61 protein-coding genes and 1 tRNA gene (2 of these 62 only partly in view) are annotated in these 54,528 nt (G+C 60.6%); 37 read left to right on the forward strand and 25 right to left on the reverse strand.

Translation table 11 applies throughout. The features are described from left to right. From AB1495_RS13755 to AB1495_RS13765, 3 genes are all read left to right on the forward strand, one after another. Positions 1–1,056, forward strand: partial view of a M20 aminoacylase family protein gene (locus tag AB1495_RS13755; RefSeq protein WP_074634924.1) — the 3' portion only. Its footprint begins 114 nt before the window's first position; the window shows 1,056 of its 1,170 coding nt (coding positions 115–1,170); its start codon lies beyond the left edge, outside the window; it ends in the stop codon at positions 1,054–1,056. Position 1,057: 1 nt separating this feature from the next. Next, positions 1,058–2,035: an agmatinase gene (speB, locus tag AB1495_RS13760; RefSeq protein ID WP_074634923.1), complete on the forward strand. Its 978-nt coding sequence runs from the start codon at positions 1,058–1,060 to the stop codon at positions 2,033–2,035. A gap of 72 nt (positions 2,036–2,107) precedes the next feature. Next, on the forward strand, positions 2,108–2,539 hold the full coding sequence (locus tag AB1495_RS13765; protein ID WP_074634922.1) for a DUF1499 domain-containing protein: 432 nt from the start codon (positions 2,108–2,110) through the stop codon (positions 2,537–2,539). On the opposite strand, the gene AB1495_RS13770 is transcribed toward AB1495_RS13765, so the two are convergent. Beyond that, positions 2,480–2,785: a hypothetical protein gene (locus tag AB1495_RS13770; RefSeq protein ID WP_074634921.1), complete on the reverse strand. Its 306-nt coding sequence runs from the start codon at positions 2,783–2,785 to the stop codon at positions 2,480–2,482. The two genes, AB1495_RS13765 and AB1495_RS13770, sit on opposite strands and share 60 nt — an antisense overlap. 62 nt (positions 2,786–2,847) lie before the next feature. On the opposite strand from AB1495_RS13770, the gene prfA reads away from it, so the two are divergent. The 3 genes from prfA (at position 2,848) to AB1495_RS13785 (ending at position 5,642) form a co-directional block, all read left to right on the forward strand. Further along, positions 2,848–3,903, forward strand: coding sequence for a peptide chain release factor 1 (gene prfA / locus AB1495_RS13775; protein ID WP_074634920.1), 1,056 nt, complete (start codon positions 2,848–2,850; stop codon positions 3,901–3,903). Further along, on the forward strand, positions 3,900–4,742 hold the full coding sequence (prmC, locus tag AB1495_RS13780) for a peptide chain release factor N(5)-glutamine methyltransferase (protein ID WP_074634919.1): 843 nt from the start codon (positions 3,900–3,902) through the stop codon (positions 4,740–4,742). Before prfA ends, prmC begins: the two co-directional genes overlap by 4 nt. 216 nt (positions 4,743–4,958) lie before the next feature. Then, positions 4,959–5,642: a DUF4167 domain-containing protein gene (locus AB1495_RS13785; RefSeq protein WP_074634918.1), complete on the forward strand. Its 684-nt coding sequence runs from the start codon at positions 4,959–4,961 to the stop codon at positions 5,640–5,642. A gap of 84 nt (positions 5,643–5,726) precedes the next feature. On the opposite strand, the gene rsmA is transcribed toward AB1495_RS13785, so the two are convergent. The 6 genes from rsmA to lptF are packed head-to-tail and all read right to left on the reverse strand — an operon-like array spanning position 5,727 to position 13,156. Then, positions 5,727–6,569, reverse strand: coding sequence for a 16S rRNA (adenine(1518)-N(6)/adenine(1519)-N(6))-dimethyltransferase RsmA (gene rsmA, locus AB1495_RS13790; protein WP_074634917.1), 843 nt, complete (start codon positions 6,567–6,569; stop codon positions 5,727–5,729). Between the two features lie 40 nt (positions 6,570–6,609). After that, on the reverse strand, positions 6,610–7,596 hold the full coding sequence (gene pdxA, locus AB1495_RS13795; protein ID WP_074634916.1) for a 4-hydroxythreonine-4-phosphate dehydrogenase PdxA: 987 nt from the start codon (positions 7,594–7,596) through the stop codon (positions 6,610–6,612). After that, on the reverse strand, positions 7,593–8,810 hold the full coding sequence (locus AB1495_RS13800; RefSeq protein ID WP_005853540.1) for a peptidylprolyl isomerase: 1,218 nt from the start codon (positions 8,808–8,810) through the stop codon (positions 7,593–7,595). The genes pdxA and AB1495_RS13800 overlap by 4 nt, the downstream gene beginning before the upstream one ends. A 5-nt stretch (positions 8,811–8,815) precedes the next feature. After that, entirely contained in the window at positions 8,816–10,930 is a 2,115-nt protein-coding gene (locus tag AB1495_RS13805) for an LPS-assembly protein LptD (RefSeq protein ID WP_074634915.1), read from the reverse strand. A 1-nt stretch (position 10,931) separates the two neighbouring features. Further along, on the reverse strand, positions 10,932–12,029 hold the full coding sequence (gene lptG, locus AB1495_RS13810) for an LPS export ABC transporter permease LptG (RefSeq protein ID WP_037944279.1): 1,098 nt from the start codon (positions 12,027–12,029) through the stop codon (positions 10,932–10,934). Further along, positions 12,026–13,156 carry an LPS export ABC transporter permease LptF gene (gene lptF / locus AB1495_RS13815; RefSeq protein WP_074634914.1) on the reverse strand — a complete coding sequence of 377 codons (1,131 nt, stop codon included), beginning with the start codon at positions 13,154–13,156 and terminating at the stop codon, positions 12,026–12,028. Before lptF ends, lptG begins: the two co-directional genes overlap by 4 nt. A gap of 139 nt (positions 13,157–13,295) precedes the next feature. Between lptF and AB1495_RS13820 the strand changes: the two genes are divergently transcribed. Then, positions 13,296–14,768 carry a leucyl aminopeptidase gene (locus AB1495_RS13820; RefSeq protein ID WP_037966295.1) on the forward strand — a complete coding sequence of 491 codons (1,473 nt, stop codon included), beginning with the start codon at positions 13,296–13,298 and terminating at the stop codon, positions 14,766–14,768. 5 nt (positions 14,769–14,773) lie between these two features. Beyond that, positions 14,774–15,232, forward strand: coding sequence for a DNA polymerase III subunit chi (locus AB1495_RS13825; protein ID WP_009824619.1), 459 nt, complete (start codon positions 14,774–14,776; stop codon positions 15,230–15,232). A gap of 17 nt (positions 15,233–15,249) precedes the next feature. On the opposite strand, the gene AB1495_RS13830 is transcribed toward AB1495_RS13825, so the two are convergent. From AB1495_RS13830 to AB1495_RS13840, 3 genes are read right to left on the reverse strand one after another with little or no spacing between them, the layout of a single operon-like run. Next, the gene (locus tag AB1495_RS13830) at positions 15,250–15,834 is read right to left on the reverse strand and encodes a TIGR02281 family clan AA aspartic protease (RefSeq protein ID WP_037944283.1); all 585 of its coding nucleotides are present in this window, start codon (positions 15,832–15,834) and stop codon (positions 15,250–15,252) included. Positions 15,835–15,885: 51 nt separating this feature from the next. Continuing rightward, positions 15,886–16,521 (reverse strand): MarC family protein, encoded by a 636-nt coding sequence (locus AB1495_RS13835; RefSeq protein ID WP_009824621.1) that lies wholly within the window; start codon positions 16,519–16,521, stop codon positions 15,886–15,888. Positions 16,522–16,574: 53 nt separating this feature from the next. Further along, complete coding sequence (locus tag AB1495_RS13840) at positions 16,575–18,437, reverse strand: ABC-F family ATP-binding cassette domain-containing protein (RefSeq protein ID WP_037945024.1); 1,863 nt, start codon at positions 18,435–18,437, stop codon at positions 16,575–16,577. Between the two features lie 104 nt (positions 18,438–18,541). Here AB1495_RS13840 and ndk point away from each other — a divergent pair, with 104 nt between their 5' ends. Further along, on the forward strand, positions 18,542–18,964 hold the full coding sequence (gene ndk / locus AB1495_RS13845) for a nucleoside-diphosphate kinase (RefSeq protein WP_005853549.1): 423 nt from the start codon (positions 18,542–18,544) through the stop codon (positions 18,962–18,964). Positions 18,965–19,055: 91 nt separating this feature from the next. Here the strand turns inward: ndk and AB1495_RS13850 are convergent, their stop codons facing one another. Then, the gene (locus AB1495_RS13850; RefSeq protein WP_009824622.1) at positions 19,056–19,472 is read right to left on the reverse strand and encodes a DUF4112 domain-containing protein; all 417 of its coding nucleotides are present in this window, start codon (positions 19,470–19,472) and stop codon (positions 19,056–19,058) included. Positions 19,473–19,565: 93 nt separating this feature from the next. Further along, positions 19,566–19,892: a TfoX/Sxy family protein gene (locus tag AB1495_RS13855; RefSeq protein WP_074634913.1), complete on the reverse strand. Its 327-nt coding sequence runs from the start codon at positions 19,890–19,892 to the stop codon at positions 19,566–19,568. Between the two features lie 377 nt (positions 19,893–20,269). On the opposite strand from AB1495_RS13855, the gene AB1495_RS13860 reads away from it, so the two are divergent. The 5 genes from AB1495_RS13860 (at position 20,270) to AB1495_RS13880 (ending at position 23,273) form a co-directional block, all read left to right on the forward strand. Continuing rightward, complete coding sequence (locus AB1495_RS13860; protein WP_235183784.1) at positions 20,270–20,437, forward strand: RSP_7527 family protein; 168 nt, start codon at positions 20,270–20,272, stop codon at positions 20,435–20,437. Between the two features lie 83 nt (positions 20,438–20,520). Continuing rightward, complete coding sequence (locus tag AB1495_RS13865; RefSeq protein WP_009824624.1) at positions 20,521–20,739, forward strand: DUF1127 domain-containing protein; 219 nt, start codon at positions 20,521–20,523, stop codon at positions 20,737–20,739. Positions 20,740–21,060: 321 nt separating this feature from the next. Continuing rightward, positions 21,061–21,813: an amino acid ABC transporter substrate-binding protein gene (locus AB1495_RS13870; RefSeq protein ID WP_005853554.1), complete on the forward strand. Its 753-nt coding sequence runs from the start codon at positions 21,061–21,063 to the stop codon at positions 21,811–21,813. A gap of 6 nt (positions 21,814–21,819) precedes the next feature. After that, a complete protein-coding gene (locus AB1495_RS13875; RefSeq protein ID WP_074634912.1) occupies positions 21,820–22,494 on the forward strand; it encodes an amino acid ABC transporter permease in 675 nt (224 codons plus the stop codon). Next, positions 22,491–23,273: an amino acid ABC transporter ATP-binding protein gene (locus AB1495_RS13880; protein ID WP_074634911.1), complete on the forward strand. Its 783-nt coding sequence runs from the start codon at positions 22,491–22,493 to the stop codon at positions 23,271–23,273. Before AB1495_RS13875 ends, AB1495_RS13880 begins: the two co-directional genes overlap by 4 nt. Positions 23,274–23,276: 3 nt before the next feature. Here AB1495_RS13880 and AB1495_RS13885 read toward each other — a convergent pair whose 3' ends face one another. Next, a complete protein-coding gene (locus AB1495_RS13885) occupies positions 23,277–24,044 on the reverse strand; it encodes a DeoR/GlpR family DNA-binding transcription regulator (RefSeq protein WP_074634910.1) in 768 nt (255 codons plus the stop codon). A gap of 169 nt (positions 24,045–24,213) precedes the next feature. Between AB1495_RS13885 and AB1495_RS13890 the strand changes: the two genes are divergently transcribed. From AB1495_RS13890 to AB1495_RS13915, 6 genes are read left to right on the forward strand one after another with little or no spacing between them, the layout of a single operon-like run. Next, positions 24,214–25,182 (forward strand): ABC transporter substrate-binding protein, encoded by a 969-nt coding sequence (locus AB1495_RS13890; RefSeq protein ID WP_074634909.1) that lies wholly within the window; start codon positions 24,214–24,216, stop codon positions 25,180–25,182. Further along, positions 25,182–26,885 (forward strand): iron ABC transporter permease, encoded by a 1,704-nt coding sequence (locus tag AB1495_RS13895; protein WP_074634908.1) that lies wholly within the window; start codon positions 25,182–25,184, stop codon positions 26,883–26,885. Before AB1495_RS13890 ends, AB1495_RS13895 begins: the two co-directional genes overlap by 1 nt. Beyond that, complete coding sequence (locus AB1495_RS13900; protein ID WP_074634907.1) at positions 26,873–27,916, forward strand: ABC transporter ATP-binding protein; 1,044 nt, start codon at positions 26,873–26,875, stop codon at positions 27,914–27,916. Before AB1495_RS13895 ends, AB1495_RS13900 begins: the two co-directional genes overlap by 13 nt. A 51-nt stretch (positions 27,917–27,967) precedes the next feature. Continuing rightward, the gene (locus AB1495_RS13905; RefSeq protein WP_074634906.1) at positions 27,968–28,984 is read left to right on the forward strand and encodes an MBL fold metallo-hydrolase; all 1,017 of its coding nucleotides are present in this window, start codon (positions 27,968–27,970) and stop codon (positions 28,982–28,984) included. A gap of 2 nt (positions 28,985–28,986) precedes the next feature. Then, entirely contained in the window at positions 28,987–29,529 is a 543-nt protein-coding gene (locus AB1495_RS13910) for a histidine phosphatase family protein (RefSeq protein WP_244268842.1), read from the forward strand. After that, positions 29,526–29,990, forward strand: a complete 465-nt coding sequence (locus AB1495_RS13915; protein WP_074634904.1) for an HAD family acid phosphatase — start codon at positions 29,526–29,528, stop codon at positions 29,988–29,990. The genes AB1495_RS13910 and AB1495_RS13915 overlap by 4 nt, the downstream gene beginning before the upstream one ends. 122 nt (positions 29,991–30,112) lie before the next feature. Here the strand turns inward: AB1495_RS13915 and AB1495_RS13920 are convergent. Then, positions 30,113–30,202 (reverse strand) — tRNA-Ser (locus tag AB1495_RS13920). Between the two features lie 147 nt (positions 30,203–30,349). Between AB1495_RS13920 and AB1495_RS13925 the strand changes: the two genes are divergently transcribed. The 10 genes from AB1495_RS13925 to AB1495_RS13970 all read left to right on the forward strand — a co-directional run bounded on the left by AB1495_RS13925 (position 30,350) and on the right by AB1495_RS13970 (position 38,575). Continuing rightward, entirely contained in the window at positions 30,350–31,192 is an 843-nt protein-coding gene (locus AB1495_RS13925) for a DUF2059 domain-containing protein (RefSeq protein WP_074634903.1), read from the forward strand. Between the two features lie 2 nt (positions 31,193–31,194). After that, positions 31,195–32,004 (forward strand): hypothetical protein, encoded by an 810-nt coding sequence (locus tag AB1495_RS13930; RefSeq protein WP_074634902.1) that lies wholly within the window; start codon positions 31,195–31,197, stop codon positions 32,002–32,004. A 223-nt stretch (positions 32,005–32,227) separates the two neighbouring features. Next, positions 32,228–32,941: a 50S ribosomal protein L21 gene (locus AB1495_RS13935; RefSeq protein ID WP_005853569.1), complete on the forward strand. Its 714-nt coding sequence runs from the start codon at positions 32,228–32,230 to the stop codon at positions 32,939–32,941. 12 nt (positions 32,942–32,953) lie between these two features. Continuing rightward, entirely contained in the window at positions 32,954–33,223 is a 270-nt protein-coding gene (rpmA, locus tag AB1495_RS13940) for a 50S ribosomal protein L27 (RefSeq protein WP_005853571.1), read from the forward strand. Between the two features lie 98 nt (positions 33,224–33,321). Then, on the forward strand, positions 33,322–33,918 hold the full coding sequence (locus AB1495_RS13945) for a GNAT family N-acetyltransferase (RefSeq protein ID WP_074634901.1): 597 nt from the start codon (positions 33,322–33,324) through the stop codon (positions 33,916–33,918). Next, positions 33,915–34,517 carry a LysE family translocator gene (locus tag AB1495_RS13950; protein WP_074634900.1) on the forward strand — a complete coding sequence of 201 codons (603 nt, stop codon included), beginning with the start codon at positions 33,915–33,917 and terminating at the stop codon, positions 34,515–34,517. Before AB1495_RS13945 ends, AB1495_RS13950 begins: the two co-directional genes overlap by 4 nt. Positions 34,518–34,519: 2 nt before the next feature. Further along, positions 34,520–35,056, forward strand: coding sequence for a GNAT family N-acetyltransferase (locus tag AB1495_RS13955; protein WP_005853576.1), 537 nt, complete (start codon positions 34,520–34,522; stop codon positions 35,054–35,056). 27 nt (positions 35,057–35,083) lie between these two features. Further along, complete coding sequence (obgE, locus tag AB1495_RS13960) at positions 35,084–36,121, forward strand: GTPase ObgE (RefSeq protein ID WP_074634899.1); 1,038 nt, start codon at positions 35,084–35,086, stop codon at positions 36,119–36,121. After that, positions 36,109–37,218 carry a glutamate 5-kinase gene (gene proB / locus AB1495_RS13965; protein WP_009824638.1) on the forward strand — a complete coding sequence of 370 codons (1,110 nt, stop codon included), beginning with the start codon at positions 36,109–36,111 and terminating at the stop codon, positions 37,216–37,218. The genes obgE and proB overlap by 13 nt, the downstream gene beginning before the upstream one ends. 79 nt (positions 37,219–37,297) lie before the next feature. Further along, positions 37,298–38,575 (forward strand): glutamate-5-semialdehyde dehydrogenase, encoded by a 1,278-nt coding sequence (locus AB1495_RS13970; protein ID WP_197145714.1) that lies wholly within the window; start codon positions 37,298–37,300, stop codon positions 38,573–38,575. Here AB1495_RS13970 and AB1495_RS13975 read toward each other — a convergent pair. After that, the gene (locus AB1495_RS13975) at positions 38,572–39,174 is read right to left on the reverse strand and encodes a histidine phosphotransferase family protein (protein WP_074634897.1); all 603 of its coding nucleotides are present in this window, start codon (positions 39,172–39,174) and stop codon (positions 38,572–38,574) included. The two genes, AB1495_RS13970 and AB1495_RS13975, sit on opposite strands and share 4 nt — an antisense overlap. Before the next feature lie 82 nt (positions 39,175–39,256). Between AB1495_RS13975 and AB1495_RS13980 the strand changes: the two genes are divergently transcribed. From AB1495_RS13980 to tsf, 6 genes are all read left to right on the forward strand, one after another. Continuing rightward, entirely contained in the window at positions 39,257–39,460 is a 204-nt protein-coding gene (locus tag AB1495_RS13980; protein WP_005853586.1) for a DUF3553 domain-containing protein, read from the forward strand. Positions 39,461–39,559: 99 nt separating this feature from the next. Beyond that, entirely contained in the window at positions 39,560–40,324 is a 765-nt protein-coding gene (locus AB1495_RS13985; protein WP_074634896.1) for a GNAT family N-acetyltransferase, read from the forward strand. Next, positions 40,321–41,175: a 1-acyl-sn-glycerol-3-phosphate acyltransferase gene (locus tag AB1495_RS13990; protein WP_074634895.1), complete on the forward strand. Its 855-nt coding sequence runs from the start codon at positions 40,321–40,323 to the stop codon at positions 41,173–41,175. The genes AB1495_RS13985 and AB1495_RS13990 overlap by 4 nt, the downstream gene beginning before the upstream one ends. Positions 41,176–41,363: 188 nt before the next feature. After that, the gene (gene rpsB / locus AB1495_RS13995; RefSeq protein ID WP_005853591.1) at positions 41,364–42,233 is read left to right on the forward strand and encodes a 30S ribosomal protein S2; all 870 of its coding nucleotides are present in this window, start codon (positions 41,364–41,366) and stop codon (positions 42,231–42,233) included. A gap of 171 nt (positions 42,234–42,404) precedes the next feature. Next, the gene (locus AB1495_RS14000; RefSeq protein WP_074637878.1) at positions 42,405–43,436 is read left to right on the forward strand and encodes an IS110 family transposase; all 1,032 of its coding nucleotides are present in this window, start codon (positions 42,405–42,407) and stop codon (positions 43,434–43,436) included. 407 nt (positions 43,437–43,843) lie between these two features. Continuing rightward, positions 43,844–44,719, forward strand: a complete 876-nt coding sequence (gene tsf, locus AB1495_RS14005; RefSeq protein WP_005853593.1) for a translation elongation factor Ts — start codon at positions 43,844–43,846, stop codon at positions 44,717–44,719. A gap of 88 nt (positions 44,720–44,807) precedes the next feature. Here the strand turns inward: tsf and aroQ are convergent, their stop codons facing one another. Together aroQ and AB1495_RS14015 are read right to left on the reverse strand one after the other, a co-directional pair. Further along, positions 44,808–45,245 (reverse strand): type II 3-dehydroquinate dehydratase, encoded by a 438-nt coding sequence (aroQ, locus tag AB1495_RS14010; RefSeq protein WP_037964501.1) that lies wholly within the window; start codon positions 45,243–45,245, stop codon positions 44,808–44,810. 60 nt (positions 45,246–45,305) lie between these two features. Then, positions 45,306–45,704: a rhodanese-like domain-containing protein gene (locus tag AB1495_RS14015; RefSeq protein ID WP_005853596.1), complete on the reverse strand. Its 399-nt coding sequence runs from the start codon at positions 45,702–45,704 to the stop codon at positions 45,306–45,308. A gap of 286 nt (positions 45,705–45,990) precedes the next feature. Between AB1495_RS14015 and AB1495_RS14020 the strand changes: the two genes are divergently transcribed. Continuing rightward, positions 45,991–46,830 (forward strand): fumarylacetoacetate hydrolase family protein, encoded by an 840-nt coding sequence (locus tag AB1495_RS14020; protein WP_074634894.1) that lies wholly within the window; start codon positions 45,991–45,993, stop codon positions 46,828–46,830. Between the two features lie 5 nt (positions 46,831–46,835). Here AB1495_RS14020 and phoB read toward each other — a convergent pair whose 3' ends face one another. The 8 genes from phoB to AB1495_RS14060 all read right to left on the reverse strand — a co-directional run. Then, on the reverse strand, positions 46,836–47,525 hold the full coding sequence (phoB, locus tag AB1495_RS14025) for a phosphate regulon transcriptional regulator PhoB (protein ID WP_005853599.1): 690 nt from the start codon (positions 47,523–47,525) through the stop codon (positions 46,836–46,838). Positions 47,526–47,529: 4 nt separating this feature from the next. Then, positions 47,530–48,237 (reverse strand): phosphate signaling complex protein PhoU, encoded by a 708-nt coding sequence (gene phoU, locus AB1495_RS14030; protein WP_074634893.1) that lies wholly within the window; start codon positions 48,235–48,237, stop codon positions 47,530–47,532. Positions 48,238–48,242: 5 nt separating this feature from the next. Further along, positions 48,243–49,040, reverse strand: coding sequence for a phosphate ABC transporter ATP-binding protein PstB (gene pstB, locus AB1495_RS14035; protein WP_005853603.1), 798 nt, complete (start codon positions 49,038–49,040; stop codon positions 48,243–48,245). A gap of 17 nt (positions 49,041–49,057) precedes the next feature. Then, positions 49,058–50,398, reverse strand: coding sequence for a phosphate ABC transporter permease PstA (pstA, locus tag AB1495_RS14040; RefSeq protein WP_074634892.1), 1,341 nt, complete (start codon positions 50,396–50,398; stop codon positions 49,058–49,060). Then, a complete protein-coding gene (gene pstC, locus AB1495_RS14045; RefSeq protein WP_074634891.1) occupies positions 50,395–51,894 on the reverse strand; it encodes a phosphate ABC transporter permease subunit PstC in 1,500 nt (499 codons plus the stop codon). The genes pstA and pstC overlap by 4 nt, the downstream gene beginning before the upstream one ends. 108 nt (positions 51,895–52,002) lie before the next feature. Next, positions 52,003–53,043, reverse strand: a complete 1,041-nt coding sequence (locus AB1495_RS14050; RefSeq protein ID WP_005853609.1) for a substrate-binding domain-containing protein — start codon at positions 53,041–53,043, stop codon at positions 52,003–52,005. A 152-nt stretch (positions 53,044–53,195) separates the two neighbouring features. Further along, on the reverse strand, positions 53,196–54,239 hold the full coding sequence (locus AB1495_RS14055; protein ID WP_074634890.1) for a cell wall metabolism sensor histidine kinase WalK: 1,044 nt from the start codon (positions 54,237–54,239) through the stop codon (positions 53,196–53,198). 2 nt (positions 54,240–54,241) lie between these two features. Further along, positions 54,242–54,528: the 3' portion of a gamma carbonic anhydrase family protein gene (locus AB1495_RS14060; protein WP_074634889.1), read on the reverse strand. The gene runs 235 nt beyond the window's last position; only the last 287 of its 522 coding nucleotides appear in the window; its start codon lies beyond the right edge, outside the window — the gene reads right to left on this strand; it ends in the stop codon at positions 54,242–54,244.

Below are 54,528 nucleotides of genomic sequence, written 5' to 3' on the forward strand. Positions count from 1 at the left end.
GCGGAACGTCTGCGCGACTTCGGCGTGGATGAACTGCACGAAGGCTTTGCCTCCACGGGCATCGTCGCCATTATCAACGGTCAGGCCGAGGGGCCGACCATCGGATTGCGCGCCGATATGGATGCGCTGCCGATCCCCGAGGAAACTGGGCTGGACTATGCCAGCACCCACGCAGGCAAGATGCACGCCTGCGGGCACGACGGGCATACAACGATGCTGCTGGGGGCGGCGAAATATCTGGCGGAAACGCGCAATTTCGCGGGCCGCGTGGCGCTGATCTTCCAACCTGCCGAAGAAACCGGCGGTGGGGCCGAAGTGATGGTCGAGGAAGGGATCCTTGATCGCTTCGACATCGGTCAGGTCTATGCGCTGCACAATGCGCCCGGCTTTGAGAAAGGGGGCTTTTACACATCCCCCGGCGCGATGATGGCGGCGGTCGATGAATTTCACATCCACATCAAGGGTTTGGGTGGTCATGGTGCCACACCGCATCTTACCCGAGATCCGGTCGTTGCCGCCTGTGGCATTGCGACAGCATTGCAGACCATCGTCAGCCGCAACCACTATGCGCAGGATGATCTTGTCGTTTCAGTCACGCAGATCCACACGGGCACCACCGACAACGTGATCCCCGAAACGGCCTATATCAACGGCACGGTACGCAGCTTTGACAAAGAGGTGCAGGCCATGGTGATCCGCCGGATGGAGCAGATCGTCGCCGGGCAGGCCGCCAGCTATGATGTCAGCGCGACACTGGAATATGAAAAGGGCTACCCCGCCACGGTGAACACCCCGGAAGAGGCCGGATTTGCCGCCGCCGTTGCCACCGAGATTGCGGGCGCGGACCGCGTTATTGCCGATAATGGCCGCGAGATGGGGGCCGAGGATTTCAGTTATATGCTGGAAAAACGCCCCGGTGCCTATTTGTTCATCGGGCAGGGTGACACCGCAGGGCTGCACCACGCCGCCTATAACTTCGACGATGAGATCGCGCCCGTGGGTGCATCCTTTTTTGCCCGCATCGTCGAGCGGGCCCAACCATTAGGAGCCAAGTAACATGGGTTTGGAAGACGCGAAAAATCAGGTTGATCAAGCCTTTACCCGCGAAGATCTAAAAGGGCCGAGCTTCGAGAACGCCTTTGGCGGGGCCACGTCCTTTCTGCGGCGGCGCTATACCAAAGACCTGCGCGGCGTGGACATCGCCGTGACCGGCGTGCCCTTTGATCAGGCCGTGACCAACCGTACCGGCACCCGTCTGGGCCCGCGCGCGATCCGCGAAGCGTCTTCCTTGCAGCCCTACGATCCGCCCTATGGCTGGGATTTCGACGTGCTCAGCGAGTTTGCCATCGCCGACTATGGCGATCTGGCGTTCGACTATGGTCACACAAGCCAGTTTCCTGCCGCTTTAACAAGCCATATCAAAGGGATACTGGACGCAGGTGCAGCAAGTGTGACCCTGGGCGGAGATCACTACATCAGTTTCCCGATCCTCAAGGCCTATGCTGAAAAATACGGTCCTATCAGTCTGTTACAGATCGATGCGCATTCGGATACATGGCCTGACGATGATATGGAGCGGATCGACCACGGCACCATGTTCTACAAGGCGGTGAAATCGGGCATCGTTGATCCGAAAACCTCGGTTCAGGTGGGCATCCGCACGACCAACCCCGATACGCTTGGCGTGACCACCATCGACGCGCGCGAGGTCCACGAGAAGGGGCCGCAGGCAGCCGTTGCCAAAATAAAACAGGTACTTGGCGACCGTCCTTGCTATCTTACATTCGATATCGATGCGCTTGATCCGGCCTTTGCGCCGGGCACAGGTACGCCTGTATGGGGCGGGCTCACATCAGCACAGGCGGCGATCATGATGCGGGATCTGGCGGGGATCAATATCGTGGGCGGCGACATCGTTGAAGTCTCTCCGCCTTTTGACACGACCGGTGCGACAGCGATCGCGGGGGCCCATGTGGCGACCGAGATCCTGTGCCTGCTGGGGTGGAATATGCGGCAGACCAAGGCCAGCAAATAACCACTGGCGGCGCAGTTTGCGACGGCAGGACGCTCCGCGGGGAGTTTATTTTGCAAAATGAAGGTAAAGATAATGATGGCATTTTTCTGGATCGCACTGGCGATTTTCGTCGCTTTGCAGGCGTACATCCGTCTTGCACCCGGCCCCGCGGCCCGCTGGGAATTGGGCGCGGTCGACAAGGCCCCCGGTGATTACCCGTCGGAGGGGGGCCTTATGGCCGTGCGCGAGGTTGAAGGCGATGGCACAGCGTTCTTGAACCGGTTTGACGACGCGATGTTGTCATTGCCGCGCACCCGGCGGATCGAAAACAACGCAGGTCAGGCGCTTTATGTCACACGATCGGGCTTCTGGGGTTTTCCCGATTACACCAGCGTCGCGGTCACCCCCGTTGACGGGGCGGATCAAAGCCGCGCGGTGGTCTATGGGCGGTTGCGCTTTGGCCGGTCAGATATGGGTGTGAACGGCAAGCGTTTGAAGCGGGTTCTGGCCCAAGCCGGGGTCTAGGCGCTGTGCGAGGCCGGGGCAGGCCTCGCCGATATCGCGCCACATGGGCACATTCAGCGACATCTGGCATTGCGCGGCAAAGCGGCGACCGTTGACATCGAGGCAGATCGTTTGCCCCAGCTCGACCCGCTGGCCGTCGCGGTCGGTGCAATAGCACTCAACCGTTTTGCGCCCCGAGGGCGCAGGGTCCGCCGCAAGCGACGGGGCAAGGCAGATCAGACTGAAAACCAGCGAAATGCGTTTCATAGGGGCATCATAGCACAGGCTGGGTCTTGACCATAGCCGCTTCATCAGCGACATCCAGCGGTATGATCCCCATGGACCGCCTTGCCCAAATCACCCAACGTTTCCAGTTTCTGGAGGCGTCGATGTCTGCTGGCTCTGACGGGGCGGATTTTGCCAAGCTGGCCAAGGAATACGCCGATCTGCGCCCCGTGGTCGAACAGATCGACGCCTATCGCCAGTTGCTGCAAGACATGGACGAGGCCCGCGCCATGCTGAAAGACCCCGAGATGGCGGAGCTAGCCGAGGAAGAGCTGCCGCGCCTGAAGGCCGCCTTGCCACAAGCGGAGGCTGATTTGCAATTGGCGCTGCTGCCGCGGGACGAGGCCGATAAAAAGCCCGCGATGCTGGAGATCCGCCCAGGGACCGGCGGGGATGAGGCAGCACTTTTCGCCGCCGATCTGCTGCGCATGTATCAACGCTATGCCGAGGCGCGGGGCTGGAAGGTCGAGCTGATCGAACAACAGTTCACCGAGCTTGGCGGCGTCAAAGAGGTCGTGGCCCATATCAAGGGCGAGAATGTCTTTGCCCGTTTGAAATACGAATCCGGTGTGCACCGCGTGCAGCGTGTGCCCTCTACCGAAAGCGGCGGGCGTATCCATACCTCTGCCGCGACTGTCGCCGTTCTGCCAGAGGCAGAGGATGTGGATATTCACATCAACGCCAATGATCTGCGGATCGATACGATGCGCAGTTCAGGGGCGGGCGGGCAACACGTGAACACCACCGATTCTGCCGTGCGCATCACTCACCTGCCGACGGGGCTGGTGGTGACGTCTTCCGAGAAATCGCAGCACCGCAACCGCGAGATCGCGATGCAGGTGCTGAAAGCGCGGCTTTATGATATGGAGCGTCAGCGGGTGGACAGTGAACGATCGGCCAGCCGTGCGGCGCAGGTGGGGTCGGGGGACCGGTCTGAACGGATCCGGACCTATAACTTCCCGCAAGGGCGCCTGACCGACCACCGGATCAACCTCACCCTCTACCGGCTTGAAGCCGTGATGCAGGGCGATCTGGACGAGATTGTCGATGCGTTGACCGCGGATGCGCAGGCGCAGCTGCTGGCCGAGATGGGGCAGTGAGCGCGCCAACCGCCGCGCAAGCCATGGTCGCCGCCACAGCGCGATTGCGCGCGGCGGGCGTGCCTGACCCCGCACGAGATGCGCGGATCTTGCTGGCGCATGCGGCGTCAGTCGATGCGGCGCGGGTGACGTTGATCGCGCCCGAGGAAATCGCGCCGGATATTGCCGAACGCTACGAAAAGCTGATCGCCTTGCGGGCGGTGCGCGTGCCGGTCTCGCATCTGGTAGGGCAGCGGGCGTTTTACGGGCGCGACTTCAAGGTCAGCCGCGATGTGCTGGACCCGCGGCCCGAGACCGAATCCCTTATTGAACTGGCGCTGTCCGAGCCCTTTGAACGGGTGCTTGATCTGGGCACCGGATCGGGCTGTATTCTGGTGACGCTTCTGGCCGAACAGCAAGATGCACGCGGCGTGGGCCTTGATCTGTCCGAAGCTGCCTGTCTGCAGGCCAGCGCCAATGCGGTGTTGCACGGGGTGCAGGCACGCGCGGAGATCAAGCAATCGGATTGGTTCAGCGCGGCCGAGGGGCGGTTCGATCTGATCGTTTCCAACCCGCCATATCTGGCCCAAAGCGAGATGGCGGATGTCTCGCCCGAACTGCGCTTGCATGAACCCGAGATGGCATTGACCGACGGGCAGGACGGGTTGAGTGTTTACCGTATCATCGCGGCGCAGGCACAGGGATATCTGACGCCCACAGGCCGCGTTCTGGCAGAAATCGGCTGGCAACAGGGTGCCGATGTGAAAGCGATCTTTGAGGCAGCCGGTTGGGGCCGGGTGCGCATCTTGCCCGATCTGGGCGGGCGCGACCGTGTCCTTTGGGCCGATACGCCAGCATAAACACGCCAAAACTTGTCATTTGGGGGTGTTTTTCGCCAATTTCCACTTGCTCCAAATCATTTGCCGTGCTTATTCAAGGATGTTGCAGCGGTGGATGCCTTTTGGGCGGTCCCGCGCGGCGTTAAGCCCAACAGAGCGTAAAGCTAGCTTTTCAGGGACGCGACTGCGTCCGGCAGCTTATTCCGAAGCCCAGCATAACAAGGCTGAACTGATTACATGAAATCTTCCAGATCACGGTCCCGGTCCAAGAATAATCGCAACCGTCAGCCGCAAGGTGGCAACGTCGTTAACCGCGTTTTCGACAGTTCTGGCCCCGAAGGCAAGGTCCGCGGCACGCCGCAGCAGATTATCGAGAAATACAACCAGTTGGCGCGTGATGCCCAGCTGAGCAACGACCGCGTGGCGGCAGAGAACTTCCAGCAGCACGCCGAACATTACCTGCGCATGCTGTCCGACGCACAACGCGAGATTGACCAGCGTCGCGATCAGCAAGAACGCGAGAACCGCGAACGTCAGGCAGAGCGGGACCGCGAGCGGGTAGAGCGCCAGGAACGCGAAGCTGCCCAAGCCGGTCAGAACACTGCGGATCAACCTGCCACGCAAGCAGATACGGGCGACAAATCCGATGCGCCCCAGCAGGACAACGCCAAGGGCGATGCCCCCAAGCGCCGCCGCAGCCGCAGCAACAACCAGAATGATAATGCCCCCAAGTCGGACAGCGCGCCCAAGTCGGATGGCGATGATACGCAAGACGGCAGTGCGGCAGAGGACAATCTGGTGGACACGCCCGAGAACAAGCCCAAGCCCCGACGCGCGCCGCGCCGCAAACCTGCCCCCAAGGCAGAGGCGAGCGAACCGGCCAAGGACAACAGTGGCGACCAGCCCGAAGCGGCTGAGTAAACGCTTTCACATCGTAACAAAGGCCCCGCGATTGCGGGGCCTTTTGCGTTTCGGACGGTGAGTGTGTTATGGTGGCCTTAGCCCTTAGCCCTTGGCGATTTCGCGGGCCAGCGCGCAGAAGCCTTCCAGCGGCACCTGTTCGGCGCGCTCCGTCGGTTTCAATCCGGCCGCAAGCAAACGATCCTCGATATCCGGTGCAGTTCCTTTGAGGGCCGAGCGTAGCATTTTGCGCCGCTGATTAAAGGCGGCCGCCACAACGCGGTTCAACACATCAGGATCCGCCGGAAAGCGGGGTTCGGGCAGGGCCGTCAGATGCACCACAGCAGAGGAGACTTTGGGCGGCGGGGTAAACGCCTCTGGTGGCAGGTTCAGCACGATACGCGCATCGGCCCGCCACTGTGCAAGCAGCGCCAGACGGCCATAGGCCTTGGAGCCGGGCTTGGCCACGATCCGCTCTGCCACCTCGCGCTGGAACATCAACGTCAGGCTTTGCCAGAAGGGTGGCCATTCCTTCGGGGTTAGCCAACGCACCAGCAGCTCTGTCCCCACGTTATAAGGCAGGTTCGCCGCAATACGGATCGGCGGAGTCAGGTGGGCCAACGGGTCGATTTCAAGGGCGTCGCCTTCGATCACCGTCAGACGGTCGGGATAGGCCTCGGCGATCTCGGCCAAAGCGGGCAGGCAGCGTTTGTCTTTCTCGATCGCCAGCACGCGACGCGCACCTTCGGACAGCAACCCGCGCGTCAACCCCCCGGGGCCCGGCCCGATTTCAAGCACATCACATTCGGTCATATCGCCCGCTTGTCGCGCGATCTTGGCGGTGAGGTTCAGGTCGAGCAGAAAGTTCTGGCCCAGCGATTTGCGCGCCTTCAGGTCATGGGTATTGATCACCTCGCGCAGGGGCGGCAGGTTGTCGATTGTGCTCATTCTTGGACCTGTGAAGCAGAAGGGTTCCGGGGGCGCGGGGTCATGATTGCGCCATGCGATAGGCCATGCGCAGGGCCTCGACCATGCTGGTGGGGTTGGCGATGCCCTGACCCGCGATGTCAAAGGCGGTGCCGTGATCAGGCGAGGTGCGGATGAACGGCAGACCGAGGGTCACATTGACGCCGCGGTCGAAATCCAGCGTCTTGATCGGGATCAGCGCCTGATCATGATACATGGCAATCGCCGCGTCATAGCGCGCCCGTGCCGTGGCGTGGAACATCGTATCGGCAGGGTGCGGGCCGCTCAGGTCATAGCCTTCGCCCTGCATCCGGGTGACCAGCGCCGTCATCCAATCTGCTTCCTGACGGCCCATCGTGCCGCCTTCGCCCGCATGGGGGTTCAGACCTGCGATGGCGATCCTGGGGGCCTTGATCCCGAATTGAGAGCGAAGCCCCGCCGCCGTAATCTCTATCACGCGGCGCAGATGGGCAGGGGTCAGCACATTGGGGACCTGATCCAGCGCGATATGGATCGTGGCCGGCACCACCCGCAGTTGGTCAGAGGCAAGCATCATCACCACATCGCTTCCACCAGCCAGCGCGGCAAGGTATTCGGTGTGGCCCGGATAGGCAAAACCGGCCCCGTCTTTCAGCGCCTTTTTGTGAATGGGCGCGGTGGTCAGCGCAGATGCGGCCCCGCTGCGCACAAGGTCAACACCGCGTGCGATCACGTCGATCACCCCCTGCGCATTGGCGGGGTCAGGCTTGCCCGCGACGGCACCGGCGGCAAAGTCGTGGCGCAGCACAGGCAAGGCGTCGCTGCCCGCGGCAAGCGCGTCCGACGGGCTGTCGATAATGCAATGGGGAATGTCTTGGGGCAGGTGGCGCGGATCACCGATCCAGGCGAGCGGCACTTCGCCTGCCAGCATCGCCCAGGCCCGTGCGGCGACTTCTGGCCCGATGCCAGAGGGTTCGCCGCAAGAGATCACAACCGGCTTGTCGGCCGAGCCCGTCTTGGCTTGGGTCATTTGCGAACGATGCGCGCGTCGGCCCGCAATTGCTCCAGCAGCTGTTCGGCATAGCCCGTCAGCCGTTCCTGGCGCAGCGCATTGGTCACATCCTCGCGCGAGGCAGATGCATTGGCGGCGGCGGTACGCCCACACATCATCAGCAGCATCAGCGTCTGACCATTGGCACGGGTCAGCGTGGTCGAAACCTCGCCCGTGTCGAGCTTGGAGAGTTCAATCGCCACGTCCTGCGGGATGTCCGAGGGGGCCTTTTTCACACGCTCCAACACTTCGGCGGGCTGGCCTTTGGCGATGCCGTAAAGGTCATCGCAGGTATCGATGCGGCCACGGATCTGCGCCGCCTGTGCCAGCGCGGGTTCTGTGCGGCCACCGGGGATGTAATAGGCTGCGTATTCAATCTCGGAATAGGTCGGCGCGGCGACGCTGGTTTCCTCGATGTCGCGCAGTTGGAACAGCGCCACGGCGTTGGGGATCGGCAGCGGGTCGGTAACCTCGCCCGGTGCGAGGTTCAGGATCAGCGGCTGCAGGCTTGGCGGCAGGTCCGTCAGGTTCTGCCACGGCAGCCGACCACCACGCCCGCGCGAAGCGGTCGCGGAATAGCGGCTGGCGTAGTTCGAAAACTCAGCCGTTGATTTGGATTGCGAGATTTGTTCAGCCAGCGCGTTCACCCGTGCGGCTTGCTGAGGCGGGGCGGGAATGATGATCTCGGACACGAGAACGCGCACACCGCTGCCTTGGGTTTCGCCCAAAGCGCGGTTGATTTCAGCGTCGGTGATCTGCACGCGGCTGGCATAGCGGGCACGCACCAGTTCACGCCACCCGACCGAGTTTACAACGAAATCGCGAAACGTTTCGCGCGAGACGCCGGATTGACCAAGGGCCTGGGTAAATTCTTCGGTGCTCAGATCCGCGCGCGAGGCGAATTCTGCAAGGCTGTCTTCGATGCCCTGCGGCGTCAGTTCGATGCCCGCTTCGGCCACGGCTTCGTTGCGCAGGCGTTCGTCGATCAGCGAGGTCAGCGCCCCTTCGCGGGTCGCCCCCGGTGCGTTCAACACCTCGAGAAAGCGCTGGCGCTGCTGGACTTCGAATTCGGTTACAACGGATTCATTCACCTTGGCGACGGGCGCAAAGAGGTTCTGCGCCGAAACGGGGGCGGCGGTCATCAGACCCAGCCCAAGGACGGCGATGCTTCGTGTCAGACGGTTCAGGTTCATCTTACTTATTTCCCACATGATCGCTCATATCTTTCTGTTCCGTTGGAGGCCGAGAAGCCCCGCAGGCCGATGTTAAACCCGATATCGGTAGAGGGCTCAACACTTGTTGAGGAGGTATAGCGGCGGCGCACCGAAAGGTCGACGCTCACACATTCATTATTGTAGGTCAGGCCAAGCCCCGCCGTCGCCGCTGTACTGTTTTGCACGTCATAGCGCACGTCAGCGCTGGCGGACCATTGCTTGTTGATGTCGTAGCTGCCGTCAAGCGACACCTCGGAAATCGCTTCGGTCCGGTCTTCGGCAGTATCCGCCTCAAGCCAGACATAGGTGCCTTCGACGGTGGTTTTGCCAAAGCTCCACCCGCCGCGCAGTTCCGCCTTGGAGATGTCGAAATCGGAGTCGACCAAGGTCCGCGCGGTCAGCGAAAGACCGGCGTTATTCTTGATCTGCCCCGCCAGCAGCACATCAGAGCGCACGCCAGACAGGCCGGACGTATCGGTGAAGGCAGGGTCGCTGATGCTGCGGAACACCTGACCGACCGCGACATAGGTGTCCCAGCCATTGGGGTCAAAGCGCGACCAGTTCACCGCCACCGCTGCCGTTGTGCCGCGTTCGCGCCGGTCGGGGCGCGGAAAGCGCGAGAGCGACAGGATATTGCCCTGATCGAATTCCACGCGGGTGCTTTCCTCGTTCGGAATGTCGAGCCGGCTGCCATCGGTCCACCCCAGCTGCACCACGGGCGTCAGCACCTGCGACGCACCACCAGCCTCGCGGCGTGCCATCGGGTAGCTTAGACCGACCGCTGCGAAGGGCGCGATGTCGCTGTGGTTCTGCGCAAAGGTATCGTCTTGGGTGATGTCGAAGAAATTGAACGTCGTGCCGACCTGCGCATCGGTGACCAAGCCGGAGCGATGGGTGAAGCGACGCAGATATTTAAGCGACCCGTTGATACGCGATACATCGCGGCCAATCACATCCACATCAGAAGATCGCCAATGGCTATGCGCCTCCAGCCCGAACCGCAGCTCGCCCCCCCATGCCTTGGGGAAAAAGCGCCGTTCGAACTCGCCGTCGATCACGACTGTGGGCAGGGTGCTGTTCAACTCTCCGGGGCGCAGGGTTTCAAAGTTGTAAAGGCTGGTACGCACAAAGCTGTCACGTCGCGCGCGTGAAAGTGTGAGGTCACTGCGCAAACGGTCCTCGTCCGAATAGCCGTATTCGGTAAAGTAAGAGCTGTCGCTGACGGCCTCGATCGTGAAGCTCAGCTTGTAGCCGCGCTCAAGCTCAAAGCTGCCTTCACCGAACAGATAGCCGCGGGTCTCATCTGGCAGCTGGTCATCGCGGGTGTAGGCCCCGTTAAACTCGATATCACCATTGGTGAACGCCTGCCGATAGCGGAATTCAAGCGTGCGGGTCGAGGACGACAGATAGGGCGTCAGGGTCAGGTCGCGACTTTCACCCAAGGTGATGAAATAAGGCAGCTTCAGCCCCGTGCCCAACAGCGACGTGGTGCGAATGGATGGGGCCAAAAACCCGTCCGCGCGGTCCAGCGTCGGGTCGGGCAGCCGCAAACGGGGCAGGTAGAACACCGGCACCGACCGGATATGAAAAGTCGCGTCATCGAAATAGAGTTGCTTCGCCTCGGTATCATGCACCACGCGGCGCGCGCGGATCTGCCAGAGGGGCAGCTCGCCGTCATTGCAGGTTTTGCATGAGGTCACGGCGGTCTTGTACAGCTGGCTATAGCGCCCCTCGACACGGTCGATCTGGACGGCGGCCATCTGCACCTGCTGGTTCAGTACCATACGTGCGCCGCGCAGCAGACCGTTCTGCAACCCCTGATCCAGCTCTGCCGCATCCGCGAGAATGACGGTGCCATCACCGTCGTTCAGCACAATCGGCCCTTCGATCACCAAGGCACCGGTTTCGTCATTGTAGCGGATCGCAGAGGCACGGATGCGGGTCGTGCCTTGAAACGCCTCTACGTTACCTTGGGCGACCAGTTCCCGATCACGGGTGATGAACAGGTCATCGGCCACCAGAACGGCAGGACGTTCGCTGTCTTGCGCGGCAGCGGGCAGACCAAGGGCGACAAGAAGGGTCAGGAGCAAACGGCGCATGTCAGCCATCCTCTGAATGAAGTAGAAGACCAAGCGCCAGAAGAATGGACGCGACAGGCGGAGCCCAAGCCGCAAGAAGAACCGGAATCTGCCCGTTCTCCCCCAGAATTTGCGCAAAACTGCGAATAAAATACAAGCCGAACCCCATCAGAACAGAGGCCAGCACCGCGACGCCCGTGCCTCCGAACCTCGTATGGCGCATGGTAAACGCGCTCGCAACCAGAACCATCGCAACCAGAAAGAACGGGCGCGCCAGTTCGGTCTGCAGCCAGACCTTGTGGCGACGCGGGCTGAAGCCTGCCAGTTCAAGCTGCTTGATGTAATCGGGCAGATCATAGATCGAGACGGCACCGGGATCGGTGATGCTGTCGCGGATACGGTCGAGCGTCAGGGTCGAGGGCAGGGTGAGCGTGTCAAATGTCTCTGCCGCGCCTTCGGCGTTCACCCCCACTTCGAGCGGCCATGACTTCGCATCGGTTAGCGTCCAGATGCCATCTTCCAGCGCGGCGCTGTCCGCTTCGATCCGCCGTGCGGGACCGCCCTCGGGGGCGTAGCTGAGGAATGTGACATCATAAAGCACCGAGGCGTCCTTGTTTGACCGCCATGCGCGGATCACGGTCTGCCCCTCGTCGCTGCCTTGGCGCAGCCACAGCCCTTCGTCGCTGACCGACAGGACAGAGGTCCCGCCCGCGCGAATGCTATCGCTGAGCTGGATGTAACGTTTGGCGGTCGCCGCAACGATGGGGTTCAACATGCCCACAGCCATCACGCCAATGATGAACGCCACCCAGATCGGGGCCTGCAACGCGCTGAGCGCTGACCGGCCGGCGGCACGGGTCACCACCAATTCTGACGAACGTGCCAGCGACAAAAACAACACCACAGTCGCAAGGATCATGATCAGCGGCAGGATCAGGTTCATGGTCTCGGGCGTGTTTAACAACGTCATCCCGAAGAGCCGCAGCCAGCCGATATCGTAGCTGCTGAACCGGCGCGCCTGATCGACCATATCCACCAACACGAGCAGAGAGAACAGCACAGCGGAAATGAGGATAAACCCCATAATAAAGCGGCGCGCGAAATAGAGATGCAGGATCATGCGACGCCCCTTTGCTTGCCCATCCGTTTGGTCCAGCCCGGATGGGCCGTTTGCCAGATCATCCCGATCACAATCACAGCGCCAATCAGGCTGGGCAGGAACAGCAGCGGCCACCGGCTGGCATCGTCGCGCACCGTATCAACCAAAGTGCCGCGCAACCCGTCAAGCGCGATGAGCAGACCAAAGGCGATCACGATCTCGCGCCAGACTCCGAAGCGTGAAAACCCTCCGAGCACCAGTGTCGCATAGCCGATCATCGCGGCGATCATACAAAACGCCGCCGAGGCAAAGCGCGCCGTCAGCTCTTCTGCGATCTCGCCCGCGCTGGATTTGGTGATCGTCTCAAGCTGATCCCACTGGGCAAACATCTCTGCCGTGGTTATGGCGCCGATGGATTGGGTGCGGGGTTTGTCGCTGCTGACCAAGGCAGATATATCGAACGAAAAATCGCGGAACTTGGCGGTCGACAGGCGTTTGCCGGCCATCTCAAGCCGTTGCGCCATGCCATCGACCATGATCAGCGTCGTACCATCGCCATTGCGGATCAGATAGGCTTCGGACGCGGTATAGATCACGCCCTCGTCGGGGTTGCGCCGGTCCGACAGGAACACATCACGCAACACCCCGTCGGCGTCGATCACGCGGGTATAGAACGTGACCTTAGAGGTCGGATGCAGGAATGTGCCTTCGGTCAGCAGCCGAGCGGTGACATTCTGCGAAATCTCGGCCTCGCGTTCAGACAGCTGGCCATTGGAAAGGGGCAACAGCAGATGGGTCAGCACCGACATCATGATCGCGACGCATAGGCCATAGACGAACACGGGCCGCGCCAGACGCCAAGGGCTGGTGCCCGTCGCCTGCAGCACCGTCAGCTCGGATTCGCTGGTCATCCGGTTGATCACATAGACCGACCCCGCAAAGGTCGCGATCGGCAGCACGGTGGTGATCAGCTTGGGCAGCCCCAGCACGGTAAATTCAAGAAACACCAGTGCCGTCTGGCCGTCGCCGATCAGCCGGTCAAACAGCACCACGGCGCGGTTGATCCAGAAAATCGCCACCAGGATCAACGCGAAGAAACTGAACAAAATCAGGAACTGGGACAACATATAGCGGTCGAACTTGGCCAATCTGCATCCCTTGGGTATCAACACGGGTGAACTTTCGCCCAACGATAAAGTAAATTTCCGCCCACGAAAACTGCTATCTGGCCTTAACGGCGCACGCAGGATACGTCTAAGCGAAATTCAGACAAAAGGGGTTCACCTGATGACCGCATTGACGCCGATGACATTTACCGAAACCGATATTGACCAGATCGCGGGTCACACGGGCCGTGTGGCTGTGACTGTGGGCGCGGATGGCAAGCTCAACCCCTCCGCGCGGCGCATCAACAAGCTGACCAAGGGCGCGCTGGAACGTCTGGTGGCCAGCGACAGCTTCACGAAATTGTCAGCGGGCGATGCGGTCAGCCTTGGGTTTCCCACCGGCATGGCGGCCGAGGCCGTGGATGTGGTGCAATTGGCGAATAACGCCGATCAGGAAGCCCTGCGCGCAGCCGGTGCGGCGCTTGCGAAACGGCGCGGCGATGCGGATCTGCTGGTATTGACGGGCGGTTTGCGCAAAGCGGCCGAGCTTTGCTTTGGACTGGCCATGCGCGACTACACGTTCGAGGATCGCAAAAGCAACGGCAAGCCACGCAAGGGGCAGGTCGTGATCATGAATTCCAAACCCGAAGAGGTCGAAGCCGCTGCCGCGCCCCTGCTGGCCATCGCCGACGGTGCCTTTATGACCCGCGACCTGACGAATGAACCCGCGAACATCCTGACCACCACCGAATTCGCCGACCGTCTGGCCGAGATGGAGTCAATCGGCCTTGAAGTCGAAGTGCTGGACGAAGCCAAGCTGGAAGAGCTGGGGATGCGCACCTTGCTCAGCGTCGGGCAGGGGTCGGCCAGCCCGTCCTACGTCGTGGTTATGAAATGGAACGGCGGCGAGAAAGACGCGGCCCCGCTGGCGCTGGTCGGCAAGGGCGTGGTGTTCGACACCGGCGGCATCAGCCTGAAACCGGGCGCGGGCATGGAAGACATGACAATGGACATGGGCGGCGCAGGCGTTGTCTCGGGCGTGATGCGCAGCCTTGCCCTGCGTAAGGCCAAGGCCAATGTTGTCGGGCTGGTCGGGATCGTAGAGAACATGCCATCCAGCACGGCAACCCGCCCCGGTGACGTGATCAAGACGATGAAGGGCGACACGGTCGAGGTGATCAATACCGACGCCGAAGGCCGTTTGGTGCTTTGTGATGTGCTTTGGTATGCGCAAGAACGGTTCAACCCCGCGGGCGTGATCGATTTGGCCACGCTGACCGGCGCGATTATCATCGGCCTGGGTCATGACAATGCCGGGGTTTTCTCGAACGACGATACGCTGTGCAACGCCTTCCTCAAGGCCGCGCAAACCGAGGGTGAGGGCGCGTGGCGGATGCCCTTGGGCGCGGGGTATGACAAGCTGCTGAAAAGCCGCATCGCCGACATGAAAAACATCGGCGGGCGGCCCGCCGGGTCGATCACTGCGGCGCAATTCCTGCAACGGTTCATCAAGGACGGCACGCCGTGGATTCACCTTGATATCGCCGGTGTGGCTTCCGTCAAATCCGAGACAGCGCTGGCACCCGTCGGGGCCACGGGCTGGGGCGTTGCCGCGTTGAACCGATTGATTTCAAACCTCTACGAGACAGAGTAAACCTGATGGGTGCCGCGTATTTCTACCATCTGACCCAGCGACCGCTGGTCGAAACGCTGACCATGCTTTTGGGCAAGGCCCAAGGCGCGGGCTGGCGTGTGGCGGTACGCGGCACCGATCAATCCTTGCTGGAACAGCTTGACGTCGCCCTGTGGCGCGGGCCCGAGGATGGCTTTCTGCCTCATGGTCTGGCCGGTGGCCCCCATGATGCCGAACAGCCGGTTTTGCTGACCACGGACACCCACGCGCCGAATAACGCAAGCTGCGTGTTCTCGATCCACGGCGCGGCTGTGTCGGCCCAGGAAGTCGCAGCGCTGGATCGGGTGTGCATCCTGTTCGACGGGCTGGACGACCACGCCTTGAACGTCGCGCGGGACCAGTGGAAATCGCTGAAAGCCGCAGGAGCCTCTGCGCAATACTGGTCCGAGGAATCGGGTCGTTGGGAGAAAAAGGCAGAGACCTAAAGGCGTTACGCCACGCTTTACCGGGTGAGGATCAACTCTCCGTTGGTGATCTCGATCCGGCCCCAGCGTTGCAGATAGCCCATCCCCAGCAAGGATTGCCGCATCTCGCCTTCGTTCACGACCGCGGGCACATCGGTATCGCGCACCCCGCCCAGTTCAACCTCGTCCAGCCGCACATAGGCAGTGCGCACTTCGCCATTGGCGGTGCTGGCACGGCCCAGATAGTTCAGGCTATCGGGCGAGAGCCCTGCGGCTTCGGCATCGGCGCGGGTCAGCACCATATCTGTCGCACCGGTGTCCACCACAAAGCGGAGCGGCGTGCCGTTGATCGTCGCCGTCAGATAATAATGCCCGTCGCGGGCGCGTGGCAGGGTGACGCTGCCGGTGCTGGCCTCATAGGCTTGGCGCGGGATGTCGCCTTGCCGGTTGATATCCTCCCACAGGCCGTAGCCCGCGGCGACACCGGTAAAGATCATGGCCCAGACCGCGACCTGTTGCAGCGTCTTGTTCCAGCCCTGACGGCTTTGCATAAAGAACCAGCCCGCGACCATCGCCATGAGCACGATCAGATAGATCAAACGTCCTGTTTCAATGTCCGGCATCGTATATCCTTTGGCAATTCTCCAAAGATATGGGGGCAGGTCGCGGAAAAGTCAGCCCGGACCCGGCCCGAAACCAAAGGCGCTGAGCCCGTCGAGCACGAATTGCACCGACAGCGCGGCAAGCAGCATACCCAAAAGCCGCGTGATCACGTTGATCCCGACCTTGCCCAAAGCGTTTTCAAGGTAGCCGCTGGCCTGCATCGTGATGCCCATGATGATCAGAACGGCAAAAGTGATCGCGACGACGGTCACCAGCCCTTCAAGGCCCGGTTTCTCGCCCGTCAGCAGGATCACCGACGCGATAGAGCCGGGGCCCGCGATCAAGGGAATGGCTAGCGGAAAAACCGAAGGGTCGTCGTGATCGTCATCCGCCTCGGCATGGCCCTCACGGCGTTTCGTGCGGCGGTCGAACAACATATCAAGCGCGGTCAGAAACAGCAGCACGCCCCCCGCGACACGAAAGGCGGGCATGGAGATCCCGATAAAGCCGAGCACAGCCTCGCCAAACGCAGCAAAGACCAGCAGCAGCAGCCCCGCGATGACAACCGACCGCCACGCAATCAACCGGCGCTGGCGCGGGGTCATGCCGGGGGTCAGGGCCAGAAACATCGGGCCAATCGCAAAGGGGTCAATGATCACGATCATCGTCGCGAACGCGGTGATCATGAATGCCAGATCAAGTGCCATCATAAACCGTCACCGGGGCCAGCCCCGTCCTTATCCCTTGCGCCGCGCTGGCATTACGCCGACGCGGTTTCCAGTTTTTCCAACGCGCCCATCCAGATCGCTTCCGCCCGTTCAAGCGCGGCCATGACCTCGGCGTATTTCTTGTTCCAGACCTCAAGTTCGCCGACTTTGTCCTTTTCGTAAAGGGCAGGGTCCGCGAGCTTTTTCGCAAGCTTGTCGCGCATGTCGTTGATCTTGGTCACCCGCGCCTCGGCCGTGCGCACTTCGGCGCGCAGGGCAAGGATATCTTCGCGGTTGGCGCGTTTGGGTTTTGGCGCTTCCTTGACCGGTTTGGGGTTCTTGCTGACGGGCTTTTCCACAGTCAGCAGCATCTTGCGATAGGCTTCGAGGTCATCCTCATAAGGTTTGACCGTGCCATTCGACACCAGCCACAGACGGTCCGCGACCATCGACAAAAGGTGCATATCGTGGCTGACAAGGATCACAGCGCCGGAATAGCGCGTCAACGCCTCGACCAGCGCTTCGCGCGATTCGATATCAAGGTGGTTGGTCGGCTCATCGAGGATCAGCAGATGCGGTGCGTCCAATGTGGCGAGCAGCAGCGACAGACGCGCCTTTTGCCCACCCGACAAACGCCCCACTTCGGTATCGGCCTGATCCGGCCCCAGACCGAACCCCGCCAGCTGTGCGCGCAGCTTGGATTGCATCACACCGGGGCGCGCGCTGATCATATGCTGCAGCGGCGTTTCATGGACGATCAATTCATCCACCTGATGCTGTGCAAAGAACCCGATGCGCAGCTTGCTGGAGTTGATCGCCTTGCCCTCGAACAACACCAAACGGTTGGAGAGCAGCTTTGACAGGGTAGATTTACCCTGACCGTTTTTGCCCAACAGCGCGATGCGGTCGTCTTGGTCGATCCGCAGGTTCAGGCGCGACAGCACGGGCTGGCCTTCGGTATAGCCGGTCGATCCGCCTTCGATACTGATGATGGGCGGCGAAAGCTCATCGGGTTGCGGGAAGGTAAAGACCTTGCGCGCGGCTTCTTCCGGCGGCGTGATTGTCACCATCTTCTCGATGGCCTTCATCCGCGACTGCGCCTGTTTCGCCTTGGAGGCCTTGGCCTTAAAGCGATCAACGAACGCCTGCATATGCGCCTTATGCGCTTGCTGCTTTTTCGCCTGCGCTGTCAGCTGCGCGCGCTTTTCGGCCCGCATTTTCGCGAATTGGTCGTAATTACCCTGATAATACGTGAGCTTACGGTCTTCGAGGTGCAGGATACCACCGACGGCACGGTTCAACAGACCACGGTCGTGGCTGATGATGATCACCGTGTGCGGGTATTTCGACAGGTAGTTTTCCAGCCACAACGCGCCTTCAAGATCAAGGTAGTTGGTCGGTTCGTCCAACAGCAGCAAATCTGGCTGCGCGAACAGAACGCCCGCCAGCGCCACGCGCATCCGCCACCCGCCCGAGTAGGCCGAACAGGGCTGCTGCTGATCATGGTCGTCAAAGCCGAGCCCCTTGAGGATCGCGGCGGCACGGCCTTCGGCGGACCAGGCGTCGATATCGGCAAGGCGGGTCTGCACCTCGGCGATGCGCGCGGGATCATCCGTTGTCTCTGCCTCGTGCATCAAGGCGGCGCGTTCGACATCGGCGGCCAGCACCGTATCGATCAGCGACACGTCAGAGGACGGGACCTCTTGGGCGATGCCCCCGATCTTGGCGCGCGAGGGCAGGCTGATGTCGCCCGCGTCCAGCGACAGCTCTCCGCGAATGATTTTGAACAGCGTGGTTTTACCCGCACCGTTTTGCCCGACCAGACCCACTTTGTGGCCTTCGGGGATGACCGCGCTGGCTTCCTCGAACAAGGGACGGCCTTCGACGGAATAGTTGATTTCTGAAATGCTTAACATGGACGCGGTGTGAACCATGTCTGGCCCCGCGTCAATCGCGGCTTTTCACGGGGCATGACCCATGCTAGGGAGCGGCCAAATCAACCCCACCTAGGAGAGCTATCATGGCCCTTGAGCGCACATTCTCGATCATCAAACCAGACGCAACACGCCGCAACCTGACCGGCAAAATCAACGCCAAATTCGAAGAAGCCGGCCTGCGCATCGTCGCACAAAAGCGTATTCACATGACAAAGGCACAAGCCGGCGTTTTCTATGCCGTGCACGCCGAGCGTCCTTTCTATGACGAACTGTGCGAATTCATGGCGTCCGAGCCTGTTGTTGTTCAGGTTCTCGAAGGCGAAGGTGCCATCGCGAAAAACCGCGAAGTGATGGGCGCAACCAACCCAGCAGACGCAGCCGAAGGCACGATCCGCGCAGAATTCGCCGAATCCGTTGGCGAAAACTCCGTTCACGGGTCCGACGCACCTGAAACAGCCGCAGTCGAAATCGCGTATTTCTTCTCCGGTCTGGAACTGGTTGGCTAAGCCTTCACAGGTTTGGACAGATGAAAAGGGTCGCAGGCAACTGCGGCCCTTTTTTCATGCAACGGGGATCACATATCGGCGGCCGATCTGTTCAGCCCTTCAGGGTCGGATGGTGTGACGACAGCTCACCGTCCACAGGGCTCACGGTTTTCATCGGTGCCGTTTGCTCAAGATGACGGTGCAACAGATCGACGTTGCGGATGTTTGCCTTCCAGCCCACGTCAAAGATGTCACCGATCAGGGGGATCGCACCGATCGCAAGGTCGATGCCCACATTCGCCCCCATACGCGCGAGAACCGAGCGGCTTGCGCCCATGCGATGCGCTTCCTTCAAGATATAGCCCGCCGGTGCCAATGCCAGAACGTCGCCAACGCCCGGTATCAGGCCAAGGATGCTGTCCCAGCCCAGCCGAATGCCGAGAACAGGCACCCGTAGGGCGCTATCCATCGTACGGGCAAGGCCACGCAGCCGGTCAAGGTCGTGTTGAACATCGGGGGTATGTGGCATGGGGCAGGGTGTCCTGTTGGGGCTACGTTAGCGACCCAACGCTTATGGGCGCAGTGCCGTTCCGCTGCCGCCTTCAGGTTTCGCAGAGACGCGTTACGCCTCGCGCACACCGATCAGGTTCATCATGCGTTCGAATTCAGATCGTCCGGTATCATGGGCACGGGCCTTGATCGCGTCGAACTTGACCCGCAGGGCTTTCTTTTCTTCCCCCTTGCAGTCGTTCCACGGGCGCCCCTGAAGCCCCATCACCAGAACATAGTACCCGATGAAGTGGGGGCGCTGACCATTTTGCAGCAACTTCTCGTAGGCTGCATCGGCACCAAGATCGCGCAGCTCTTGCGCAGAGTGGATGCCAGCACGGGCGCAGCTTTCCTCGAACGCGGGGCCAAGATTGCGGATGGAAGAAACAGGGTCAGTCATACCGGGCTGTTTATACCGCAGCTTGCCGCCTGTCACTTTCAGATGCTGGCGTAATCCGTAAATATCACCGGCTGGGGTTTTTCCGGCGCGGGTTTGGGTGGGGCGGATTGTTGCGGCTGCGGCGATTGCTTGGTCATGGGTCTTCTCCGGCTTGTGTTGGTCTCTCCGTTTCAGGGGCTACCAACGTTCGGGCGGCCCTTTCGTTCACGGTGAAGTCGAAAACTGCCGGTTTCGGGGCCGGATATGGGCGGTTTTGGGGCGAAACTGTGCCATTTAAGCCATGCGTTTTCCGCATATCCACTATGGTTTGCACCTTTGCTGCACCGCGCACATATGACGGTCACGGGCATTGAAGCCCTGAAATGGAAAGCTGGAAAATGAAAACCGAAGCTACATACAAAACCGCCACTCCGGTCGAAGTCGACCGTCTTCTTGCCGAAGCCAACGCGCTGCGCAGTGCCTATATCTCTGCCGCTGTTGCCAAAGCATCGCGCAAGTTTACCGGCCTGTTCCGCACCGCACCCCGCGGCACGGCAGCAGCCTAAACCGCCAGCGCTTCGCTGACGGAACATACCAAACCGAATGCGGTGGATAGGCCGCCGCATAGACGTGAAAGAGAGAATAAGAAATGAGCTATACATCCACATATACCGCCGCACCTGTTGCGGGTCTGATGCCCAAGCTGCGCCAGTCGCTTGATGCATTCCGTGCCTACAGCGCTGACCAACGCGCCAAACGCCAGACCTTCCGCGAGCTGTCGGCGATGAATGACCGGGATCTGGCAGATATCGGTGTTGCACGTGGCGAGATCCGCCATATTGCCTCGCAAGCGGTTGCCCTGCGCTAACCACGACGCCAAAAGCCACAAGAGTTTCCCCGCCGCAAAGTCCTCCCACTTTGCGGCGGTTTTATTTTGTACGATCAGATGCTTATGCGGTGAAATCCGGCGCTGGTGATTCCCCCAATTGCGCGCTAATTCGCTTGATATCTTCCCCCAAAGCCCCTTCCGCCGCTGCGGCCCCCGAAACAGCGTTTCGCGATCAAAGTCCTTGCCAGAATTTTATTCCTGACCAAGGATGAATGACACCACCGCGGACTTGCTTGACGCTGCGCCATTGAAGCGCGGCTGCGTCATGTTACCTCCCCCTTAGACGTAACGGAGAATATCATGATCAAACACGCCACACTCACCGCAATCGCCCTTGCTACCGGCGTCAGTGCTGCTCAGGCAGAGACGCTGAATGTCGGCATGTCGGGCGGGTACTTTCCCTTTACCTTCGTGAAGCTTGACGAGCTTCAAGGTTTCGAGGTCGATTTCATCAACGCCGTCGCCAAGGAAACCGGCGACGAAGTTAACTTTGTCACCATGTCCTTTTCCGGCCTGATCGGCGCGCTGGAATCTGGCCGCATCGACACGATCGCCAACCAGATCACCATCACCCCCGAACGCGAGGCGAAATTCGCCTTTTCGCAGCCCTATGTCTTTGACGGGGCGCAGGTCGTGGTGAAAGAGGGCAACGAAGACACCATCGGCAGTGTCGAGGATCTGAGCGGGAAGACCGTTGCGGTCAACCTCGGCTCCAACTTCGAGGAACTGCTGAACGAGCTGCCGAACGCGGGCGAGATCGACATTCGCACCTATGAAAGCAACATTGCGCAAGACACGGCCCTTGGTCGCGTGGATGCCTTTGTAATGGACCGCGTTTCTTCGGCCCAGCTGATCGCGGAAAGCCCGCTGCCGCTGGCGCTTGCGGGCAAACCCTTTAGCGAGATCCGCAACGCGCTGCCCTTCCGCAACGATGACGAAGGTCAGGCCCTGCGTGACCGCTTCGACGCCGCGATCACCAAGCTGAAAGAAGACGGCACCCTGACCGAGATTTCGGAAAAATGGTTCGGCTCTGACATCACAACAGCCGAGTAACACAAGATGCGGGGACTGGATTTCGAATATATGTGGGGCTTGCTGCCCGTGTTGCTGGGCTATGTCCCGCTGACGCTGTTCATGGCGTTTGTGGGCATGGTCTGCGCATTGGTGCTGGCCTCTGTGCTCGCGGTTGAACGGGTGATTCGGGTTCCGGTCCTCGACGTTTTTGTGCGGCTGTTCATCAGCTTCTTTCGCGGCACGCCGTTGTTGGTGCAGTTGTTCCTGTTCTACTACGGCCTGCCGCAAGTCCTGAGCTTTCTGGGCAAGATCGACGGCGTCACCGCGACCATCATGGGGCTGACTCTGCATTTCTCGGCCTATATGGCGGAAAGCATCCGCGCCGCCATTCTGGGTGTGGACCGCAGCCAGTGGGAGGCCGCGCAGGCCGTTGGCATGACCCAAGGCCAGATGATGCGCCAGATTATTCTGCCACAGGCCTCGCGGGTCGCGGCACCGACTTTGGTGAACTACTTTATCGATATGATCAAAGGCACCTCGCTGGCCTTTACCCTCGGGGTGACCGAACTGATGGGGGCGACCCAGAAAGAGGCGGCGGGCAGCTTCCTCTACTTCGAAGCCTTTCTCGTCGTCGCCGCGATCTATTGGGTCATGGTAGAGACATTGGCCTTCGCACAGCGTCACCTAGAGGTCTATCTGAACAAGGCACATGCGCGATGACCATTACACAGAGCATTCCAGAGACGGGCAGGGCGACGGGGGACGGGATCACCATATCCGGCCTGACCAAATCCTTTGGCAGCACCGCCGTGCTGAAAGACATCTCGCTTGATATCGCCCAAGGCGAACGGGTGGTGATCATCGGGCCGTCGGGCACGGGGAAGTCCACCTTGCTGCGCTGCCTGAACTTTCTTGATGCGCCTGACGCGGGCATTATCCGCATTGGCGATATGTCTGTCGATGCAGCTACGGCGAAACGCGCGGATATTCTGGCGCTGCGGCGGCGCACGTCCTTCGTGTTCCAGAACTACGCGCTGTTTGCCAACAAGACAGCGCGCGAGAATATCACTCAGGCGCTGATTACAGTTCAGGGTTATAGCAAGGCCGAGGCTAACGCCCGTGCCGATGCGACACTGCGCGAAACCGGTCTGTTCGAGAAAGCCGACAGCTACCCCGCAGCACTGTCGGGCGGCCAGCAGCAACGGGTGGGCATCGGCCGCGCGATGGCGCTGGATGCGGATCTGATGCTGTTTGACGAACCGACCTCGGCGCTGGACCCCGAATGGGTGGGAGAGGTGCTCGACCTCATGCGGCGCGTGGCCGAGAAACGACAGACCATGCTGATCGTGACCCACGAGATCCAGTTCGCGCGCGAGATTGCGGATCGGATCGTCTTTATGGACGAGGGGCGGATTGTCGAACAGGGCCCACCGGCAGAACTGCTTGATGCGCCCAAAGACCCGCGCACCCAATCCTTTCTACGGCGTGTCACGGGGTAGGGATCAGACCTTGATCACCGTGCACCCATGGGCGGCGGCGCGGGACAGCAGATCGGGCGACAGCGCGGCCCCTGTGACAAGGTAATCATAAGCCCAGATCTCCGCGTGCTGGCAGGCAAGGTCCAACTCCGCCTTGCCCTGATCGGCCACCAGGATCGTCGTCTTGGCGCAGCCCGCAATCGCCTTGCGCGCCAGCACCTCGTCCGAGTTATAGTCCATCACCGCGCCCGACCCCGACAGCCCGCCACAGCTGAACACCGCGTAATCCATGCGGTAACCCGCGAAAAACGCCAGCGCTGCAGCGCCGATCAGATCCAGATCGCGCATCCGTACATTGCCGCCCGCCAGCTCCACCATCACGCCCGCGGCATTCTGCAGGGCGCACACCGCGTGGATGCTATTGGTCGCGACGAATAGGTCTTTGTGCGACGACAGAAACCGCGCGCAATGCTCAACCGTCGTCCCCGTCCCAAGCGCCACCCGTGCGCCATCGGGGATCAGGTTCTTGACCGCCAAGGCGATGCGCTGCTTTTCCTGTCGCGCGATGGTTTCACGGGGCAGGTAGCCGATATTCTCGCTTTGCTGGCGCAGCTGCACTTTACCCTTCCGCCGTTGCACCAGTGCCGCATCATCAAGCTCGCGCAGGTCGGCGCGGATGGTCTGCACCGAAACGTCCAGACGCTGCGATAGTTCGGCAGCGGACAAAGCGTCGTTCTGCGACAGCAGCGCAATGATCCTGTCGCGCCGGTCGGTCAGAGTAGGTCGCGCCATCTATTTTCCTTCGAAAACAACTCAAGGTTAGCCGGACCCTAGAGTGACCCCGTCCACGGCGCAATATAATTAAATCTGTTACGTAAATGTCATAAATCTGTAGCGTAAGATGGGAATAAGGCGAGCGTGAAATGCTTTCGTACGAAAGCTACCTTTTCAGGAGAGCCCCATGAAAACCATCCTCACCACCACCGCTTTTGCCCTGATGGCCAGCACGGCCCTTGCAGATACAATCACACTTTACACCTCGCAGCCCAATGCAGATGCACAGCAGACTGTGGACGCCTTCAAAGCCGCCAACCCCGACACCGATGTCGAATGGGTCCGCGACGGCACGACCAAACTGATGGCCCGTCTGCGCGCCGAGATCGAGGCAGGCAACCCGCAGCCCGACGTGCTGCTGATTGCTGACACCGTAACACTGGAAGGTATGGCCCAAGACGGTCTGCTCACCGCCTACCAATCGCCCGAAGCTGCCAACTATGACAGCGCGCTTTATTCTGCCGACGGCTTCTATCACTCGACCAAGCTGATCACGACAGGCATCGTCTATAACACCGGCGTCGAGACAGCTCCGACCTCGTGGAACGACCTGAGCGATGCGGCCCTGAAAGGGCAGGTGGCCATGCCATCCCCGCTGTATTCCGGCGCGGCTCTGATCCATCTGGCAACCCTGACCGGCGATGACAGCCTTGGCTGGGGCTATTACGAACAATTGGCGGAAAACGACGCCCGCGCCCAAGGCGGCAACGGCGGCACGTTCAAGGCCGTGGCCTCGGGCGAGAAACCTTATGGCATGGTCGTCGACTTCCTCGCGATCCGCAACAAGGCCGAAGGGTCGCCTGTCGAATTCGTCTTCCCCACCGAAGGCGTATCCTATGTGACCGAGCCTGTGGCGATCATGTCGACCGCCAAGAACGTCGAAGGCGCACAGAAGTTCGTCGATTTCCTGCTCAGCGCGGAAGGTCAGGATGTGGTGCTTGAGATGGGCTATATCCCCGCACGCGACGGCATGGGCGTGCCCGCCGGTTTCCCTGCGCGCGAAGACATCAAACTGATGGATTTCGATCCCGCGACCGCGTTGAAGGACGCCGAAGCCAACAAGGCCAAATTCACAGAGCTGTTTGGCGCCGAGTAATGGGCGTTCTGACAAAAAACGGGGGCAGCCGGTCCGAGGGGTGGCTGCTCTCTACCATTTTGATTGTGGCGATCAGCCTGACCCTTGCGCCGGTGCTGCGCCTGTTTGTGGAAGGGGTGACGGATCAGGGCGCGGTTGGCCTGTCGCTCGCGGGCGAGGTGCTGCGCCAGCCATCGACGCTGAGCGCGCTGAAGCATTCGCTGGTGACCGCAGGGTTTGGCACCCTGGTCTCGGTGGTTCTGGGGGCTGCCTTTGCGTTTCTGGTAGCGCTGACCGATCTGCGCGCCAAGGCGGCGCTGGTCTTCTGCCTGATGATCCCGATGATGATCCCGCCCCAGATCACCGCGCTGTCGTGGACCCAGATTATGGGGCCGTCGTCTGTGTTGCTCAAGACCTTGGGGATGGCCCCGCCACTGGGCTCACCGCAGCCGCTTTATTCGGCGCAAGGTATCATTTTGTTGCTGGGCATCCAGCATATGTCGATCATTTTCCTGACCCTGCGTGCAGGTCTGCGCGCCATCCCGCAAGAGGTGGTAGAGGCGGCGCGCATCAGTGGCGCGCGGGGGCTGCGCACGTGGTGGCAGGTGGTCATGCCCCTGACCCTGCCCAGTTTGGCCGCGGGAACGGCAATCACCTTTGTCACCGCTCTTGGCAACTTTGGCATCCCCGCGATGCTGGGTATTCCGGCGGGCTACGGAACCCTGCCGACACTGGTTTACCAAAAGCTGGCGGGCATGGGCACCAGCGTGCTGGCCGAGGTATCGATCCTTGCCATGCTGATCGGTGCGGTAGCTGTAACGGGCATCCTGACGCAACGGTTCTTCCAATCGCGCCAACGGGTCTATCTGGTGGGGGCCACGTCGCGCCCCTTGGCGATCCCGCTCGGGGCGGCGCGTCTGCCGGTCGAGGTGTTGCTATGGGCCGTGGTCTGCACGATCCTTGTGCTGCCCATGTTCGGCCTGTTGGCGACGTCGCTGGTGCCTGCCTATGGCGTGCCACTGCGGCTTGACACCGTAACCCTTCAGGCGTGGACCGAGGTCCTGCTGCGCCAACCGGTCACGACGCGGGCCTTTGCGAACTCCTTTGGTCTGGCGATCGGCGCGGCGGTTGTGCTCATGCTGCTCTGCCTGCCGCTGGCGTGGCTGATGGAGCGGAACCCGACGCGGCTGTCGCGGCTGTTCGACAGCCTGCTGGATCTGCCCTATGCCCTGCCCGGAGTGGTGCTGTCGATTGCGATGATCCTGCTGCTGATCAAGCTGCCGTTCACCGATGCGACGCTTTACGGCACGATCTGGATCATCTTCCTGGCCTATCTGGCGCGGTTCTTTGCGGTGATGTTCCGCCCCGTGCAAGCGAGCCTCGAGCAGTTAGATCCTGCCATGGGCGAAGCCGCGCAATCGGTGGGAGCATCGCTGTTCCAGCGGCTGCGCGATGTGATCGTGCCGCTCTCGGCACCGGCGGCGGCGGCAGGGGCGATCCTTGTGTTTCTCACCGCGTTTAACGAGCTCACGGTTTCCGCGCTGCTCTGGTCCTCGGGGACCGAGACGTTGGGCGTGGTCATTTTCAATCTGGACGACAGCGGCGAGACCGCAATGGCCAGCGCGCTGGCGATGACCATCGTACTGGTGGTTATGGCGCTGATGGTGCTGGTGCAGCTGATGTCCCGACGTTTCCCCAAAGGAGTAGTCCCATGGCAGACATAAGCCTGTCCGCGCTTGGCAAATCATTCGCCGGAGCCCCCGCGCTGCATGACATCACCACCACGTTCAAGGATGGCGAATTCGTCGCCCTGTTGGGGCCGTCGGGCTGCGGCAAGACCACGCTGCTGCGCCTGCTTGCGGGGTTCGAGATGCCGACGACGGGGCAGATTTCCATCGGCCCGCGCGAGGTCGCGCATGTGGCCGGCAACCGCATGGTCCCGCCCGAGGATCGTAACATCGGTTTCGTGTTCCAGTCCTACGCGCTTTGGCCCCATATGAACGTGCGGCGCAATGTGTCCTATCCGCTGGAGATCCGGCGTTTTTCCAAGGTCGAGATCACCGCGCAGACCGATCAGGCGTTACAGGCGACGGGGCTGACGGACTATGCCGACCGGATGCCCTCCGACCTGTCGGGCGGGCAGCGTCAGCGGGTCGCTTTGGCGCGCTGTCTGGTGTCGCACCCCGATGCGGTGCTGCTGGACGAACCGCTGGCCAACCTTGATGTGGCGCTGCGGGCATCAATGCAAACGGTGTTCACCGACTTTCACAAGCGCACCGGCGCGACGATGGTCTATGTCACCCACGATCAGTCAGAGGCGATGGCCATGGCCGACCGGATCGCCGTGATGGACAAGGGCCGCATCCAGCAGTTCGACACGCCCCAAACGCTGTATGAACGCCCCAAGAACCGCTTTGTCGCCGAATTCGTCGGGCGCGGCACGGTGGTGCCCATGCGCGGGTTCGAAAAGAGCGATAGCGCCCTGCACGGCCATGTTCTGGGGACGCGGATCGCCGTGCAAAGCGGGGATGACCTGCCAAGCCATGTCTGCCTGCGCCCCGAAAACCTGACCATCAGCGAAACCGGCGACCTGCGCGCCAAAGTGGCGCGGGTGACCTATCTGGGCGGCAAATACCTTCTGGAAACCGTCGCGGACTGCGGCACGCGTCTGCTGGCTGAAACACGGGCACGGTTTGATGTCGGCATGCAGCTTGGCCTGACGATCACCACCCCATGGGCATTCTCCGAGGATTAAATGCAAAGCGTAAGAGTACTTTCCGGCATCGGGGACAAAGGCCCCGCATGCATGCAATTGAACACGGGCAATCGGCGCTGGCTGCTGGACTGCGGCTTTGGCCCCGAGGCCCACGCCCATTTTGACCCGCGCTGGCTGAAGGGCGCGGATGCGGTCTTTATCACCCACGACCATATCGACCACATCGGCGGGGCGATTTATGCGGTAGAGGCGGGGCTGCCGATCTATGCCACCGCGCAAACCGCCAAGGCGCTGCCCCCTGCCGCCAAGGTCAACCTGCTGCCCGAACAGGGGGTATCCGTGATCGACGGCGTGCAGCTGACCACGGGGCGCAACGGGCACGCCATGGGCGGTGTCTGGATGCATTTCGCCTTGGGCGAGGGGCTGTTCTATTCGGGCGATTGGTCCGAGGAATCCGACTGGTTCCCGCTGGATCTTCCGCCCCCCGCGGCAACGGCGATCCTGGACTGTTCCTACCAGCTTGACGATGTGCCCCAGACCGAAAGATTTGCAGCACTTGACGCCTTGCTGGACAGGCTTGAAGGGCAGGTGCTTTTGCCGGTGCCGCCATCGGGCAGGGCGGGCGAAATGGCCTTGCACCTGATCCGGCGCTATGGTCACGCCAGCGTCATGCTGGACCCTGAATGTCAGGCGGTGCTGGCGACGGGTCTGCGCAGCGGCACGCTTGGCGTGGATGCGGCAGAGATCGCCCCGCTGCTGGCGCGCGGCCCGCTGGACGAGGCGCGTTTTCTGGTCTGCGACACCCCCAATGCCGATGGCGGTTCCGCCTGGGGCTATGTGCGCGCCTGGCATGAAAGCGGCCGTTTGGGGCGCGACGCGCATGTGGTCTTTACCGGCCATATGACCGCCCATGCCCGCGGGATCTGCAGCGTGCCGGGGGGATATTTCCAACGCTGGAACGTACATCCGCCGCTGCGTGATCAGGTGCGTATGCTGGAACGGCTTGGCGCGAAACGCTTTGCGCCAGCCTTCTGCACACAGCCAGAAGACTATTTGATCGAGGATCTGGGCGTCGAGGTTTTCATGCATGATCCGGTGCGCCTGTGAGGGTGGCCGCGCTTCCGCCCTCGGACTTTTGCCTGATCCGCCACGGGGAGACGACCGCCAATGCGCAAAGCATCATCGCAGGGGTGACCGATGTAGCGCTGACCGCCCGCGGCCGCGATCAGGCGCGCGCGCTGGCCCGTCGTCGCTGGCCGCAGCCGGTCACGCTTTTCGCCAGCCCCGCCGCACGGGCGCGAGAAACCTGCAAGCTCGCCTTTCCGCAGCGCGGTTTTACCGTGATTTCCGCGTTGCGCGAACGCGACTGGGGGGCGTTCGAGGGGCAGCCGCTGTCGCAGCAACCCATACGCGAAGACACCCCCGACGGCGGCGAAAGCTGGCCCGCCATGCTTGATCGTGTCGCAGGCGCGATCCACGCGGCCTGTGCCGCCACACCCGCCGGCCACCTGCCGGTGCTGGTCTGCCATTCCGGTATCATCCGCGCCGCGCGCGTGCTGTGGACACCCCATGACGCGGGCACACGCCCGCCAAACGCCATCCCGATCCTGTTTCAGCGGTCGGGCACACTTCTTGAGGAGAAAGAGCTATGACATCCGCCCCCCTGACACCTTGCGTGGTATTCGACGTCGACGGCACTCTGGCCGAGTTCGACGCGGCAAAGCTGGGTCATCTGGTGCATGGCGTCGAGAAGCAATGGGATGCCTTCCACATGGCGATGGCCGACGCCCCGCTGATTGCACCCATCGCCAAACTGATGCGCCGCCTGAAGCAAAGCGGCGAGACGATCGTCATCTGCTCGGGCCGCCCTGACGGTTGGGCGGAACACACGATCGCATGGCTGCACAAACACGATCTGCCCTTCGACGGCGTTTACCTGCGCGCCAAGGATCAGGACGCCGCGAGCGATCCCGACGTCAAACGCCAAGCGCTGGCGCAAATGCAAGCGGACGGGCTGGCCCCCTGGCTGGTCATCGATGATCGCAGTTCGGTCGTTGACGCATGGCGTGCCGAGGGGCTTGCCTGCCTGCAATGCGCGCCGGGGGATTTTTAACGCGGGCGGGTGCAGCATCACGACCCTGATCGCGGATTTTGACAGCGCACCGCCCCACAGGGGCGTGCGACCAAGACGATGGTTTGTCCCGCAAGAGGTGGGCCTAAACTGTCAGGGTGAAATGGCGGAGAGACAGGGATTCGAACCCTGGGAACCCGTGAAGGCTCAACGGTTTTCGAGACCGCCCCGTTCGACCACTCCGGCACCTCTCCGCATCGGTGTGGTGCGTCCGTTTAGGATGGATTTTGCGGGGTGGCAAGGGGGGCTAGGCCAGTTTTCGCGGACACGGGGAATTTCATTGCTGACAGATGGATTTCGCCTAAGCTCTTGGGGTGGATCAACTTGAAAGGAATGCCCTGATGCGCCGACTGTCCCGTTTGCCGTTAACTTTATGTTTTGGATTGGCGGTCATGGTATCGCTGATTGCACCGATGGCACGGGCCGCCGACAGGGAAAGGGTCGATGCATTTCTGGAAGTCACAGGGTTTGATGTCGCCCTTGAAAGCATCCGGCTGTCTGCTGATTCCGCGCCGCAAATGCTGGGGATTGATGCGGATGCCTTCGGCTCTGAATGGTCGCGTCTAGTGCGCGAGGTATTCGAGACGGATTTGATGCTGGACATGGGCGCCGGTATTCTGGCGCAGGCGCTCAGCGATGATGCGCTGGAACATGCCTCGGATTTCTACGCCAGTGATCTGGGCCAACGCCTGGTGGCCGCCGAAAACGCGTCGCATATGGAGGAAGACGATGCCGCGAAAGCAGAGGCGGGCGATGCGATCCTGAACGGGCTGCGCGGGATCGATTCTCCGCGTGTGGATCTGTTGGCGCGTCTGAACGGGGCGAGCGATGTCGAGGAGAGCTCGATCAAGGCGCTGCAAGAGGTGCAGATCCGGTTCCTGATGGCAGCGGCGGGCGCGGGCGTGATCGAATTACAGATGGAAGAACCCGACCTGCGCGAAGCGATGCGCGCGCAAGAGCCCGAGATGCGCGCCTCTATCAAAGAGAATGCGCTGGCGGGGGCGGCCTATACCTATCAGGCGTTTTCCGATGAAGAGGTGCTGGTCTATGCCAAGGCGCTGGAAGATCCGCAGATGCAGGAGGTCTACGCGCTGATGAACGCCGTGCAGTTCGAGATCATGGCGAACCGGTTTGAAGAGGTCGCACAGCGGCTTGGCACCATGCAACCCAGTCAGGACCTGTAACCATGCGCGCCTTTGTTCTTGCTGCTGGCCTGTGGATGCTGGCGCTGCCGCTTTGGGCCGACGCGCGGTCAACCGTGCTGGTGGATGTCCTGCGTCTTGGCGAACTGGCCGAAATTTTGCAGCGCGAGGGGTTGGAGAACGCGGAAACGCTTGATCGCGATATGCTCGGCGGGCAGGGCGGCGCGGGGTGGGCGCTGCAGGTGCGTGCCATCTACAACCCCGAACGGATCGTCGAAACCCTGCGCGGGGCATTGGATGCGGGGTTGCAAGGGCAGACCCGCGAGGATGTCATTGCCTTTTTCGCGCAAGGCACCGGCGCAAGGATCATCACGCTCGAGAACGAGGCACGCGCCGCCATCACCGACCCCGAGGTGGAAGACGCCGCCCGCGCAGGGTTCCATGACCTTGAGGGCAGCGACGACCCACGTCTGGCGCAGATCGCCACATTGATCGACAGTGGCGATATGATCGATCGCAATGTCACCGCCGCGATGAATTCCAACTTTCAATTCATGCGCGGGATGGCAGATGGCAACGCGCTGCAGATGACAGAGGCCGAGATGCTGGCCGACGTGGCGCAACAGCAAGAAGAAATCGCGCAAGACACGCGCGGCTGGCTTTATGGCTATCTGCTGCTGGCGTATTCTCCGCTGGAGGATGCAGAGCTTGACCGCTATATCGTCTTTGCGCAAAGCGATGCGGGGCGCAGCCTGAATACAGCGCTGTTCGAGGGCTTTGGCACCGCATACGAAGACGTGTCCTATGCCCTTGGTCGCGCAGTTGCGTTGAACATGGTGGCCGAGGAATTATAGCCAGCCGCACCGCCTTTGCGATAAGTCCTGCGTGGCCCGTGCTGGCCCTTGACATCAGGGGGGCGGTGCATCATACGGCAAGCCTCAACCTAAGGGTGCCCGTTTCGGGTGCCTTTGTTATTTCATGAACATCCCGAAACGGGATGCGCTGTCCGAGGTGGGCCAAGGCCCGACAAACTCCCGAACGGGGACCACAGGATGCGGAAACAGTAAAGGAAGACGCATGTTTGCGGTCATCAAGACAGGCGGCAAGCAGTACAAAGTTCAATCCGGCGATATGCTGCGGGTAGAACGTTTGGCTGCTGACGCGGGCGAAACAGTCCAATTCAACGAAGTTCTCATGCTGGGCGGCGATTCCCCCAAGCTGGGTGCTCCTTTGGTCGCAGGGGCCGGCGTTCAAGCCGAGGTCGTCGATCAGATCAAGGGCGAGAAAGTCATTCACTTCGTCAAGCGCCGCCGGAAGCACTCTTCCAAGCGCACCAAAGGCCACCGTCAAAAGCTGACACTGGTCAAGATCGGCGAGATCCTGTCGTCCGGCGCGGATAAATCCGACGTCAAAGCGGCCATCGGCACCGGTTCCGTCAGCGCTGCTGCCGTGACAGCCATGGAAGAGCGTTATGCGCTGAACAAAACCGATCAGGCCGAAATGGCCAAGCGCGTGAAGAACAACCAGGCCGAAGAGAAATCGGCCAAGCCTGCCAAGGCGAAGAAGGCTAAAGCTGCACCCGCAGCCGAAGGTGCCGACGATCTGAGCAAGATCTCCGGTGTTGGCCCCGTCATCGTTGGCAAGCTGAACGGTGAAGGCATCACAACCTTCGCACAGATCGCTGCTTGGACAGACGCTGACGTCGAAGCTATCGAAGAGAAACTGTCGTTCAAAGGTCGCGTCGGTCGTGAAGACTGGATCGCACAGGCCAAAGAACTCGCAAAAGGCTAAGGAGAGACACCAATGGCACATAAAAAAGCAGGCGGCTCATCCCGTAACGGCCGCGACTCAGCAGGTCGTCGTCTTGGCGTGAAAAAATATGGCGGCGAAGCTGTCATTCCCGGCAACATTCTGGTGCGTCAGCGCGGTACAAAGTACTGGCCCGCTGAAGGCGTTGGCATGGGCAAGGATCACACGATCTTCGCAACCGTTGACGGCAAGGTCCAGTTCCACAAGGGGCTGAAGAACCGTACGTTTATCTCGGTCCTGCCAGCGGCAGAAGCCGCAGAATAAGCCGCACCCGAGAGGTTTGAAAATTTAGGGATCGGCGGAAACGCCGGTCCCTTTTCCATTTTATCGCCCAGTGTTCACCCAGGAAGGGAGGGGCCGTTATGTCACGATCAAACCGCCCCGAGCTGAGCGATGGCATCATCCGTCTGCGCGCGCCCGAACACCGTGACATCGACGCCCGGTTCAAGCTCGGAAACACGCCCGAAATCCACCACATGTTCGGGGTAGAGCTGAACGCCGTGCCGGTGATGACCAAGGCGCTGGCCGAACGTTGGTATGAAACGCAGCTGGTTGAACCGCTGGCCTGGGTCATCGAACATCGCGGCAAGATGATCGGTGCGCTGCGCCTGCACAGTCTGCGTCCGTGGGACGCCAGCGCCGATGTCGCGATCGGCATTCTCGCCCCCAAGAAACTGGGCAAGGGGTTGGGGACACGCGCGCTGCATCTGCTTGCGGCCCACGCCTTTGGCCCGCTGGCGCTGCACCGCCTCTCTGCCCGTGTGCTCGACATCAACGAACGCGCTGCGGCCTGTTTCACCAAAGTCGGCTTTGCCCCCGAAGGGCGCGCGCGGCAGTCGTCTTTTCTGGGGGGCGAATGGCACGACAACCTGTTGTTCGGGCTGATCAAACCCGATTACGTTCCGCCCGTCTATGACGCCAAGCCGCGGCAAAAGCGCAAAAAGAAGAGCCAGTCATGAGCGTCGCCCTGACATCCTTTATCGTCTTCGCGGCAAGCCAGATCGGCACACCCGGACCGGCGAATATGGCGCTGATGGCCACGGGCGCGCGCTTCGGCTTTCGCGCGGCAGTGCCTTTTGTCGCGGGCGTGGCCCTTGGCAAACAGCTGGTGATCTGGCCAGTGGGTTTCGGGTTGATGCAACTGGCCGACCGCGCGCCGGCGGTTTTCGTCGCGCTGAAATTCGCCTCTGCCGCCTATATCATCTGGCTGGCGTGGAAGGTTGCGAACCTGCGGTTGGGGCAGGGCGCACGAACCGAGGCTGCGCCGGGCTTTCTGGCCGGGCTGATCGTCCACCCGCTGAACCCCAAGGCTTGGGCGATGATCGTGGGCAGCTTCACGGCCTTCATCGCGCCTGGGACGCCTGCGCTGGCGGCGACGGCCACGGTGGCCGCCGTGCTGCTGGGATGCCAGATCGTGCTGCACCCCTTGTGGACGCTGGCCGGTGCGGGGATCGCAAAGACGGTCGCCGGCACCGTTTGGGAGAAGTATTTGATGTGGACCTTGGCCGCTTTGACGGTGGCCTCTGTCTTGTTCGTGCTGTTCGGAGGAGGGACATAACGATGGAAGATTTAACAGTGTCGCAACAGCAAGTGATTGAAACAGAACGGTTTGATCTGCGCCCTGTGCGCATGTCAGATCGTGGGATGATCGAACATTATGCCAGCGATCCACGGGTTGCGATGCGCACCGCATCCATCCCGCACCCGCTACCGCCCGGCGTGATCGAAAGCTTCATCACCCGCGCCACCAGCACCCCCCGGACAGAAGATGTATGGGTCATGGATGGGCTGAAAACCGGCGGCTCCGAGGTGATGGGCGTGATTTCCCTGATCCGGATGGACCGCGATCAATCCGAAGTCGGCTATTGGGTCGCTCCTGCGTTCTGGAACACGCATCTCGCGTCCGAGGCCGTGCAGGCGCTGGTGCAGGCCAACCCGCTGCGCAACAAAAATATGTTCGCCTCGGTGTTTCGCGACAACCCTGCCTCTGCCAAAGTGTTGACAAATGCGGGCTTCCGCTATCTTGGCAATGCGGAAACCTATTGTCTGGCGCGCGAGACCTGCGTACCAACCTGGACGTATAGCCATAAACTATGACCACACGTGCCCCGAAAGGCCCTTTTGATGAAGTTTCTTGACCTGTGCAAAGTCTATATCCGCTCTGGCGCAGGCGGGGGCGGTTGCGTGTCTTTCCGGCGCGAAAAATACATTGAATACGGTGGTCCCGATGGCGGGGACGGCGGTTCGGGCGGATCGGTCTGGGCCGAAGCCGTCGACGGGCTGAACACGCTGATCGACTTCCGCTACCAGCAGCACTTCTTTGCCAAGAACGGCCAGCCCGGCATGGGCAAGCAGCGCACCGGCAAGGACGGCGATGACATCATCCTGCGCGTCCCCGTGGGTACCGAGATCCTTGATGAGGATCAGGAAACCGTGCTGGCAGATATGACAGAGCTTGGCCAGCGGGTCGAACTGGCGCGGGGCGGCAACGGCGGCTGGGGGAACCTGCATTTTAAATCCGCGACGAACCAGGCACCGCGCCGTGCCAATCCCGGACAGGAAGGCGTGGACCGCACCCTGTGGCTGCGTCTCAAGCTGATCGCGGATGTGGGTCTGCTCGGCCTGCCGAACGCGGGTAAATCGACCTTCCTTGCCGCGACATCGAACGCGCGGCCGAAGATTGCGGATTACCCGTTTACCACACTGCACCCGAATCTGGGCGTTGTGGGGGTGGATAATACCGAATTCGTCGTCGCCGATATCCCCGGCCTGATCGAAGGCGCGTCCGAAGGGCGCGGTCTGGGCGATCTGTTTCTGGGCCATGTCGAACGCTGCGCGGTACTGCTCCACCTGATTGATGGCACGTCGAACACCATTGCCGAAGATTACCAGACCATCATCAACGAACTCGAAGCCTACGGCGGCGAGCTGGCGGATAAACCGCGGATCACCGTGCTGAATAAAATTGATGCACTGGATGAAGATGATCGCGTAACCGCCCGCGAGGAATTGGAAAAAGCCTGCGGCACAGAGGTCATGATGATGTCTGGCGTGGCCCGAGAAGGCGTCACCGAGGTGCTGCGGGCTTTGCGTGGCCAGATTGACGACGACCGGCTGCGTTTCCGGTCCGAAGATGAAGAAGAGGCACCTTGGCAACCCTAAGCGACGGCACCCGTATCGTTGTAAAAATCGGCTCGGCGCTGCTCGTCGATCGGGCCACCGGCCAACTGCGCCGCGATTGGCTGCAAAGTCTCGCGCAGGATGTGGCGTGGCTCAAGGGGCAGGGCAAGGATGTGGTGCTGGTGTCTTCGGGCTCCATCGCTTTGGGGCGGGGTGTGCTTGGGCTGCCGCCAACCACGCTTGCGCTGGAACAATCCCAAGCCGCGGCGGCGGTGGGGCAAATCCGTCTCGCCCGCGCCTATGAAGAGGCGCTCGAACCCTATGGGATCACCGCCGCGCAGGTGCTTGTCACCCTAGAAGACAGCGCCGATCGTCGGCGGTATCTAAACAGCCGCGCCACGATGGAACAGCTGTTGTCCATGGGCGCGGTACCCATCGTCAACGAGAATGACACCGTCGCCACGGACGAGATTCGCTTTGGCGACAATGACCGGCTCGCGGCGCAGATCGCCGTGACCGTGGCGGCAGACCGGTTGATCCTGCTGTCGGATGTGGATGGTTTCTATTCTGCCAACCCCAATGACGACCCCGATGCCATCCGCTATGAGGTGATCGACACGATCACCCCAGAGATAGAGGCGCAGGCGGGCGACGCGGGCTCTGGCCTGTCCAAGGGCGGCATGAAGACAAAGCTGATGGCCGCGAAAACCGCGACCGCCGCGGGCTGCGCCATGGCCATCTCCGAAGGATCACCGTTGCGGCCTCTGCTGACCCTTGAAAACGGGGCCAACGCCACTTGGTTCACCGCGCAATCCGACCCCCAAACCGCGCGCAAACAATGGATTACGGCAATCAAACCGCGCGGCAGCGTCACATTGGATGCCGGTGCGGTGGCTGCCATGTCCAAGGGCAAGTCGCTTTTGCCCGCCGGTGTCACCGCTGTTTCCGGTCCCTTCGGGCGCGGCGACTCCGTCGCGCTGCTGGCCCCAGATGGGCGCCCGATCGGGCACGGGCTGACACGCTATACCTCCGCAGAGGCAGAGCTGATCAAAGGTCGTCAATCCTCGGAGATCGAGGCCATTCTGGGCGCGCCGGGGCGTGCTGCTTTGATCCATCGGGACGATCTTGCGCTTTCCTGACCTCCAAATGGTTTAAAATCCTCGCCGAAGGCTTTAGGTAGAGGGCAACCCGAAATGACAAAAAAGCAGTAATTAGGTTATGACCTTGGATATGACACAGACAGACGACATTCCCGCGTTGATGGCGGATATTGGCGCGCGCGCCAAAGCCGCCGCCGCGACATTGGGCTTTGCCAGTGCCGACCAAAAGCAGACCGCGCTTGAAAAAGCCGCCGACGCGCTGATGGCCAGCAGCGCCGATATTCTGGACGCGAACGCCAAAGATCTGGAGTTTGGCCGCGACAAGGGTCTCTCTGACGCGATGATGGATCGGCTCTTGCTGGATGATGCGCGCATCAGCGCCATCGCCGACAGCCTCCGCAGCATCGCCGCACAGGATGATCCCGTGGGGCAGGTGCTGACCGAATGGGATCAGCCGACGGGGCTGAACATCCAGCGCGTGCGCACGCCTTTGGGTGTTATCGGCGTGATCTATGAATCGCGCCCGAATGTGACCGCGGATGCCGGTGCTCTTTGCCTCAAGGCGGGTAATGCCGTGATCCTGCGGGGCGGCTCCGAAAGCTTCCATTCCTCGCGCGCGATCCATGCCGCCTTGCAACAGGGGCTCAAAGCCGCTGATCTGCCTGCGGATTCAATCCAGCTGGTGCCCACGCGCGACCGCGCCGCGGTGAGCGAGATGCTGACCATGACCGACACGATTGATGTGATCGTCCCGCGCGGCGGCAAGGGGCTGGTCGGTCTGGTGCAGCGCGAAGCGCGGGTGCCGGTCTTTGCGCACCTCGAAGGCATCGTGCACATCTATATCGATGAAAACGCCGACCCCGAGAAAGTGTTGAAGGTTGTTCTGAACGCCAAGACCCGCCGCACCGGCATCTGCGGCTCGGCTGAATGTCTGCTGATCCATGAAAAAGTGGCGCGGACGATTGGCAAGGGCGTGATCAAGGCGCTGCTGGACGCTGGCGTCGAAGTGCGCGCCGACGGCGAGCTAACCGAGATTGAAGGCACCGTGCCGGCCACGGCGGATGATTGGGGTCACGAATACCTTGATATGATCATCGCGGCGAAAACCGTGGGCAGCATCGACGATGCGATCACCCATATTCGCACCTACGGCTCGAACCACACCGATTGCATCATCACCGAAGACGATGCGGCGGCGACCAAATTCATGACGCGGCTGGATTCTGCGATCCTGATGCACAATGCTTCCACCCAATTCGCCGATGGTGGAGAGTTTGGGATGGGTGCCGAAATCGGGATCGCCACCGGCAAAATGCACGCGCGCGGGCCTGTCGGTGCCGAGCAGCTGACCAGCTTCAAATATCTGGTGCGTGGCGATGGGGCCGTGCGCAGCTAAGCCGTGATCCCAAGGGTGATGGTCGTTTCTGTCACGATGGATGTTAACTGTTGCCCGCTGTCTTTCACGATGGCGGGCAACAGCCCGAACTGGACCTGCGAAGCAGTTAAACGCTCTGCCCGAGACTGCCCCGCCAACACGCCCCAAAGCGCGGCGTAGATGCTTAGCCGGTCGGCCGTGCCGGTTATGTCCCAGCCCCCGTCGCGGTGATCTATGGTGATCTGCCCACCGTAGGGCATCCCCGTTTCCAGACATAGCAGGCCCAGGAACACCATCCGCAGCGCGTTGCGCGGCGCGGCAACGCCGTCGGGCCAGGATACCTGCCATTTGGACTGAGCATATAGATCACGCAGGATACCGCTTGTTTCTTGGGCAGGGACAGGCTGCGCGTCGCCCGCGCCGAAAGCCACGCGAAAGAACCGCAGCCGCGCACTGGCGTTGCGCACGCTTTCATCGATCAGCGCGACTTCGGGGCTCATATTCATGCCCGACATCAAAAGCAGCTCAAGCCCATTGTTGATTGCGCCCACCGGCGATATCAAGTCATGGTAGATGCGGCTGCCGATCAAGGCGGCAAGATCAGTGTCGGTTTCTACCATGGGACACCCCCCAATTAGCTGGCCCTAAATAGCTGGCCCTAAATAGCTGCCCCCCACACCGCGCCGCAGAAAGGACGCACGCTTGGAAGACCTGAATGCGATACTGACACCCGGAATGCTTGTACGCCACCCCGCACATCCCGATTGGGGCGTGGGGCAGGTGCAAAGCAATATCAGCGGCAAGGTCACGGTAAACTTCCGCAGCGAGGGCAAGATCGTGGTCGATAGTCATCGGGTGATGCTCACCCCCGTCTTTGATGAAGGCTCTTCGTTAGCAAATCGTTAATTTTTCGCCGAAAACCACCGCGACGTGGGGCAAGCATTGCGCAACGGGCGGCAACTGCCTATTTATCCGCGTGATTGCGACCGGAGACGAAACCAGCCCATGATCATTGCAAAAGCGGCAGAGTTCGAAGTCCGTCTGGCGCGCACCCAAGCGGATCTTCATGCGGCGCAGCGGCTGCGGTATGACGTTTTTGTCACCGAGCTGGGGGCGGGCGGGCCTTTGGTGGATCACGAAAACCGGCGAGAGGTCGATCAATACGACGATTTCGTGGACCATCTGCTGCTTATTGATCGCAAAACCCAGCAAACCGTTGGCGTGTACCGGCTGATCCGCCGCGATATGGCGGATCGGGCAGGCGGGTTCTATTCGGAAAACGAATATGATCTGACCGCGCTCAAATCCTCCGGCCGCGAGATACTCGAGCTGGGGCGGTCCTGTCTGCATCCGTCCTATCGCGGCGGCATCGCGATGCACCAGCTTTGGGCGGGGCTTGCCTCTTACGTGGCGGAACACGGGATTGAGATCCTTTTTGGCGTCGCGAGCTTTCATGGCACCCAGGCCGAGGCATTGGCGCAGCCCCTGTCGCTGCTGCATCACACCTACCTCGCGCCGCCCGATCTGCGCGTCACCGCCTTGCCAAAGGCACGCCAGGAGATGAACCTGATCCCCGCCGACATCTTGAACCGGCGTCAGGCGATGGTGCAGATGCCCAGCCTGATCAAAGCCTATCTGCGGCTTGGCGGATGTGTGGGCGAGGGGGCCTTTATCGATCATGACTTCAACACGACGGATGTGCTTTTGATGCTCGACACCGCCCGGCTCAGCGAACGGCAGGCCAAGATCTACAGCGGACAGCAAGGATGAGCGCGGCCTGGGACAGCGCCGACCACCCGACACCGGTATCCGTCGGGCCGCTTGGCTGGGTGCTGATGCTGCTGCGTGGCATGACGCTGGCGACGGTGGTTCTTGTGGGGCTGGTGATCCTGCTCGCGATCCGCTTGATAGAGCGCCCGCTATATGGGCAGGGCCGCCCCGTGACCCCGCATATCACCCAGATTGTCTGCAAAATCGCATTCTGGATCATGGGGTTACGCCGCGCGGTTATCGGCACCCCGATGCGCCACAGGGGCGCTGTCGTCGCCAATCACACCAGCTGGCTTGATATCTTCAGCTTGAACGCGGCGCAGCGGATATACTTTGTGTCCAAGTCCGAAGTCGCCAGCTGGCCCGGCATTGGCTGGCTCGCCAAGGCGACCGGCACGTTGTTCATCGAACGCAATCCGAAACACGCGCGCAAACAGACCGAGGTGTTCCAACGTCGCTTGCTCGACAACCACCGGCTGTTGTTCTTCCCCGAAGGCACCAGCACCGATGGCCTGCAAGTCTTGCCGTTCAAAACCACGCTGTTCCAGTCCTTCTTCGCCCCCGAACTGCGCGACGTGATCTGGGTGCAGCCTGTGACGGTGCTCTATACCGCTCCCGATGGGACCGACCCACGGTTTTATGGTTGGTGGGGCGATATGAGCTTTGGCGGGCATCTGCTGCGCACCTTGGCGTCCCTGCGGCAGGGGCAGGTGACAACGATCTATCACACGCCTCTGGCCGTCGCCGATTTCGAGAACCGCAAAGCCTTGGCCCAAGCCTGTGAAGCGCAGGTGCGCGCGGCCCATCCCTCGGCGGGGCTTGCAGCCCCAAACCCCACTGAATTGCGCTGATATAAGGCCCCAATGGCTAAAACATGCGCCTTGGACCTTGCGAAGCGTGAAAATCCGGACTATACGCGCGTCACTTAAACCCGCAGTCGGGGTTGGGCCTTTGAGGGAGAAATCCTTGAACGTCCGCCGGTTGGTCCCATTCCGGGATCGAGACCCCCGACGAGGCAAAACCGGAAAGGTATAAAGACATGGCTCTTCCTGAGTTCTCCATGCGCCAACTGCTTGAAGCAGGCGTACACTTTGGTCACCAAACACAGCGCTGGAACCCCCGCATGGGTCCGTTCATCTATGGCGCGCGTAACGGCATCCACATCATGGACCTGACACAGACTGTTCCAATGCTGGACCAGGCACTGCAAGTCATCCGTGACACCGTCGCCAAAGGCGGCAGCATTCTTTTCGTTGGCACCAAGCGTCAGGCTGCACAGCCGATCGCCGAAGCCGCAGAGAAATGCGCACAGTACTACATGAACCACCGTTGGTTGGGCGGCACGCTGACAAACTGGCAGACCGTTTCCAAATCCATCCAGCGCCTGAAGTCCATCGACGAACAGTCCGAGCGCGGCTTTTCCGGTCTGACCAAGAAAGAGCGTCTTGGCATGGAACGTGACCAAGCGAAGCTGGAAGCATCGCTGGGTGGGATCCGTGAAATGGGCGGTCGCCCTGACCTGATCTTCGTCATCGACGTGAAAAAGGAAGCACTGGCCGTGGCCGAAGCGAACAAACTGGGCATCCCGGTTATCGCTGTTGTCGACACCAACTGCTCCCCCGACGGGATCGACTACATCATCCCGGGCAACGACGACGCCGCCCGCGCGATCCACATGTATTGCGATCTGGCCGCACGTGCCGCACTTGACGGTATGTCCGCGCAGCTGGGTGCCGCAGGTGTTGATATCGGTGCGATGGAAGAAGCGCCCGAAGAAGAAGCCCTGATCGACGGTGGTGTCGAAGTTGGCAACGCTTCGGAAGAAACAGTTTCGAACGACGCAATGGCAAAAGACGCACCTCTGGATATCGAATCCAAGAAGGAAACGCTGGCCGACGCCAAGTCGTAAGCGACGCGAAAGAGACGGGCAGGGGGCATGTTACCCTCTGCCTGTCACAAAACATGGGGTAATCGCTCTGTCACTCCGCGTTTCGTCATGGCATCGAAATGTTTTTTCTCCGGTATGATCCAGAGCGTGATCCGAAAGGGTCTTGTTCGAAGCAACAGATGGAGATTGAGCATGGGCCAGTACATAGGGCTTGACGTTTCGTTGAAGGATACCGCGATCTCAATCCGAGAAGACGGCAAAAGAATATGGCGCGGGAAATGTCCCTCCGACCCGGGAATTATTGCGCAGGCGGTTCGGAAGCATGCGGACGACCCCCTGAGCGTCGTTTTCGAAACTGGCCCACTCGCCACTTGGTTCTTTCATGCCTTAACGGGGGAAGGACTCCGGGCGATCTGCATTGAGGCGCGGCATGCTCAGAAAATTCTGGGTGAGACGCTGAACAAGACCGATGCAAACGATGCTGAGGGATTGGCCAAACTTGCCGAAACCGGCTTCTATAAGGCTGTCAGGGTCAAGTCGTTCGAAGCGATGCTGATCCGGTCATTGGTTGCAGCCCGCACCCAACTCTTGGCCATCACGACACAATTGACCAATCAGATCCGTGGTTTGATGAAGACTTTCGGTCTTGTCGTGCCCAAGAGCAAAGGCCGGGTGTTCATAGAAAAGGTTAACGATCTACTGGACGGACACGTCGAGTTGAAAGGGATCATCTATCCGCTGCTTGAAGCTTGGCAAGCTGTCAGGGAGCGGGCGTCTACGCTCAGCCGCCAGCTCTTGTTGGCGGCGCGACAGTGCCAAAGCACGCGTTTGCTCATGACGATACCAGGCGTTGGGGCGATCACAGCAGTTTCCTATGTGGCCGCTATCGAAGACCCGAAGAACTTTCCGAAGTCCCGATCTGTCGGCGCATGGCTTGGCCTCACTACACGCCGATACCAATCGGGAGAGATGGATTTTAACGGCCACATCTCTCGAAGGGGGGATCAACGATTGCGTGGGCTCCTCTACGAGGCTGCGACCTCGTTGCTTACGAGGACACGAGCCGAAACGGTCAGTGATCTAAAAACCTGGGGGCTTCAATTGCGCGAACGCCTTGGCTTCAAGCGGGCGGCGGTCGCCGTTGCTCGCAAACTCGCCGTCATCATGCATTCCATGCTGAAGACCGGTCAAACCTTTATTCCAACGCGCGAGGAACTCGCCTAATGCATTGTCCCTCGCACACCGAGCTCAGCGCATCATAACTTGATGCGAGGAGGCGTCCCTGTCGTGGACGGAGGTCAGGCCAATCCGAAAGACGTGGCAGCAGCTATTACAGACTGCGTGCAAAACAATGGAAGGCTTCACCTGCGGAACCCAAAATGCGGCAGCCAAGTGCTGACCGCGGAGACAACCATGCCCCGGACACACGCATGACCTCGATAACATAAACGTGCTGAGAGCGAACTGAGCAAGAACCGGAGGCCGAAATGCTCTAAAGGCATTTCGATAGGCCGTGCTTTTGCATCAAGGCTTGACTGCGGCCTTGCGATTAGACAACCATTACATGATTGAGACAGTGGTGCAGAACGCTCTGCCCCTCAATTTATCCCAATTCAAGGAGAACCAAAGCGATGGCAATCACAGCATCCATGGTCAAAGAACTGCGCGACACAACCGGTGCCGGCATGATGGACGCGAAAAAAGCGTTGACTGAAACAGATGGCGACATGGAAGCAGCCGTTGACTGGCTGCGCACCAAGGGTCTGGCGAAAGCAGCCAAGAAATCCGGCCGCACCGCAGCCGAGGGCCTTGTTGCCGTTAAAGTCGAAGGCGGCCACGGTGTTGCTGTCGAAGTGAACTCCGAAACCGACTTCGTTGGCAAAAACGCCGACTTCCAGAAAATGGTTTCCGGCATCGCAGATGTTGCTACCGGTGTGTCCGACGTTGACGCGCTGAACGCGGCTGACATGGGCGGCAAGCCCGTTTCCACCGTGATCACCGATGCCATTGCGAAAATCGGCGAGAACATGTCGGTGCGCCGCATGCAGTCCATCGATGGGGATCAGGTCGTGTCCTATGTGCACAACGCTGTAGCACCCGGCATGGGCAAAATCGGTGTTCTGGTCGCAATGACCGGCGGCAACGAAGAGCTGGGCAAACAGATCGCGATGCACATCGCCGCTGTGAACCCTGCGTCCTTGTCCGAAGCGGATCTGGACCCGGCAGTTGTTGAAAAAGAAAAGCAGGTTCAAATGGACATCGCACGCGAGTCCGGCAAGCCGGAAGCTGTGATCGAGAAAATGATCACCGGCCGCATGCAGAAATACATGTCCGAAGTGACACTGCTGAACCAGGCATTCGTTGTGAACCCTGACCTGACCGTCGGCAAAGCCGCAGAAGAAGCTGGCGCGACCATCACCGGTTTCGTCCGTCTTGAAGTTGGCGAAGGCATCGAAGTCGTTAAAGAAGACTTCGCAGCAGAAGTTGCAAAAGCCGCCAAAGGCTAAGCTGTCACACAGCAGATGAGAGAAAGGGCGAGGGCGCATCGGCACCTTCGCCCTTTTTTATTATAAATCAGATACTAAGCGATAAAACCTAATCCTTTAGGTGAGCTTTCAGCGCATCCAGGGCCATCAGATAACCCTGCGCGCCAAACCCGCAGATCTGACCCAGAGCCACAGGCGCGATGTAAGACCGGTGCCGGAATTCCTCGCGCGCGTGGATGTTGCTCAGGTGCACCTCGACAACCGGCAGCTCGACTGAAGCGATCGCATCCATCAACGCAATCGACGTATGGGTATAGGCACCGGCATTCAGCACGATCCCGGCATGTTTGCCTTTGGCCGCGTGGATCAGATCGATCAGCGCGCCTTCGTGGTTGGACTGTTCAAACGCCACATCAAACCCAAGCGTCTTCGCTTTCTCGCGGCACAGCGCCTCGACATCGGCCAAAGTCGTCTTACCATAGACCTCGGGCTGGCGCGTGCCCAGCAGGTTCAGGTTCGGACCGTTCAGGATCAGAATGGATGTCATAGCGATGGCCTTGTTGTTACGATGTGGTGGCGCAGACGTAGCACAGGCACCACGGCGTCGTTAGTCTTTCTTTTCAGGGTATTCGACCGGACCACCGTGCTTTTCCCATGTCGAAAAGCCTTCGCGCAGATGCGCCGCGTCAAAGCCCATGTCTTGCAGCGTCGCCGTGGTGATCGCCGATCGCCAGCCAGAGGCGCAGTGAAAGACAAAGGTCTTGTCCTGACCGAAGATCTCTTTGAAGTACGGGCTGTCAGGGTCGACCCAGAATTCGATCATGCCGCGCGGTGCGTGAAAGCTGCCGGGGATATAGCCGCTGCGCTGGCGTTCACGGATATCGCGCAGGTCAACGACAACAACATCCGGATCCTTCAGCATGGCCATCAAATCAGGCGTTTCGATCTCGCGGATACGTGCACGGGCAGCGGCGACCATATCCGCCGAAGACATCTTGAGCGTCATATTCTTCCTTTCGTTCAGCAGCCGCCAAAGCGCCGATCGCTTACAGTTGCATCGGCTTGGCGCATGTGGATTATGGCACGCAGAACAACGGGGTAAAGCAAGAAGCCACGCGGATGGGAGAATGGATAAACTGGATGAAGAAGCGTCTTTTTATACTACTTTTCAGTGCTTTATGACGCACTTTAACAGTAAATCATCGCCCAAAGCGTACCAATTATTTACATAATACTGATTATGAGAATCAAATCAGGCGCATGCGCACCCCTCACAAACACAGGATTAGCTAATGAAACTCTGCCGTATCGAAACCCCTGACGGGATAAAACCTGCGATGATTGACGCAGATGGTGCCGCGCGCGATCTGACGCAGCATCTGACGGATATCGAGCTTGCCACAATGGCACCCGCAGCGCTGGACCAGCTGCGCGATGTGGACGTTACGGCCTTGCCTGTCATCACGGGCCGGTTTGCGCCTGTGATCAATGACATACGTCGTATTCTGTGTATCGGGCTGAATTACTCAGACCACGCGGCAGAAGCTGGCATGGAAGTGCCCGATCACCCGATCCTGTTTAGCAAACTCTGCGCGGCCACCGGTGCCAACGATCCGATCATCATCCCCAAGGATTCCGAGAAAACCGATTGGGAAGTTGAACTTGCGGTCGTGATCGGTACCAAGGCACAGCATGTGTCCGAGGCCGACGCGCTGTCCCATGTGGCGGGTTATGCGACTTTCAACGACGTGTCAGAGCGCGCTTTTCAGATCGAATTCGGCGGTCAGTGGGTCAAGGGCAAGTCCTGCGACAGCTTCGCGCCCATCGGCCCGTATCTGGTGACCGCAGACGAGGTGCCGGACCCGCAGAACCTTGATCTATGGCTTGATGTGAACGGCACCCGTCGCCAGACGGGCAATACCCGCACGATGGTCTTCTCGGTGGCCGAGATTATCTCTTTTCTCAGCCGTTTCATGACCTTACTGCCCGGAGACGTGATCGCCACCGGCACACCGCCCGGCGTTGGCATGGGCTTTAAGCCGCCGGTGTACCTGCAACCGGGCGATGTCGTTGAACTGGGCATCGAAGGCTTAGGAGATCAACGCCAAGAAGTCATTAAATTCAACGGGTAAGCGCCCTACCCTAATGCATAACCTGCACCGCGCACCGTGCGGATTGGGTCATCGCCACCGTGAGATGTCAGCGCCTTGCGCAGCCGCGCGATGTGCACATCCACGGTGCGCGTGTCGACATAAATATCGCGGCCCCAGACGTGATCCAGCAGCTGATCGCGGCTAAACACACGGCCCGGACGCTCTAACAGGGTGACCAGCAGCCGGTATTCTGTCGGGCCCAGTTTCAGCTCGTTCGCGGCGCGGTTCACGCGGTGGCGTTCCGTGTCCAGCGTGATATCGGCATAGCTAAGCGCCGCGCCCGAGGATGCCGGGCGCACACGGCGCAATTGGGTGCGCACACGGGCCATGAGCTCGCGCATGGAATAGGGTTTGACGACGTAATCATCCGCCCCCGTCTCTAGCCCGCGCACGGTGTCCACCTCTTCTGACCGCGCCGAGAGCATGATCACGGGGATATTACGCGTATCTTCGCGGGTCTTGAGCTGCCGGCACACCTCGATGCCGCTGAGCAGCGGCATCATCCAATCCAGAATAATCAGGTCCGGCAGCGCCTCTGCCACCAGCAGGATCGCTTCTTCACCATTCTCGGCCCGCCTTACGTCAAACCCTTCGGATTCAAGGTTATACGCCAGAATTTCGCGCTGTGCGGGTTCGTCTTCCACCAACAGGATCTGGGGCTGCGCCGCCGACATGGTTCTACCCCTTCAGCTTGGTGGAGGTGTTATCCGCCTTTGGGCGGTCCTCGTCCGGGTGGGTGCCGGTCACCAGATAGACGACCTGTTCCGCGATCGATGTGACCAGATCGCCCATGCGTTCCACGTTTTTCGCGATGAAATGCAGGTGCATACACGATGTAATGTTGCGCGGGTCTTCCATCATGAAGGTGAGGAATTCACGGAACAGCGCGTTATACATCTGATCGACGTCTTCATCGCGTGCGATCACGTCCCTCGCCAGTTCTGCGTCGCGCTGCACATAGGAATCCAGCGCGTCCTTGAGCATGGATTCAACGGTTTTACACATGCGGCGGATGGCACCGGCGCTATCGGCAACTGCAGGAAGCTGCGCGAGCACTGAATTACGCTTGGCCATGTTTTTCGCATAGTCGCCAATACGTTCCAGGCTGGCGCTGATCTTGATCACGCTCAGGATCAGACGCAGGTCCACGGCTGTGGGTGCGCGCAGGGCGATGATGCGGGCGGCGCGTTCGTTGATCAGCTCTTCGAGCGCGTCAATCGCCTTGTCCCCGCCGCGGACCTGATCGGCCAGCTCTTCGTCGCGGGTTTCAAGCGATTGTGCGGCAAGGCGAATGGCATCTTCGACCATGCCACCCATTTTCATGATCTGTGCCTGAACGCTTTCGAGGTCACGGTCAAAGGCAGAGACAATGTGTTGATCTTGCATGATACTTATCCAATCCGGCCAGTGATGTAGCTTTCCGTCCGAGGGTCTTCGGGCGACGTGAAAATCTTGTCGGTCTCGCCGAACTCCACCAGATTGCCAAGGTGGAAGAACGCTGTTTTCTGGCTCACCCGTGCGGCCTGCTGCATGGAGTGTGTGACGATCACGACCGAATAGTCCTGACGCAGCTCGTCGATCAGCTCTTCGACCTGCGCGGTGGCGATCGGGTCAAGCGCGGAACAGGGTTCGTCCATTAGCAGCACTTCGGGTTCGGTCGCAACGGCACGGGCGATGCACAGACGCTGCTGCTGCCCGCCAGAAAGGCCGGTGCCGGGCGCGTGCAGACGGTCCTTGACCTCGTTCCAGATGGCACCGCGTTTCAGGGCGCGTTCAACGATATCGTCAAGCTCGGACTTGTTGCGGGCCAGACCGTGGATGCGGGGGCCGTAGGCGACATTGTCGTAGATCGATTTGGGGAACGGGTTCGGCTTCTGGAACACCATGCCGACCTTGGCGCGCAGCTGCACCGGATCGACCGCGCTGTCATAGATGTCTTCGCCATCGATCAGGATATCGCCTTTGACGGTGCAGATATCAATCGTGTCGTTCATCCGGTTGATACACCGCAGGAAAGTCGATTTCCCACAGCCCGATGGTCCGATAAAGGCGGTGACGGTTTTGTCTTGGATATCGACAGAGACATCCTTGATCGCGTGGGTGTCCCCGTAGAAAACCTGCACGTTGCGGGCGGCGATTTTTGTTTGGTTCGTTGTCACGTCCGTCTCCGAAATTACGTTGTCTTTCATAGCCTTGCCTTTCATTCTTACCAGCGCCGCTCGAACCGGCGCCGCAGCATTACGGCGATGGCATTCATGGTGATCAAAAAGACCAGCAAGATGATGATACCGCCCCAGGCGCGTTCATAGAACGCGGGATCGGCGCGTTTGGCCCATTCGTAGATCTGCGCCGGCATGGCGGAGTTCGGATCCATCAGCCCCGATGCGATGCCGTCGGGCGGGTTCGAGGCGATGAAGCCGACCATCCCGATCAACAACAGCGGGGCCGTTTCACCAAGTGCCTGCGCCAGACCGATGATTGTGCCAGTGAGGATACCCGGAGCAGCCAAGGGCAGCACGTGGTGGAACACCGATTGCATCTTCGACGCCCCTACCCCCAGTGCCGCGTCACGGATGCTGGGCGGGACAGATTTCAGCGAGGCGCGGGTCGAGATGATGATCGTCGGAAGCGTCATCAGCGTCAGCACCAGCCCGCCCACCAGCGGGGCCGAGTTTGGCAGGTGCATATAGTTGATGAAAACCGCGAGACCCAGAATACCAAAGACAATCGAGGGCACCGCCGCGAGGTTAGAAATGTTCACCTCGATGATATCGGTGAGCAGGTTCTTGGGGGCGAATTCTTCAAGGTAGATCGACGCGGCGACCCCGATGGGCAGCGCCAGCGCCAGCACCACCAGCATCATAAAGAGCGAGCCAAGCATCGAGACCCCCATGCCCGCCGCCTCGGGTCGTGCGTCAGACGCATCGGCACCTGTGATGAAATCGAGGTTAAAGCGTTTTTCCAGCGCCCCATCTGCGACAAGGGCGTCCACCAGATCAAGCTGCTCTGCGCTGATGCTTTTGTCGTTGGCGATGCTGTCGCGCGTGACGCGGCCTTTCATATAGCCATCAACGCGGCTGTTGGTCAGGAATTTGAATTCAACCGCGGTGCCAATGAGCTCGGGGTTATCCAGCACAAAGTCACGCAGCTGTGCCGCCGCATCCTTGGACAGGATGCCCGCCATATCCTTGGGCTTTAGGTCCGTGGTAATCCCGGTCTCGGCCACCTTGGCCTCAAGCGCGGCGGCCATCAGCGGCGCGTAGCCGAAGGTCGATACCTTCTTGATCTCGTCCAGATTCCGGTTGCCGTTCTTGTCCAGCTTTTCCTCAAGCAGTTGCACGTTCAGCGTCAGGAACGTCTGCTGAAAGGCCCCTACGCCGCGTCCGATAATCGTGGTCAGCAAGATCGCCAGCATCAGCAGGCCCACGGCGATGGCTGCGATACCGTAGGATTTGAAACGGGCCTCTGCACGGTTGCGTTTGACGGTGCGCGCGTCGGGCTTCAGCAGCGAATGGCGCGGCGTTGCGGTGTTGGGCATGTCGGTCATTCGTACTGCTCCCGGTATTTGCGCACGATATAAAGCGCCAGAACGTTCAGCCCCAGGGTCAGCACGAACAGCGTCAGACCAAGGGCAAAGGCGACCAGCGTTTCAGGGCTGGCAAAGTCGGTATCCCCGGTCAGCTGGCTGACGATACGGGTGGTGATGGTAGTCATCGCTTCCAGCGGGTTGCCCGAGATGCGGGCGATGGCACCTGCCCCCAGAACAACGATCATCGTCTCGCCGATGGCCCGGCTCGCGGCGAGAAGCACAGCCCCCACGATCCCCGGCAAAGCGGCAGGCAGCACGACCTGGCGGATGGTTTCGGAATGGGTCGCGCCCAGGCCAAATGACCCGTCGCGCATCGATTGCGGCACAGCGTTGATGATATCGTCGCTCAGCGACGAAACGAAGGGGATCAGCATGATGCCCATGACCAGCCCCGCCGTCAGGACCGATGTCGCCCCGCTCATCCAGTCGACGCCCAGCAGACCATTCTCGCCGCGGCCAAAGACGTTCACAAGAAACGGACCCACTGTCAGCAAGGCAAACAGACCGTAAACAATCGTCGGGATACCGGCGAGGATCTCCAGCAAAGGCTTGGCGAAAGAGCGTACTTTGTTGTTGGCGTATTCCGACAGGTAGATCGCGGCAAAGAGGCCGATGGGCACGGCCACCAGCAGCGCGATGATCGAGATATAGAGCGTCCCCCAGAGCAGCGGCAGGATCGACAGATCACTATCCCCGCGGAAGTTCGGGGCCCATGTGGTGCCCAGAAAGAAATCCTGCCACGGATGCAGGCGGAAGAAATTCAGCGTCTCGAACAGCATCGACAGGACGATCCCCACGGTGGTCAGGATCGCCAGCGACGCAGCGAGCACCAGCAACCCCAGCAGAAAACGTTCCACCGTATTGCGCGCGCGAAAATCGGCCCGTGCGGTGCGCATCGCGATGAACAGACCGGCCAGCGCCAACACAGAGATCACCGCGATCATCAGCCAGCGGCCGGTGTATTCCATTGACCGGTAGCGCTGCGCGGCGGCCAGCACCTCTGGCGTCACGTCAGACCCAAGCGCCACGCCCGTGCCCGCCAGCAGCGCGCGCACGTCGGTGCCGGTCACGTCCAGATCACGGGCGCTTTGCGCATCCAGCGCGCCTGATTGCACGGCCGCGTCCAGCCCGTTGGCCACACGGCGCACGTCGCTCATCACGAGATTGACCGAAGAGCCTTCGTTCACGGCGCTTTGCGGGATCATGTCGACAACTGCGTTCTGGATCAGCATCGGCTGCACCAGCATCCAGATCGCCAGCACAAACAGCGCCGGAATGGCGGTGAGCATGGCGGCGTTATAGCCGTAGTAGTTCGGAAGGGAGTGCAGCTTGCGCGCATCGCCCGAGACGGACGACATGGCCCGGCTGCGCACCAGACCATAGGCAAGGACTGTTAATATCAAAACAACGGCAACTAAGAGCGTGGTAGATCCCACATTGAAAATATCGCGCATGGTGGCCCCCGGTTGCAGCCTGTTTCAGGCTATCATTGTTTGGAAAGTATCAGTCGGCAGCAAAAATCCGGAGGCACCTCGCAGCGCCTCCGGATCGTCAGACAGGTTTTAGGAACCGCTGCCCATTACAGTTTCTTCAGCAACAACCGACTGTGTTTTCGCCAGTTCTGGGTCGGAGACCAGACCGTATTCAGCCAAAGGACCGTCGGGACCGGCAATCTCGTCTGCCACGAAGAACTCGGCATATTCTTTCAAGCCAGGGATCACGCCGATGTGCGCTTTCTTGACGTAGAAGAACAGCGGGCGGGATACGGGGTAGTCGCCACTCGAGATGGTTTCAACGGTGGGCTCAACGCCGCTCATGTTGGCGACGGTCAGCTTGTCGGTGTTGTTCTCGTAGAATGCCAGACCGAAGACGCCGATGCCGTCTTTGTTGCTTTCGATGCGCGCCAGCGTTTCGGTGTAGTCACCGTCGATGTCCACGGAAACACCATCGGTGCGCAGCGCGATACATGCTTTTTCAGCGGCTTTCTTGTCGTCGCCATTCGCGGCCTTAAAAGCTTCGAAGTCGCCGGTGGCTTCACAGCCTGCCAGGATCACTTTTTCTTCGAAAACTTCGCGTGTGCCGTGCTTGGTGCCGGGGATGTAGGCCTGGATCGGCTGCTCGGGGAAGCTGGCGTTCACGTCGGACCACATTTTGTTGGGGTTCGCCACGATCTCGCCGTCGACAACGACTTCGGCGGACAGGGCTTTGTACCAGTCTTCGGGGGTGAATTCGAATGTGTTGCCATTGATGTCAGACGCAAACACGATGCCGTCATAGCCGATCTGGACTTCGATGATGTCGGTCACACCGTTGGCGGCGCAGGCTTCGACTTCGGAGCTCTTGATCTGGCGCGAGGCGTTTGCCACGTCGATTGTGTTCTCGCCAACACCTTCACAAAAACGCTTCAGACCCGCCGAGGAGCCACCGGATTCAACAACAGGTGTCGGGAAATCGAAGTTTTCGCCAAAGGCTTCGGCTACGATGGACGCATAGGGCAAAACAGTGGAGGAACCGGCAACCTGTACCTGATCACGCGCGGCAGCGGCGGTTGCGGATACGGCGGCAATGGCCAGCGCGGAAGTGGTGAGTTTAACGAGCGACATGATGTCTCCTGTCAGCTTAGATTTGTCTGACCACCCCCATGGTGATCTTGCCGCACCAATAGGCGGGCGACACTGAGCTTTTGTGACAGTCATGTTACAGTTTTATGACACGGACGGAAATTGTAATTTCTTTTTGACCAAAATGCGCCCGATCACGCCAGATCCATGGGCAAGATCACCGTGAATCGCGCCCCATCCCCCAGATCAGAGGTGATTTTCAACCGTCCGCGGTGCCGGTTCAGGATATGTTTTACAATCGCCAGCCCCAGCCCCGTCCCGCCAAGGGCGCGGCTGCGGTGGCTGTCGGCGCGGTAGAAGCGTTCGGTCAGGCGCGGCAGGTGCACAGGGTCGATCCCCGGCCCGTGGTCGCGGATGGTGACCCGCACCGCAGGCCCGCGCAAGGAAGGGTCACGCAAGGTCGTCTCGACCGAAATTTCAACGTCTTTACCCACGCCACCATATTTGATGCCGTTTTCAATAAGGTTCGTGAACACCTGCAACAGCTGGTCCGTATCCCCCATCAGGGGCAGCGGATCGTCCCCCATAGTCGCGACCAACGTCACATTCGCCTCTACGGCCAAGGGGTTGAGGTTGCGCATGGTCGATTGCAGCACATAGCGCAGATCGACCTTATCTGTCGGGCGCACCCGTTCGTCCGATTCGACGCGTGACAGCGACAGCAGATCGCCCACCAGCCGGTTCATGCGCTCGGCCTCTCCGGTCATGATCCCCAAAAACCGGTCCCGTGCGGGGGCGTCGTCACGCGCAGGACCGCGTAAGGTTTCAATGAACCCCATCATCGCCGTCAGCGGGGTGCGCAATTCGTGGCTGACGTTGGCGACGAAATCGCGTCTCATCTGGCTGGCGTTGGTGACCTGTGTGATGTCTTGAAAGCTCAGCAAGACGTAATCCATGCCGGTCACCTTTCGGACGTGCACCCGAAAGGTTGTGTCATTGCCATTGTCGCTGGCCAGATATTGCGCCTCGCGCGGGGTATCATCCTGTTGGCATTGTTCGACCGCATCGACCACCGCAGGCTGGCGCAACACGTTGATGTAATGGCGGTCCAGCGCGCCACGGCCCAGCAGAACTTGGGCCGGCGCATTCATCGCGACGATACGTTCGGCCCGATCAACAGCAAGCGTAGGCAAAGGCAGCGCTGCCAGCAGATCCGGCAGATGCGGGCGCAGCACCATGCTCAGACGGGTTTAAGCTGGTTGGCAAAGCGCCGCGCGTTGTCTTGGTAGTGTTTCGCGCTGGCCGTCAGCCCCGCAATCGCCGCCGCGTCCAGCTCGCGCACGACCTTCCCCGGTGCGCCCATCACAAGCGACCCGTCGGGGATCACCTTGTTTTCAGTGATCAACGCCCCTGCCCCGATCAGACAATTCTTGCCGATCTTGGCCCCGTTCAGGATCGTCGCCCCCATCCCGACCAGCGAGTTATCCCCGATGGTGCAGCCGTGCAACATGACCTTGTGACCGATCG

The organism is Sulfitobacter pontiacus (assembly GCF_040790665.1).
Lineage (GTDB): Bacteria > Pseudomonadota > Alphaproteobacteria > Rhodobacterales > Rhodobacteraceae > Sulfitobacter > Sulfitobacter pontiacus.

Bases quoted from the DNA above. Each gene is read 5' to 3' on its own strand.
- AB1495_RS13820 (WP_037966295.1), top strand. From the start codon at position 13,296: ATGACCGCATTGACGCCGATGACATTTACCGAAACCGATATTGACCAG.
- AB1495_RS13800 (WP_005853540.1), bottom strand. From the start codon at position 8,810: ATGAACCTGAACCGTCTGACACGAAGCATCGCCGTCCTTGGGCTGGGT.
- AB1495_RS13865 (WP_009824624.1), top strand. From the start codon at position 20,521: ATGAGCTATACATCCACATATACCGCCGCACCTGTTGCGGGTCTGATG.
- speB (WP_074634923.1), top strand. From the start codon at position 1,058: ATGGGTTTGGAAGACGCGAAAAATCAGGTTGATCAAGCCTTTACCCGC.
- AB1495_RS14015 (WP_005853596.1), bottom strand. From the start codon at position 45,704: ATGACGCTCAAGATGTCTTCGGCGGATATGGTCGCCGCTGCCCGTGCA.
- AB1495_RS13890 (WP_074634909.1), top strand. From the start codon at position 24,214: ATGAAAACCATCCTCACCACCACCGCTTTTGCCCTGATGGCCAGCACG.
- pdxA (WP_074634916.1), bottom strand. From the start codon at position 7,596: ATGACCCAAGCCAAGACGGGCTCGGCCGACAAGCCGGTTGTGATCTCT.
- AB1495_RS13840 (WP_037945024.1), bottom strand. From the start codon at position 18,437: ATGTTAAGCATTTCAGAAATCAACTATTCCGTCGAAGGCCGTCCCTTG.
- AB1495_RS13905 (WP_074634906.1), top strand. From the start codon at position 27,968: ATGCAATTGAACACGGGCAATCGGCGCTGGCTGCTGGACTGCGGCTTT.
- AB1495_RS13835 (WP_009824621.1), bottom strand. From the start codon at position 16,521: ATGGCACTTGATCTGGCATTCATGATCACCGCGTTCGCGACGATGATC.
- pstC (WP_074634891.1), bottom strand. From the start codon at position 51,894: ATGCGCGATATTTTCAATGTGGGATCTACCACGCTCTTAGTTGCCGTT.
- AB1495_RS14050 (WP_005853609.1), bottom strand. From the start codon at position 53,043: ATGTCGCTCGTTAAACTCACCACTTCCGCGCTGGCCATTGCCGCCGTA.
- AB1495_RS13900 (WP_074634907.1), top strand. From the start codon at position 26,873: ATGGCAGACATAAGCCTGTCCGCGCTTGGCAAATCATTCGCCGGAGCC.
- AB1495_RS14000 (WP_074637878.1), top strand. From the start codon at position 42,405: ATGGGCCAGTACATAGGGCTTGACGTTTCGTTGAAGGATACCGCGATC.
- AB1495_RS13915 (WP_074634904.1), top strand. From the start codon at position 29,526: ATGACATCCGCCCCCCTGACACCTTGCGTGGTATTCGACGTCGACGGC.
- ndk (WP_005853549.1), top strand. From the start codon at position 18,542: ATGGCCCTTGAGCGCACATTCTCGATCATCAAACCAGACGCAACACGC.
- AB1495_RS13860 (WP_235183784.1), top strand. From the start codon at position 20,270: ATGAAAACCGAAGCTACATACAAAACCGCCACTCCGGTCGAAGTCGAC.
- AB1495_RS13880 (WP_074634911.1), top strand. From the start codon at position 22,491: ATGACCATTACACAGAGCATTCCAGAGACGGGCAGGGCGACGGGGGAC.
- AB1495_RS13805 (WP_074634915.1), bottom strand. From the start codon at position 10,930: ATGCGCCGTTTGCTCCTGACCCTTCTTGTCGCCCTTGGTCTGCCCGCT.
- AB1495_RS13950 (WP_074634900.1), top strand. From the start codon at position 33,915: ATGAGCGTCGCCCTGACATCCTTTATCGTCTTCGCGGCAAGCCAGATC.
- tsf (WP_005853593.1), top strand. From the start codon at position 43,844: ATGGCAATCACAGCATCCATGGTCAAAGAACTGCGCGACACAACCGGT.
- AB1495_RS13830 (WP_037944283.1), bottom strand. From the start codon at position 15,834: ATGCCGGACATTGAAACAGGACGTTTGATCTATCTGATCGTGCTCATG.
- AB1495_RS14020 (WP_074634894.1), top strand. From the start codon at position 45,991: ATGAAACTCTGCCGTATCGAAACCCCTGACGGGATAAAACCTGCGATG.
- AB1495_RS13785 (WP_074634918.1), top strand. From the start codon at position 4,959: ATGAAATCTTCCAGATCACGGTCCCGGTCCAAGAATAATCGCAACCGT.
- AB1495_RS13870 (WP_005853554.1), top strand. From the start codon at position 21,061: ATGATCAAACACGCCACACTCACCGCAATCGCCCTTGCTACCGGCGTC.
- AB1495_RS13975 (WP_074634897.1), bottom strand. From the start codon at position 39,174: ATGGTAGAAACCGACACTGATCTTGCCGCCTTGATCGGCAGCCGCATC.
- rpsB (WP_005853591.1), top strand. From the start codon at position 41,364: ATGGCTCTTCCTGAGTTCTCCATGCGCCAACTGCTTGAAGCAGGCGTA.
- aroQ (WP_037964501.1), bottom strand. From the start codon at position 45,245: ATGACATCCATTCTGATCCTGAACGGTCCGAACCTGAACCTGCTGGGC.
- pstB (WP_005853603.1), bottom strand. From the start codon at position 49,040: ATGAAAGACAACGTAATTTCGGAGACGGACGTGACAACGAACCAAACA.
- obgE (WP_074634899.1), top strand. From the start codon at position 35,084: ATGAAGTTTCTTGACCTGTGCAAAGTCTATATCCGCTCTGGCGCAGGC.
- AB1495_RS13885 (WP_074634910.1), bottom strand. From the start codon at position 24,044: ATGGCGCGACCTACTCTGACCGACCGGCGCGACAGGATCATTGCGCTG.
- AB1495_RS13985 (WP_074634896.1), top strand. From the start codon at position 39,560: ATGATCATTGCAAAAGCGGCAGAGTTCGAAGTCCGTCTGGCGCGCACC.
- AB1495_RS13935 (WP_005853569.1), top strand. From the start codon at position 32,228: ATGTTTGCGGTCATCAAGACAGGCGGCAAGCAGTACAAAGTTCAATCC.
- rsmA (WP_074634917.1), bottom strand. From the start codon at position 6,569: ATGAGCACAATCGACAACCTGCCGCCCCTGCGCGAGGTGATCAATACC.
- AB1495_RS13825 (WP_009824619.1), top strand. From the start codon at position 14,774: ATGGGTGCCGCGTATTTCTACCATCTGACCCAGCGACCGCTGGTCGAA.
- AB1495_RS13945 (WP_074634901.1), top strand. From the start codon at position 33,322: ATGTCACGATCAAACCGCCCCGAGCTGAGCGATGGCATCATCCGTCTG.
- phoU (WP_074634893.1), bottom strand. From the start codon at position 48,237: ATGCAAGATCAACACATTGTCTCTGCCTTTGACCGTGACCTCGAAAGC.
- lptG (WP_037944279.1), bottom strand. From the start codon at position 12,029: ATGATCCTGCATCTCTATTTCGCGCGCCGCTTTATTATGGGGTTTATC.
- AB1495_RS13895 (WP_074634908.1), top strand. From the start codon at position 25,182: ATGGGCGTTCTGACAAAAAACGGGGGCAGCCGGTCCGAGGGGTGGCTG.
- AB1495_RS13850 (WP_009824622.1), bottom strand. From the start codon at position 19,472: ATGCCACATACCCCCGATGTTCAACACGACCTTGACCGGCTGCGTGGC.
- AB1495_RS13925 (WP_074634903.1), top strand. From the start codon at position 30,350: ATGCGCCGACTGTCCCGTTTGCCGTTAACTTTATGTTTTGGATTGGCG.
- rpmA (WP_005853571.1), top strand. From the start codon at position 32,954: ATGGCACATAAAAAAGCAGGCGGCTCATCCCGTAACGGCCGCGACTCA.
- AB1495_RS14055 (WP_074634890.1), bottom strand. From the start codon at position 54,239: ATGGTGCTGCGCCCGCATCTGCCGGATCTGCTGGCAGCGCTGCCTTTG.
- prfA (WP_074634920.1), top strand. From the start codon at position 2,848: ATGATCCCCATGGACCGCCTTGCCCAAATCACCCAACGTTTCCAGTTT.
- AB1495_RS13955 (WP_005853576.1), top strand. From the start codon at position 34,520: ATGGAAGATTTAACAGTGTCGCAACAGCAAGTGATTGAAACAGAACGG.
- AB1495_RS13990 (WP_074634895.1), top strand. From the start codon at position 40,321: ATGAGCGCGGCCTGGGACAGCGCCGACCACCCGACACCGGTATCCGTC.
- AB1495_RS13875 (WP_074634912.1), top strand. From the start codon at position 21,820: ATGCGGGGACTGGATTTCGAATATATGTGGGGCTTGCTGCCCGTGTTG.
- pstA (WP_074634892.1), bottom strand. From the start codon at position 50,398: ATGACCGACATGCCCAACACCGCAACGCCGCGCCATTCGCTGCTGAAG.
- phoB (WP_005853599.1), bottom strand. From the start codon at position 47,525: ATGTCGGCGGCGCAGCCCCAGATCCTGTTGGTGGAAGACGAACCCGCA.
- AB1495_RS13770 (WP_074634921.1), bottom strand. From the start codon at position 2,785: ATGAAACGCATTTCGCTGGTTTTCAGTCTGATCTGCCTTGCCCCGTCG.
- AB1495_RS13855 (WP_074634913.1), bottom strand. From the start codon at position 19,892: ATGACTGACCCTGTTTCTTCCATCCGCAATCTTGGCCCCGCGTTCGAG.
- AB1495_RS13930 (WP_074634902.1), top strand. From the start codon at position 31,195: ATGCGCGCCTTTGTTCTTGCTGCTGGCCTGTGGATGCTGGCGCTGCCG.
- AB1495_RS13970 (WP_197145714.1), top strand. From the start codon at position 37,298: ATGACCTTGGATATGACACAGACAGACGACATTCCCGCGTTGATGGCG.
- AB1495_RS13765 (WP_074634922.1), top strand. From the start codon at position 2,108: ATGATGGCATTTTTCTGGATCGCACTGGCGATTTTCGTCGCTTTGCAG.